This window comes from Variovorax sp. CF079, from assembly GCF_900101545.1.
Lineage (GTDB): Bacteria > Pseudomonadota > Gammaproteobacteria > Burkholderiales > Burkholderiaceae_C > Variovorax.
Genome location: NZ_FMZU01000014.1, coordinates 1 through 56,724 on the forward strand (window position 1 = coordinate 1; position 56,724 = coordinate 56,724).

General features: G+C 67.0%; 51 protein-coding genes (1 of these 51 only partly in view). 13 read left to right on the forward strand and 38 right to left on the reverse strand.

Going from position 1 to position 56,724, the window contains the following annotated elements; all coding sequences use genetic code 11:
• Positions 1-91: 91 nt before the first annotated feature.
• From sctT to sctV, 12 genes are all read right to left on the reverse strand, one after another.
• Complete coding sequence (sctT, locus tag BLS74_RS19005; protein WP_093108709.1) at positions 92-874, reverse strand: type III secretion system export apparatus subunit SctT; 783 nt, start codon at positions 872-874, stop codon at positions 92-94.
• Between the two features lie 11 nt (positions 875-885).
• Positions 886-1,371: a serine kinase gene (locus BLS74_RS19010; RefSeq protein WP_093108710.1), complete on the reverse strand. Its 486-nt coding sequence runs from the start codon at positions 1,369-1,371 to the stop codon at positions 886-888.
• Positions 1,368-2,699, reverse strand: coding sequence for a FliI/YscN family ATPase (locus tag BLS74_RS19015; RefSeq protein ID WP_093108897.1), 1,332 nt, complete (start codon positions 2,697-2,699; stop codon positions 1,368-1,370). Before BLS74_RS19015 ends, BLS74_RS19010 begins: the two co-directional genes overlap by 4 nt.
• 32 nt (positions 2,700-2,731) lie before the next feature.
• Positions 2,732-3,370: a type III secretion system stator protein SctL gene (sctL, locus tag BLS74_RS19020; RefSeq protein ID WP_093108711.1), complete on the reverse strand. Its 639-nt coding sequence runs from the start codon at positions 3,368-3,370 to the stop codon at positions 2,732-2,734.
• Complete coding sequence (locus BLS74_RS19025; RefSeq protein ID WP_093108712.1) at positions 3,352-4,026, reverse strand: SctK family type III secretion system sorting platform protein; 675 nt, start codon at positions 4,024-4,026, stop codon at positions 3,352-3,354. The genes sctL and BLS74_RS19025 overlap by 19 nt, the downstream gene beginning before the upstream one ends.
• Entirely contained in the window at positions 4,023-4,790 is a 768-nt protein-coding gene (gene sctJ / locus BLS74_RS19030) for a type III secretion system inner membrane ring lipoprotein SctJ (RefSeq protein ID WP_093108713.1), read from the reverse strand. The genes BLS74_RS19025 and sctJ overlap by 4 nt, the downstream gene beginning before the upstream one ends.
• Positions 4,787-5,200 carry a hypothetical protein gene (locus tag BLS74_RS19035; RefSeq protein ID WP_093108714.1) on the reverse strand — a complete coding sequence of 138 codons (414 nt, stop codon included), beginning with the start codon at positions 5,198-5,200 and terminating at the stop codon, positions 4,787-4,789. Before BLS74_RS19035 ends, sctJ begins: the two co-directional genes overlap by 4 nt.
• A 60-nt stretch (positions 5,201-5,260) precedes the next feature.
• A complete protein-coding gene (locus BLS74_RS19040) occupies positions 5,261-5,464 on the reverse strand; it encodes a hypothetical protein (RefSeq protein WP_093108715.1) in 204 nt (67 codons plus the stop codon).
• Between the two features lie 131 nt (positions 5,465-5,595).
• A complete protein-coding gene (locus BLS74_RS19045; protein WP_093108716.1) occupies positions 5,596-6,768 on the reverse strand; it encodes an FHA domain-containing protein in 1,173 nt (390 codons plus the stop codon).
• A gap of 4 nt (positions 6,769-6,772) precedes the next feature.
• A complete protein-coding gene (gene sctC / locus BLS74_RS19050; protein ID WP_093108717.1) occupies positions 6,773-8,533 on the reverse strand; it encodes a type III secretion system outer membrane ring subunit SctC in 1,761 nt (586 codons plus the stop codon).
• Entirely contained in the window at positions 8,530-8,796 is a 267-nt protein-coding gene (gene sctS / locus BLS74_RS19055) for a type III secretion system export apparatus subunit SctS (protein ID WP_093108718.1), read from the reverse strand. Before sctS ends, sctC begins: the two co-directional genes overlap by 4 nt.
• A gap of 34 nt (positions 8,797-8,830) precedes the next feature.
• Positions 8,831-10,861, reverse strand: coding sequence for a type III secretion system export apparatus subunit SctV (gene sctV, locus BLS74_RS19060; protein WP_244503930.1), 2,031 nt, complete (start codon positions 10,859-10,861; stop codon positions 8,831-8,833).
• Positions 10,862-11,198: 337 nt separating this feature from the next.
• Here sctV and sctQ point away from each other — a divergent pair, with 337 nt between their 5' ends.
• Positions 11,199-12,281 (forward strand): type III secretion system cytoplasmic ring protein SctQ, encoded by a 1,083-nt coding sequence (gene sctQ / locus BLS74_RS19065; RefSeq protein WP_093108720.1) that lies wholly within the window; start codon positions 11,199-11,201, stop codon positions 12,279-12,281.
• Between the two features lie 25 nt (positions 12,282-12,306).
• Positions 12,307-12,966, forward strand: a complete 660-nt coding sequence (gene sctR / locus BLS74_RS19070) for a type III secretion system export apparatus subunit SctR (RefSeq protein WP_093108721.1) — start codon at positions 12,307-12,309, stop codon at positions 12,964-12,966.
• A gap of 220 nt (positions 12,967-13,186) precedes the next feature.
• On the opposite strand, the gene BLS74_RS19075 is transcribed toward sctR, so the two are convergent.
• A complete protein-coding gene (locus BLS74_RS19075; protein WP_093108722.1) occupies positions 13,187-13,885 on the reverse strand; it encodes an FMN-dependent NADH-azoreductase in 699 nt (232 codons plus the stop codon).
• Between the two features lie 90 nt (positions 13,886-13,975).
• On the opposite strand from BLS74_RS19075, the gene BLS74_RS19080 reads away from it, so the two are divergent.
• Positions 13,976-14,920 (forward strand): LysR substrate-binding domain-containing protein, encoded by a 945-nt coding sequence (locus BLS74_RS19080; RefSeq protein WP_093108723.1) that lies wholly within the window; start codon positions 13,976-13,978, stop codon positions 14,918-14,920.
• On the opposite strand, the gene BLS74_RS19085 is transcribed toward BLS74_RS19080, so the two are convergent.
• On the reverse strand, positions 14,898-15,257 hold the full coding sequence (locus BLS74_RS19085) for a DUF1428 domain-containing protein (protein ID WP_093108724.1): 360 nt from the start codon (positions 15,255-15,257) through the stop codon (positions 14,898-14,900). The two genes, BLS74_RS19080 and BLS74_RS19085, sit on opposite strands and share 23 nt — an antisense overlap.
• Before the next feature lie 329 nt (positions 15,258-15,586).
• Here BLS74_RS19085 and BLS74_RS19090 point away from each other — a divergent pair, with 329 nt between their 5' ends.
• Positions 15,587-15,970, forward strand: coding sequence for a DUF427 domain-containing protein (locus tag BLS74_RS19090; RefSeq protein ID WP_093108725.1), 384 nt, complete (start codon positions 15,587-15,589; stop codon positions 15,968-15,970).
• A gap of 10 nt (positions 15,971-15,980) precedes the next feature.
• On the opposite strand, the gene BLS74_RS19095 is transcribed toward BLS74_RS19090, so the two are convergent.
• The 18 genes from BLS74_RS19095 to BLS74_RS19180 all read right to left on the reverse strand — a co-directional run bounded on the left by BLS74_RS19095 (position 15,981) and on the right by BLS74_RS19180 (position 36,248).
• Positions 15,981-16,886, reverse strand: a complete 906-nt coding sequence (locus BLS74_RS19095; protein ID WP_093108726.1) for an SDR family oxidoreductase — start codon at positions 16,884-16,886, stop codon at positions 15,981-15,983.
• 88 nt (positions 16,887-16,974) lie between these two features.
• Complete coding sequence (locus BLS74_RS19100; protein ID WP_093108727.1) at positions 16,975-17,913, reverse strand: glutathione S-transferase family protein; 939 nt, start codon at positions 17,911-17,913, stop codon at positions 16,975-16,977.
• Between the two features lie 22 nt (positions 17,914-17,935).
• Positions 17,936-19,588 (reverse strand): isovaleryl-CoA dehydrogenase, encoded by a 1,653-nt coding sequence (locus tag BLS74_RS19105; RefSeq protein ID WP_093108728.1) that lies wholly within the window; start codon positions 19,586-19,588, stop codon positions 17,936-17,938.
• A gap of 22 nt (positions 19,589-19,610) precedes the next feature.
• Positions 19,611-20,627 (reverse strand): NADP-dependent oxidoreductase, encoded by a 1,017-nt coding sequence (locus BLS74_RS19110; protein ID WP_093108729.1) that lies wholly within the window; start codon positions 20,625-20,627, stop codon positions 19,611-19,613.
• Positions 20,628-20,636: 9 nt separating this feature from the next.
• Positions 20,637-21,086, reverse strand: a complete 450-nt coding sequence (locus BLS74_RS19115; RefSeq protein ID WP_093108730.1) for a PaaI family thioesterase — start codon at positions 21,084-21,086, stop codon at positions 20,637-20,639.
• A 1-nt stretch (position 21,087) separates the two neighbouring features.
• On the reverse strand, positions 21,088-21,882 hold the full coding sequence (locus tag BLS74_RS19120; protein WP_093108731.1) for an SDR family oxidoreductase: 795 nt from the start codon (positions 21,880-21,882) through the stop codon (positions 21,088-21,090).
• A gap of 16 nt (positions 21,883-21,898) precedes the next feature.
• Positions 21,899-22,183, reverse strand: coding sequence for a Dabb family protein (locus tag BLS74_RS19125; RefSeq protein WP_093108732.1), 285 nt, complete (start codon positions 22,181-22,183; stop codon positions 21,899-21,901).
• A gap of 78 nt (positions 22,184-22,261) precedes the next feature.
• Positions 22,262-22,456, reverse strand: coding sequence for a hypothetical protein (locus tag BLS74_RS19130; protein WP_093108733.1), 195 nt, complete (start codon positions 22,454-22,456; stop codon positions 22,262-22,264).
• The gene (locus tag BLS74_RS19135; RefSeq protein ID WP_093108734.1) at positions 22,456-24,288 is read right to left on the reverse strand and encodes an acyl-CoA dehydrogenase; all 1,833 of its coding nucleotides are present in this window, start codon (positions 24,286-24,288) and stop codon (positions 22,456-22,458) included. The genes BLS74_RS19130 and BLS74_RS19135 overlap by 1 nt, the downstream gene beginning before the upstream one ends.
• A gap of 85 nt (positions 24,289-24,373) precedes the next feature.
• Positions 24,374-25,549 carry an acetyl-CoA C-acyltransferase gene (locus tag BLS74_RS19140; RefSeq protein ID WP_093108735.1) on the reverse strand — a complete coding sequence of 392 codons (1,176 nt, stop codon included), beginning with the start codon at positions 25,547-25,549 and terminating at the stop codon, positions 24,374-24,376.
• A gap of 31 nt (positions 25,550-25,580) precedes the next feature.
• Positions 25,581-27,053, reverse strand: coding sequence for a M20 family peptidase (locus BLS74_RS19145; RefSeq protein ID WP_093108736.1), 1,473 nt, complete (start codon positions 27,051-27,053; stop codon positions 25,581-25,583).
• Positions 27,054-27,073: 20 nt separating this feature from the next.
• Positions 27,074-29,176 (reverse strand): 3-hydroxyacyl-CoA dehydrogenase NAD-binding domain-containing protein, encoded by a 2,103-nt coding sequence (locus BLS74_RS19150; protein ID WP_093108737.1) that lies wholly within the window; start codon positions 29,174-29,176, stop codon positions 27,074-27,076.
• Between the two features lie 145 nt (positions 29,177-29,321).
• Positions 29,322-30,017, reverse strand: coding sequence for an ABC transporter ATP-binding protein (locus tag BLS74_RS19155; protein ID WP_093108738.1), 696 nt, complete (start codon positions 30,015-30,017; stop codon positions 29,322-29,324).
• 4 nt (positions 30,018-30,021) lie between these two features.
• Complete coding sequence (locus tag BLS74_RS19160; protein WP_093108739.1) at positions 30,022-30,792, reverse strand: ABC transporter ATP-binding protein; 771 nt, start codon at positions 30,790-30,792, stop codon at positions 30,022-30,024.
• The gene (locus tag BLS74_RS19165; protein WP_093108740.1) at positions 30,789-32,150 is read right to left on the reverse strand and encodes a branched-chain amino acid ABC transporter permease; all 1,362 of its coding nucleotides are present in this window, start codon (positions 32,148-32,150) and stop codon (positions 30,789-30,791) included. Before BLS74_RS19165 ends, BLS74_RS19160 begins: the two co-directional genes overlap by 4 nt.
• A gap of 4 nt (positions 32,151-32,154) precedes the next feature.
• Positions 32,155-33,102, reverse strand: a complete 948-nt coding sequence (locus BLS74_RS19170) for a branched-chain amino acid ABC transporter permease (protein ID WP_093108741.1) — start codon at positions 33,100-33,102, stop codon at positions 32,155-32,157.
• Positions 33,103-33,200: 98 nt separating this feature from the next.
• Complete coding sequence (locus tag BLS74_RS19175) at positions 33,201-34,439, reverse strand: branched-chain amino acid ABC transporter substrate-binding protein (protein ID WP_093108742.1); 1,239 nt, start codon at positions 34,437-34,439, stop codon at positions 33,201-33,203.
• A 165-nt stretch (positions 34,440-34,604) separates the two neighbouring features.
• Positions 34,605-36,248, reverse strand: a complete 1,644-nt coding sequence (locus tag BLS74_RS19180) for a 3-(methylthio)propionyl-CoA ligase (RefSeq protein WP_093108743.1) — start codon at positions 36,246-36,248, stop codon at positions 34,605-34,607.
• A gap of 92 nt (positions 36,249-36,340) precedes the next feature.
• Between BLS74_RS19180 and BLS74_RS19185 the strand changes: the two genes are divergently transcribed.
• From BLS74_RS19185 to BLS74_RS19210, 6 genes are all read left to right on the forward strand, one after another.
• Positions 36,341-37,051, forward strand: a complete 711-nt coding sequence (locus BLS74_RS19185; protein ID WP_093108744.1) for a TetR/AcrR family transcriptional regulator — start codon at positions 36,341-36,343, stop codon at positions 37,049-37,051.
• Between the two features lie 165 nt (positions 37,052-37,216).
• Positions 37,217-38,698, forward strand: coding sequence for a protein adenylyltransferase SelO (locus BLS74_RS19190; protein WP_093108745.1), 1,482 nt, complete (start codon positions 37,217-37,219; stop codon positions 38,696-38,698).
• On the forward strand, positions 38,695-39,111 hold the full coding sequence (gene msrB / locus BLS74_RS19195; RefSeq protein ID WP_093108746.1) for a peptide-methionine (R)-S-oxide reductase MsrB: 417 nt from the start codon (positions 38,695-38,697) through the stop codon (positions 39,109-39,111). The genes BLS74_RS19190 and msrB overlap by 4 nt, the downstream gene beginning before the upstream one ends.
• Positions 39,112-39,126: 15 nt before the next feature.
• Positions 39,127-39,666: a septation protein A gene (locus tag BLS74_RS19200; RefSeq protein WP_093108747.1), complete on the forward strand. Its 540-nt coding sequence runs from the start codon at positions 39,127-39,129 to the stop codon at positions 39,664-39,666.
• Positions 39,663-39,926, forward strand: coding sequence for a BolA family protein (locus BLS74_RS19205; RefSeq protein ID WP_093108748.1), 264 nt, complete (start codon positions 39,663-39,665; stop codon positions 39,924-39,926). Before BLS74_RS19200 ends, BLS74_RS19205 begins: the two co-directional genes overlap by 4 nt.
• A 47-nt stretch (positions 39,927-39,973) precedes the next feature.
• Positions 39,974-40,756, forward strand: a complete 783-nt coding sequence (locus tag BLS74_RS19210; protein WP_093108749.1) for a peptidylprolyl isomerase — start codon at positions 39,974-39,976, stop codon at positions 40,754-40,756.
• 65 nt (positions 40,757-40,821) lie between these two features.
• On the opposite strand, the gene purL is transcribed toward BLS74_RS19210, so the two are convergent.
• On the reverse strand, positions 40,822-44,838 hold the full coding sequence (gene purL / locus BLS74_RS19215; RefSeq protein WP_244503936.1) for a phosphoribosylformylglycinamidine synthase: 4,017 nt from the start codon (positions 44,836-44,838) through the stop codon (positions 40,822-40,824).
• A gap of 127 nt (positions 44,839-44,965) precedes the next feature.
• On the opposite strand from purL, the gene map reads away from it, so the two are divergent.
• The 3 genes from map (at position 44,966) to BLS74_RS19230 (ending at position 48,900) form a co-directional block, all read left to right on the forward strand.
• Positions 44,966-45,790 (forward strand): type I methionyl aminopeptidase, encoded by an 825-nt coding sequence (gene map, locus BLS74_RS19220; RefSeq protein ID WP_093108751.1) that lies wholly within the window; start codon positions 44,966-44,968, stop codon positions 45,788-45,790.
• 26 nt (positions 45,791-45,816) lie between these two features.
• Positions 45,817-48,405 carry a [protein-PII] uridylyltransferase gene (locus BLS74_RS19225; protein WP_093108752.1) on the forward strand — a complete coding sequence of 863 codons (2,589 nt, stop codon included), beginning with the start codon at positions 45,817-45,819 and terminating at the stop codon, positions 48,403-48,405.
• A 90-nt stretch (positions 48,406-48,495) separates the two neighbouring features.
• Complete coding sequence (locus BLS74_RS19230; RefSeq protein WP_093108753.1) at positions 48,496-48,900, forward strand: DoxX family protein; 405 nt, start codon at positions 48,496-48,498, stop codon at positions 48,898-48,900.
• Between the two features lie 18 nt (positions 48,901-48,918).
• Here the strand turns inward: BLS74_RS19230 and def are convergent, their stop codons facing one another.
• The 5 genes from def to smc all read right to left on the reverse strand — a co-directional run.
• A complete protein-coding gene (def, locus tag BLS74_RS19235; protein ID WP_093108754.1) occupies positions 48,919-49,458 on the reverse strand; it encodes a peptide deformylase in 540 nt (179 codons plus the stop codon).
• A gap of 34 nt (positions 49,459-49,492) precedes the next feature.
• The gene (locus tag BLS74_RS19240) at positions 49,493-49,927 is read right to left on the reverse strand and encodes a hypothetical protein (RefSeq protein WP_093108898.1); all 435 of its coding nucleotides are present in this window, start codon (positions 49,925-49,927) and stop codon (positions 49,493-49,495) included.
• Positions 49,928-50,028: 101 nt separating this feature from the next.
• The gene (gene ligA / locus BLS74_RS19245; RefSeq protein ID WP_093108755.1) at positions 50,029-52,107 is read right to left on the reverse strand and encodes an NAD-dependent DNA ligase LigA; all 2,079 of its coding nucleotides are present in this window, start codon (positions 52,105-52,107) and stop codon (positions 50,029-50,031) included.
• A 118-nt stretch (positions 52,108-52,225) separates the two neighbouring features.
• Complete coding sequence (locus BLS74_RS19250) at positions 52,226-53,326, reverse strand: cell division protein ZipA C-terminal FtsZ-binding domain-containing protein (protein WP_093108756.1); 1,101 nt, start codon at positions 53,324-53,326, stop codon at positions 52,226-52,228.
• A 13-nt stretch (positions 53,327-53,339) separates the two neighbouring features.
• On the reverse strand, positions 53,340-56,724 hold the 3' portion of the coding sequence (smc, locus tag BLS74_RS19255; RefSeq protein WP_093108757.1) for a chromosome segregation protein SMC. 131 nt of this gene lie beyond the right edge of the window; only the last 3,385 of its 3,516 coding nucleotides appear in the window; its start codon lies beyond the right edge, outside the window; the stop codon is at positions 53,340-53,342.

The window sequence follows — 56,724 nt, forward strand, 5'->3', positions numbered from 1 at the left end:
CCAACAGCCAACCGTTCAAATGGACGGCCACCGCAGATTCCATTCTTGAGAAGTTGCATCGACTTTGCTCACGTATCAGCGGGACAGGACACTAGAGCGTGGCGCGCAGAAAATCGAGCACGCTGTTCTCCGGCCGCAGGAATTCCTGCAGCGACTCGTACACGAAGAAGACGAAAAGCAGCATCATGAAATGGGCCAGGATGCTCTTGAGCGGCTGCGAGATGACGAACACGTTGAGCTGCGGCGCCACCCGCCCCACGAGGCCCATGCCCAGCTCGACCAGCAGCAGCACGAAGATCACCGGCGACGCCAGCTTCACGATCCACAGGAAGAGCGTGTCGCCCTGGCGGATCGCGAACTGTTCCAGCACCGCGCCCACACTCGGGAAGAAGGACCCGACCGGCCACAGCCGGTAGGAATCGACGATCACGCCCAGCATCGCGAGCAGCCCGCCGGCCGAGACGAAGAGCGTGATCACCATCCAGCTGAGGAACTCGCCCGTGGGGCCGTTCTCATGGCCCGCCACCGGGTCGAAGAAAGAGGCGTTGGCCGAGCCGGTCTGGAAGTCGATCAGGTCGCCCACGCTCTGGATCGCCCAGATGAAGATGCCAAAGCCCAGCCCGAGCATCAGCCCGATGAGCGCTTCCTTGCCGGTGATGAGGATCCACATGCCGATCGACGCCGACGGCATCTCGCCGGCCGCGGGCGACATGAAGATCGCCAGCATCAGCAGCAGGCCATTGCGCACGATGCCGGTGAGCATGCCGCCCGAGAGAAAGGGCACGACCGCAAAGATCGCGAACAGCCGCGGCAGCGTGAGAACCACGGACGAGAAGAAGCTCTCGATGGCGGCGAGTTCGAGGCTGCTTTCCATGCCGTTCTTCCCTAGATCGCGCGGCGCGCAAGCCAGGCCTGCGTGGTGGCCTCCTCGGACGCGTCTTCCTGCCGAAGTTCTTGCATGCGTGCGTGCTCGGCGCGCTCGCGCTGCTGCATGCGCTGCGCCTTCTCGACCTCGCCGCTCGCGGCGCGCAGCGCCTGGCGGCTTCGGGCGAGCAGCTCTTCGCGCTGCGCATGCGCCGCGCCCGCCTGCACGGCCGCGGAGCCGGCCTTGGCGATCTGCGCGTCCAGGGCACCGCTCCACGCACCCGCCACGCGCAGCTGCGCCACGTTGCACTGGCCGCTCGCGAACGCACCCTGCAACTCCTGCCAATGGCTGGCCTTGCTCTCCAGCTCCTGCCGATGCCGCTCCTCGGCCTGCTGCAGTTCGGCAAGGCTGCGCGCCGCGGCTTCGCGGTCGCGCGCGACCACGCCCATCGCGGCGGTCTTCTGGCGCTCGCGCACGTCGATCAGCATCTTCCAGTCGATGCTCATCGGCGGCCTCCGGCGCCGAAGCGCGCGAGTGCAGCCACGGTGTGCTCGAAGGCGACCTGGCTCTCGGGCGACTGCGACAGGAAGTCGATCATCGCGGGACGCGCCTGGATCGCCTGGTCGGCCAGCGCGTCCGCACCCTGCTTGTACTCGCCGATCTGGATCAGGAGCTCCATTTCCTGGTACTTCGCGAGCAGGCCGCGTACGTGCGCGGCCGCATCGCGGTGCGCGCGCGAGGCGACCAGCGGCATCACGCGGCTGATGCTGGCCAGCACGTCGATGGCCGGGTAGCGGTTGGCGGCCGCGAGCTTGCGCGACAGCACGATGTGGCCGTCGAGGATGGAGCGCACCTCCTCGGCGATCGGATCGTTCTCCTCGTCGCCTTCGGTCAGCACCGAGTACACCGCCGTGATCGAGCCGGTCTTGCCCTGCCCTGCGCGCTCCAGCAGCTGCGGCAGCATCGAGAAGATCGACGGCGGGTAGCTGCGCCGCGTGGGCGGCTCGCCGCTCGCGAGGCCGATCTCGCGCTGCGCGCGCGCGAAGCGCGTGAGCGAATCCACGAGCAGCAGCACCTTCTGTCCCTGGTCGCGGAAATGCTCGGCGATGGTGGTGGCGACGTAGGCCGACTTGATGCGCTCCATCGGGGGCCGGTCGGAGGTGGAGACAACCATCACCGTCTTCGCGAGGCCTTCGGGCCCGAGGTTGTGCTCGATGAATTCCTTCACTTCGCGGCCGCGCTCCCCGATCAGCGCGATCACGTTGACCTCGGCCGTCGAGCCACGCGCGAGCATGCCCAGGAGCGTGCTCTTGCCCACGCCCGGCGGTGAGAAGACGCCGACGCGCTGGCCTTCGCCGAGCGTGAGCAGCCCGTCGACGGCGCGGATGCCGGTGGCCAGCGGCGCCGCGATCATGCGGCGCGCCAGCGGACTCACCGGCTCGCGATGCACCGGCTGCTGCGCCACGGCGCCAAGCGGGCCGTGCTCGTCGATCGGCTGGCCCAGCGCATCGAGCACGCGCCCGAGCAGCGGCGCCCCGACCGGGCAGGCATGGCCGCGGCCGGTCGGCAGCACCTCGGTCAGCGCCGAGATGCCGGTGATGGGCCCCAGCGGCGTGAGGATGGCCGTGTTGTTGCGGAATCCAACGACTTCGGCAAGCAGCGGCGGCTCGCCGGGCGTGACCAGCTCGCACAGCTCGCCTACATGGGCCTGGATGCCGGTGGCGTCGATCAGCATGCCCACGGCCTTGCTCACGCGCCCGCGCATGGCCACCGGCGTGACGCGGCCGAAGGCCTGCTCCAGATCGGCCACGATGCCGAGGGCGGCATCGGACATCGCGTTGCCGGCGAAGTCGCTCGATGTCTGCATCAGCGCCGCCCTCCCGCGGGCGAGGCCAGGCCGCCGCGCTCCACCGCGCGGCGGAAGGCCTCGAGTTGCGCATCGACGCCGATTTCCAGCACGCCGGTCGAGGTCTGCACCACGCAGGCACCGGCTGGCAGCGACGCATCGGGCGTGAGATTCACGGTCATGCTCCAGTTGGCTTGCGCGCGCAGCCGATGCAGCACGTCGCGCATGGTCGCTTCCTGCGCCGGCGCCACGCGCACGGCGATGAAGGGCTCGGTGCGCAGCAGCGCCTCGACGCGCACCAGCGCGCTGCGAAAGAGCATGGCGGGATCGACGTCGGAGATGAACTGGCCCACCGCCTTCACCACCAGCTGCGCCATCGACACGCGCAGTGCCTGTAGCTGCCGCTCGGCGGCCATGCTCTCGGAGACGAGCTGCTTCGCATACTCGGCCTTCGCACGCTGCAGCCCTTCGTCGTAGCCCTTGTGCCGGCTGGCCTCGGCCTGCTGCTCCGCCTGCGCGACGATGCGGCGCGCTTCCTGGCGCGCGCTCTCGACCACGGCCGATGCATCGAGCAGGGCCGCGTACTCGTTCTCCTTGAGCACCTTGCGCTCGCTCAGGAGCTGCAGGTTCTCGGTGGTGATCAGAAAAGCCAGTCCCATTGGGGCAATCTTTCGGGAACGATGCAGGAGAGCATCAACTCGTGGACCTGGCGCGCCTGCGGCGGCTCGAACTGCGGCAGGCTCAGCGCGCAGACGCGGCGCGGCAACTTGTACTGCAGGCGGCGCAGCAGCGAGTCGCCCTCCGGCGCGACCATGCCCAGCAGCAGGCGGTAGCCGCGTTCGACCACCACGCGGCCGGCGGCCAGCGGGCTCTGGTCGAGCGCGGAGTAGTTCATGCGCAGCTCGGTCAGTTGCGGGACGCGATCGAGCACGAAGTCGACCGCGTCCTCGTCGAAGCGGCAGGCCTGGCGCCGGATCTGGTAGCCGACGCCACCGCGGATCTTGAAGAGCGGCAGGTGCACGCTGAAGCCCAGGTAGGCTGCCAGCCTGCGCAGCGCTCCCCCATCCAGCAGCGCCAGGCGCTTGACGCGCGAATCGAAGTTGAAGTCGGCGGCCGTCGCGAAGGCGCCCGGGCCTCGCTGCAACAGGCCGGCCAGCACCGCGCGCCCGCCCTCACCCAGCCGCGCCGGCAAGCGGTGCGGCGCCGGCCAGTTCGCGGGCAGCCAGCTCGGATGCAGGTCGAGCTCGGGATGCAGGTTGAAGCGCGTCACCAGGCGCACCAGGTCCATCGGGCTGCCTGGGGGAGAGCTTTTCATCGCCGGAATACCTGGCTGCGGGTCCAGGTGCGCCAGTCCAGGCCCTGTCGCCGCAACAGGCCGGGCAGCGCCATGAGGCAGAGCACCGCCCCTGCGAGCAGGCCCAGCAGCACCATCGCGGTCTGAGTGGAGAACAGGCCCAGCACCGCCGGCCGCGCCGGTGCGCCGCCCGCGGCCGGCGCCACGGAGAGCTTGCGCGCCTCGAAGAGCGACAGCGACACCTGGTCGTGCGTGAGGCCCTCGATGCCATGCGCCACCATGTCCTTGACGGCGGGCGCGAGCAGCCGCAGGTCGACGTCGGGCCGGTGCTTGATGAAGACGGCGGCCGACGAAGGCCGGATCTTCTCGGAGAGCGGATCGTTGGCCGGGATCACCACGTGCACGCGCGCGGCCACTACGCCGTCGACGTTGCGCAGCGTCTGCGAGAGCTCCTGCGACACCGCGTAGATGTAGCGCATGCGCTCCTCGGACGGCGTCGAGACCAGGCCCTGCTTGCGGAACACCTCGCCCATGCTGGAGTAGCGCTCGCCCGGCAGGCCCTGGTTGCGCAGCACGTCGAGCGCCCGGCTGAGGCGGCCTTCTTCCACGTCGACCTGCCAGTTGCTGCCTTCGAGCCGGGCCTTGGACGAATCGATGCCCTCGTTCGCCAGCGCGGCGACGATCTCGTTGGCCTCCTGCTCGTTGAGGTTGGAATAGAGCGCGACCTTGCAGCCGGTCAGCGCGAAGACCAGGGCGAGCGCCGCAAGCCAGCGGAAGTGTTTCATTGCTGGTTCTTCAGAAGCGTGCCGAACAGGCTCGTGGCGGCGCTCGCCAGGCCGGTGGAGACGTGCATCTTGGCGAACATCATGTGCGCCTCCATCGAGTGGTCGGTCATCACGAACATGGTCTTGATAGGGTCCGAGAGATCGACGGACTCGAGCATGCTGCGGCGCAGGTCCTCGTAGGAGCGCACGTTGCCCGAGAACTGCGCTGCCAGCGACTTGGCGGCGTCGCCGATCGCGCTGGGCCCGGCCACGGTGGCCGGCGGCGCCTGCACGCCGTTCATCATGTTGGCGAACATGCGCGTGTCGCCCGGATCGAAGCGCGACGGCCCCGCCGTCTGTTGTGCGGCCGCGGGGCCTGCAAGCTCAGCCGGCGGCGCTGCGACGGCGGCCGAGGCGATGGGATCGGTCATGTTCAACTCCTGGAAAAAGGCCCGCACGAGGCCGGCGCCGGCGTCGCGCGGGCACGGCCATCAGGACGACTTCGCCGACTGGCGGATGTCGTTGCCGGTGGTCTTCGCCACTTCGCCGCCGGCAGCGCTCGCGCCGTTCACCGTGTGCGCGGTGGAGGCCGCGCCCTGGATGGCGGTGGAGGCGGTCATGCTGGCGGTCATCAGGCGGGCGTTGTCGGCCGCGGCCTGCTGCATCTGCTGGATCGAGGTGTCAACTGCGCTCATGCGATTACTCCTGGTTGGGTTGCTGTTTCACTGGGGTTTGAAAGACGCTTCGTCCTCGGGACGAAGCCATTCCATGCAGCGGCGCGAACGCAGCCGCTGCACGAAATCGGGTCGACGCGGGTGCCATCTCGTCACCTCGCCGGCTTGTTGTTGGGAACGCCGCCGCTCAGTACCAGCCCGTCGGCGTCGATGCGCTTGAGCTCGGCGCCGGAACGCAGCACCGAGCCCTCGTAGTAGCGGTTGCCGTTGGACAGCTGGATATGGCGCAGGCCGTTGCCGTCTTCGGTGATGCTCACCATGCGGGCCGGCAGCAGGCCCTGCCACCCATCCCAGTTCGCACGCATCTCGGCGTCCTTGTCGACCTGCTGCGCCTTCTCGCGGTACTGCACCTTGTCAGAGACCAGCACCGAGGGGTGCAGGTCTTCGCTGAGCCGCCGGATCTTCTGCCGCACCGACGAATCCTCGACCGTGCCGCTCAGCACCAGCCGGCCCTGGCCGGTGTAGCTGACCGCCACGCCCGGGTCGCCGACATAGCGGCGCGCCTGCTCGACCATCTCGTCGGCCGAGTGCACGTTGACGGCCACCTGGCGGCCGAAGGGCTCCATCGCGCGCTGCAGCGTGTCGCGCCGTTGCTTCGATTCGACATAGCCCTTGACGTTGAAGAGCCCGCCCGGCGCGGCCACCACCTCGACTTCCGGAAACGGCACCAGCACACGCTCGACTTCGGCCAGGTTGACCTGGCCGGGCGTGCCACCTGCTCCGCCGCGCTGGCCGCCGACCCACACTGCTGCCATTGCGATCGCGGCGAACAGCACCACGATGCCGCCCACCCAGTAGCCTACGAGCCGTTCGCGCTGCGCAGGCGCCCGCCCGGCCGCGTGCATGCCGGCATGCACGTCGCTCGGCGGCGCGAACATGCGGTCCTCGCGCGCCGCGGCGGGATAGCTGCGGTCGAGCTGGAAATCGATCTGGCCCACGCTCACGATGTCGCCGGCCACCACGCTGCGGCGCGGCTGGTGCATCTCCTCTCCGTTGAGCCGCGTGGTCGCCGTGCCCAGCCGCTGCATCGACACCACCAGTTCGCCGACGGTAAACACCAGGTGGCGCGGCAGCACGTCGCTGCCGGGCAGCATCACCTCGCACTCTCCGCCCGAGCCCAACACGTTGATGCCGGGCTTCAGGGCGATGGTGCGGCCCTTGACCGCGCCGCTGAGGAAACGCACGCACCAGCCCGCGGCCGGCGCAGCCGCCTCGGAGGCCTCGTGGCCCAGCTCTGCGCCGTGGTCGCTACCGGCTCCGTTCACGTCCTCAGCCCCCCGCCGCCGGCGTCGGCGGCAACGGCAGCAAGGGCGCCGCGGCGGTGGCGCCGGGCGTCACCAGCCGCGGCGTCAGCAGGTAGAAGCGCTCCATGTTGATCTGCTTCTTGTCGGAGTACTTGAAGAGGCTGCCGACACCCGGAATGTCCTTCAGCACGGGAACACCGGTCGTCGCATTGCTGCGCTCCTCCGACGAATAGCCTGCGATCAGCAGGCTCGCGCCCTCGTCCACCAGCGCCTGCGTGTTGACCGTGCGGCGGCGCACGATCGGGATGCGGTCCACGGCCTGCGCGCTGAGGTCGCCGTCGACGATGTCGATGGACATCATCACGCCGCGCCCCGCCTTCTCGTCGATGATGAGCGGCGTCACGCGCACCGCAGTGCCGGCTGTGATGCTGAAGAGGCCCGCGTCCTGGAAGCCGTCGACGCGCACGTAGAACTCGCTCAGGTTCTCCAGCACGGCCTCGGTGTTGTCCAGCGTCATGACCTTGGGCCTCGCCACGAAGTTGGCGTCGCCGTTGGTCGCGAGCGCGGTCACGCGCGCGAGCAGGTAGTTGCGCGCGCTGTTGCCGATGGCCGCAGTGAACATCGCGCCGAGCGGCGTGACCGGCTGGCCGTTCGCATTCACGCCGCCGATCTGGCCGGCCTCGCTGGTCGAGCCGTCCCAGGTGAGCGGACCGCGATCGCCGCGGCCGGTCTGGAAGTCGCCATGGCGGCCGTGCAGGCGCCAGTCGATGCCCAGGCTGCTGAGCGTGTCGGAGCTGATATCCATGATCGTCACTTCGATCTCGATCAGCCGCGGGCGCACGTCCATCGATTCGATCAGCTTCGCGTACTGGTTCATGCGGTCGGGCGTGTCGCGCACGAGCACCGCGTTCATGCGCGTGTCGGCCTGGAACTGCGGCAGTTCGCTGCCCATGCCTCCCGGCATGCCGCCGAGCGAGGATGCGCCGTCGCCGTTGATCGGCGAGAGGCCCGAGATCTCGACCTTCGGCGCGTTGATCGACTCGCCGCTGCGCAGCTTGATCTGCCGGTTGGGGCCGACCGAAAGCGTCGCGCTGGTACCGCGCGCGCCCGAGCCGCCGCTCGACAAGTTGCCGCTCGCGCGGCCGTAGAGGCTGCGCAGCACGTTGGCCACACCCGGAATCACGGTCTCCTTGCCCGAACGGTTGATCTTGAAGTCCGAGGCCCACGCGTACTTCAGCGGAAAGAGCCGGATCTCCGCGCCGTCGGCCATCGCGCTGCGCTGGTCGGCCAGCTTCACGGCCTGGCGCACCATCTCGACGTAGCGGCGCGGGCCGGTCACGTAGACGCTCGCATCCTTGGCGCTGATCGACAGCGGGTAGCGCTCGTCGGAGATGCGCAGGCGCACTAGCGTCTCGGCGATGCGCTCTGCGTTGTCGGCGGCGATCGGCAGCACCTCGCTCTTGGCGTCGCTCGCGAGGTCGATGAAGAGGAAGGCGCCATCGAAGTACCAGGTGAGCCCGTTGACCGAGCAGACGCTGTTGAGGATGTTCTGCGCCGGCCCCGAGAACTTTCCGCTGATGACGCCCGTCACCTTGGGATCGATCACCGCGGTGATGCCCTGCGAGGCCACGAGCTCCCGCAGAAAGTCGGGCAGCGGCTTCTCGTTGGCGACGATCTGGAACGGGCGGTTGTTCCAGCGCAGCTCCGCCGCCATCGCCCGTTGCGCGCCGGCGAGGAAGAGCGCTGCCAAGGCCAGCAGCATCAGCGCGTGAAGCGTTCGGCTCATTGCAGCGCCGTGAGCGTATGGAACGCCCGCTCCGCGAAGCGCATCATGTCGCCGCCCAGCCAGCCTGCGGTGACGATGATCGCGACCATCACGGCGATCAGCCGGATCGATTGGCCGATGCTCTGGTCCTGCACCTGCGTGACGGCCTGCAGCACGGCGACGACGAGGCCGGTGACGGTCGACACCACCACCACCGGCAGCGAGAGCCAGAGCACGAGCATCAAGGCCTCGCGGGTGATGTCGAGGATGTTCTGCGGGGTCATGAAGCGATTCGGCGGAAGAGACGGGATTCATCGGTCAATGGGCTTGCGGATTGGTGACCCAGCCCACCGGCTGCAGGGCCACGTCTTCGTCGACTTCCTGGTAGGAAAGCACCGGAAGCGTCGGCGCCACCGGTTCGATCAACGTCTTGACGTAGCGGCGCACGTCCGACGAGGCAATAGCCACCACGCGGTTGGCCGTGGAGCCGAGGATGCGGCGCACCTGCTCCCGGATGTCCTGCGTGACCGCGGGGCTCAGGAGCAGCAGGTTGCCGCGCGGCGATCTCTCGACCGCGTTCTGCACGCGCTCCAGCAGGCTGGACTCGAAGAGGATCGCCTCCAGCTGCCGGTTCGCGCCGACGTAGCGGCTGGTGATGTAGCGCCCGAGGTCGATGCGCACCAGTTCCGTGAGTGCGATCGAGTCCTGCTCCTTGGCGGCCCAGATCGCGAGGCTCTCGAAGATCGCGTGCAGGTTGCGGATCGGGATGCCTTCCTGCAGCAGCCGGCGCAGCACTTCCGCGATGCGCTGCGCCGAGGCCACGCGCGAGACTTCGGCCGCGAGCTCGGGCGCATCGCGCTGCACCGAGTGCAGCAGGCGCTGCACCTCCTGCAGGCCGATCAGCTCGCGCACGTTGCGGCGCACCGCGTGGTCGAGGTGGAGGCCGACGACCTCTTCGTTGTTCCAGGTCTTCAAGTCCGCGTCGGCACGGGGCACCCACAGCACGCGGCCGAAGGGTCCGAAGGGCTCGGCAACTTCCGCATCGGCCGGTGCAGCCGCGGTCTCCGACGGATCGAGCATCAGCCAGCCGGGCTTGAGCGTGCCACGCGCCACCGCGACGTCGTGCACCAGTACCTGGTAGTCGTAGGGCGCGGGCAGGTCCCAATAGCCGAGCTGCAGGCGCGGAAAGATCGGGCCGAGATCGCTCTCGACGGCGGTCTTCACCGTCGACAGGTGGCTGTCGAGCACATGGCGGTCCACCAGCCCGCGCAGGCCGCTGGACAGGCGCACCGCGAGCGGCGCGGCGATCGCGTGGTCGCTCTCGCTTTCCTCGGAGGCAACGCCTTCGCGGTGCGAGATCCAGTCCGGCGTGTTGCGCTGCCTGCGCAGCATGCGCATCGTGAAGCCCAGGCCCAGCAGGATCGCCGCCAGCAGGCCGAACACCCATTTCGGGAAACCCGGCACGACCAGGAAACTCGCCACCGCCAGGCCCGCGATGATGAGCGCGCGCGGATGGGCCATCAACTGGTCGCCGATCTGGTTGGCCAACTGCGCATCGCGGCGGTCGCCCGTGCCGACGCGCGTGATGACGATGCCGGCCGCGATCGAGACCAGCAGCGACGGGATCTGGGAGACCATGCCGTCGCCCACCGTGAGGATGGCGTAGCGCTGCAGCGCATCGCTGAGGCTCATGTCGTGCATCAGCGTGCCGATCGCGATGCCGGCCAGGATGTTGACCAGCGCGATGACGATGCTCGCGATGGCGTCCCCCTTCACGAACTTCATCGCGCCGTCCATTGCGCCGTGCAGCTGCGACTCCTGCTCCAGCAGCTGGCGGCGCTTCTGCGCCTGCACGGAAGACAGCACGCCGGCGCGCACGTCGGCGTCGATGCTCATCTGCTTGCCGGGCATCGCATCGAGGGCGAAGCGCGCCGCGACCTCGGCCACGCGCTCCGAGCCCTTCGCGATCACAATGAACTGCACGATCGCGATGATGAGAAACACGACACCGCCGACCACCACGTTGTTGCCCACGATCAGCTTGCCGAAGGTGTCGATGATGTGGCCCGCGTTCGCCTGCAGCAGGATCAGCTTGGTCGACGCGATGTTGAGCGCGAGCCGGAACAGCGTGGTAAAGAGCAGCAGCGACGGAAAGGTCGAGAGCGACAGCGCCGAGGGCACGTACATCGCCACGATCAGCAGCACCAGGCTGATCGCCAGATTGCTCGCGATGAGAAAGTCCAGGAGCGGCGTCGGCAACGGCAGCACGAAAAGCGCCACCACCACCACCAGCAGGCCGGCCAGCAACAGGTCGTTGTAGCGGCCTGCATTCACGAGGCGATCGCGCATGCTGCCGCGGGGCGTTTGAAGGGGTCGCGCGGGGCTCGCCATGCGTGCTGGGCCTCGTGGGGTTTCTTGGGAGTTATGAATCGAAAGGTTTCGAAAACTGAATCGAACGTGAATTTGTTCACGTCGCGACGCACTCTAAGCGGCGCGATCCGGTCACGACAACCACGAGTTCTCGTAGGCGCGACGGTGCTGTCGCGCGCAGGGCACTACGCATTTGCGTACTACCTGCAATACCTTCATTTCGCTAAGCTGCGCCTCCCGATGCGGGCTGCATACGCGTGGCGCCGAGGAATGTGGACAGTGACTGGACGTAGCGATTTGTTCAACGAAAGCGTGAATGCCGACGCGGGCTGAGGACGCGGTGACGGAGCTCGGCGACGCGCCTGCGCTGCCTCGCGCAACGGTTGCCTGCGTGCGCGCGCTCAATCGGCTCTACGACGACGCGCGGCCGCGGGAACTGGTGTTGCGCAACGTCGGCTATCGCCTTCAGTGGATCCACGACCCTGTCCTCGGCCACGGCGCGCGTGAGAGCTATCGATTCAGGATGGGAACGCAGGTCGGCCACCTCGCGCTGGACGCGCCCAGCATGCAGGCGCTGCTCGGCGAGCGCCGCAGCGACCTGCTGCCGCGCGATCTGCGCTACATCCTGCTGGCCGACGCGCTGCATCCGATCGTCGACGCGCTCGAGAAAGCGCTGCGACTGCATTTCGAATGGCAGCCGCCCGAGGCCGAAGCCCGGGACACGGTGCCGGGCGATCCCGAACGCGCGGCCTTCTTCGTCGCCACGGCCGCCGACGACGGCGCGACGCTGCGCGGCTTCGTGCAGTTCGAGGACGACGCCACTTTCGATGCGCTCGTGCCCGCCGACACCCTGCCGCGCGTCGCGCGAGCGACGCATTCCTTCGACACGCTGCGCCTGCCGCTGGGCTTCAGGATCGGCAGCACGCCGATCCAGCTGCGCGAGATCACGAGCATCCGGCCCGGCGACATCATCGGCATCGAGCAATGGAGTTCTTCCGGCGCGGCGATCGTCGTCAACGCCGAACTCGGCGGTCCCTCGGGCTTCCATCTCTTCGCCTTCGCCGAAGGCTCCCGCATCACCGTTCAGCAATCCATCGACAGCGCCATGAAGCAAGACCCCGCAGCCCAACCCCAGGACGCCGACGCCAGCGCCAACCTGCCGATCGACCGGCTCGATGCGCTGGAGGTGACGCTGCGCTTCGAAGTCGGCGACCTGTCGCTCACGCTCGGCGAACTGAAGAGCATCCGCGCCGGCCACGTGTTCGACCTCGGGCAGCCGCTCAACCGCAGCCCGGTGCGCATCCTCGCGCACGGCAACGTGCTGGGCAAGGGCTACCTGGTCGCGGTGGGCGACCGCCTCGGCGTGCGCGTGTCGGAGTTCGCGCCCGGCGAAGTCTGAAGAGCGCTCACCACAGGCGATCCCGATGCAAGGCGGACTCCCCGAACCTCTGACGCTGGTCGCGCTGATCGTCGCGTTCGGCGTCGCGCCCTTCGTGGCGCTGATGGTGACCAGCTACACCAAGCTGGTCATCGTCTTCGGCCTCCTGCGCACCGCGCTGGGCCTGCAGCAGACGCCGCCCAACATGGTGCTCAACGGCATCGCGATCATCCTGTCGGTCTACATCATGGCGCCGGTGGGCATGGACGTCGGCGACGCGCTACGCAGCCGCAGCTTCGGCGCCAAGGGCGAAGGGCTGAACGACATCGTCGCGGTGCTCGATGCCGCCAAGGCGCCACTGAAGGAATTTCTGCAGAAGCACACGCACGAGCGCGAACGCCAGTTCTTCCTGAAGTCGGCCTCCAACATCTGGCCCAAGGCGCGGGCCGAGCAACTGCAGGCCGACGACTTCATGGTGCTGGTGCCCAGCTTCACGCTCAGCGAGCTGACGCGGGCCTTCCAGATCGGCTTCATCATCTACCTGGTGTTCGTGGTGGTGGACCTGATCGTCGCCACCGTGCTGCTCGCGCTCGGCATGTCGATGATCGCGCCGACCACCATCTCCCTGCCCTTTAAGCTGCTGCTGTTCGTGATGCTGGACGGCTGGACGCGGCTGGTGCACGGGCTGGTGCTGTCCTACCGCTGAGGCCGCACATCCCGCCTAGGCATCGCCTAGGCATCGCCTAGGCATCGCCTAGGCAGGCACAACCGCCGTGGCCTCTATCTCGAACAGCTTGCCGTCGAGCGCCAGCCGCGGCACCGGAATGAGCGTGCAGGCCGGGTTCCGGGCGGGACGATCGCGAGGTGCGAATAGCCGTTGGGGGCCGGGTCGTAGAGTCCGGGCGGGTTGATGAGCTGAATGGCGGTCATGCGTTTTCCATCATGAGTTGAAGGTGTAAGGCCGAGAGCTTATCGACCAGCTGATCGACCGCGAGATCGGCCTCGCCGAGCGACTGCGCCAGCCGCTCGCCGCCGAACTCGTCGTACTCGACGGCGACCTCGTGCACCTCGCGGATGCCGATGTAGCCGAACACCGAACACACGCTGGCCTCTGTGTGGTTGAGGTGCGCGATGCGCTGGCCTTCGCCGTAGCCGAAGTCGCCGCGCGAGCCCAGCAGCACCAGGCGCTTGCCTGCATCGGCCAGCAAGGGCCAGTAAGGCACCTCGCCGCGCGCACGGTCGAAGCCGAAGGTGCGGCCCACGCGCACGATGTTGTCGATGTAGGCCTTGAACTGCGCCGGGACGCCGAAGTTGTACATCGGCAGGCCGACCACGATCAGGTCGGCGGCGATGAGCTGGTCCACGAGACGGTCGCTCTCCGCAAGCACTTCGTGCATCCACGGCTCGCGCGCCGCGGCGGGCGTGAACGCAGCGTGGATCCAGGGACCCGTGACATGCGCGGGCGGCGCCTGGCCGACATCGAGGTAGTCGATGCGGTCCGCAGGCCGCGCCGCATGCCAGCGCGCCACGAAGCGCGCAGAGAGCCTGCGGGTGTGGGAACCATGGGGATCGATGCCGGAGCGGCCGAGCCGAGCGCTGGCATCGATGTGCAGAAGCGTGGTCATGAAAGGGTCTTTCCTGCGTGGCAATGAATGAATTGGCGTATCCAATTTAGGGTTGCGCCACCCTTTGCACAAACGAGGATTTCTTCCTGCATGGATGAGCTGAATTCACCTGTGAGGCGACCCCGCCGGCTGCCGCCGCTGTCCTCGCTGCGCGCCTTCGAGGCGGCTGCAGCGCACCTGAGCTTTCAGCGCGCGGCGGCCGAGCTCTCGGTTACGCCCACGGCCATCAGCCACCAGGTGCGCGGACTCGAGAGCACGCTGGGCCAGCCGCTGTTTCGCAGGCTGACGCGCCAACTGGCGCTCACGCCGGCCGGACTGCGCCTGTTCCATGGGCTGCGCGAAGGCTTCGACATGCTGGAAGCCGGCGTGCATGCGCTGCGCGAGCGCTCGGCGAGCGACACGGTCACGCTCACGACCAACACCGCTTTCGCGGCCAAGTGGGTGCTGCCGCGCATGGCGGCCTTTCGCGCCGCCTGCCCCGGCATCGAGCTGCGCTTGCATGCGAGCGATCTGCTGGTCGATCTCACGCGCGGCGATGCCGACCTCGCGATCCGCTCCGGCAGCGGCGGCTGGCCGGGCCTGGTGACGGCCGAGCTGATGGCCGAGCGCTATGCGCCGGTATGCAGTCCGCTCCTGGGTTTGAAGCGCGTGCAGGATCTGCCGAAGCACCGGTTGATCCACAGCGACTGGCAGCCGCAGGCGCGCGCACCGGCCGTGTGGTCGCGCTGGTTCGAGGAGGCCGGTATCGCTGCGAGCAAATCGCGCACGACACGCGCTGCCTCAGGCCTCTCGTTCTCGGACGAAACGCACGCCCTGCTCGCCACGCTGGCGGGGCATGGCGTGGCCTTGCTGAGCCTCACGCTCTGCGCCGAGGAGTTGCGAAGCGGCGCGTTGCTGCAGCCCTTCGGGCCCGCACTCGCTACCGGCAGCTATTTCCTGACAGCCGCCGAAGGGCGCGAGCGTGAACCGGCGGTCCGCGCGGTGTGGCAGTGGATCGCCGGCCAGGCCGGACTCAGAGTTCGACCAGCGGGCTGAAGCCGCCCCAGAACATGCGCTTGCCGTCGAAGGGCATGGTCTTGGGATCCATCATGTCGGCCAGGCGCGGATCGCTCATCACCTTGGCGTTGACTTCGTCGCGGTGCTGGCGCGACTCGAACACGATGTACGAAAAGATCACGGTCTCGTCGTCCTTCAGTTTCACGGCCTGCGGAAAGGAGGTGACTTCACCGGACTTCACATCGTCGGCCACGCATTCGCGGTATTCGAGCGCGCCATGCTCGCGCCAGATCTTTCCCGCCTTGGTGGCCATCGCGCGATAGGCCTCGATATTTGCTTTGGGAACGGGAACGACGTATCCATCGACATAGGACATTCGAAATCTCCTTGGGGTTGGGATGAAACACAGAACCTGTTGGTTCAGTATAAGCCGGCCTCGACGCCAGTTTCAAGTCCCAGCAACTTTGTGCCGATGCCCTGGAAGAAGGTGTAGGAAAACATCCCGCGGTCTCCTCGGCATCCCGACATGTCCCCCGCGCCCGTGGACAAGCTTGTGGAAAACTGCACTGGGAACTTTTTAGATCGTTGTCCCACGGGGCCTGCGCCCGGATTGCCTCCAGAAGCAGCAGTGGAACACTTGACAGGCCGGAAGTGTCATCCGATCGCTCATACCCTGGCCGCCGCCGTTCAACCAAGGACAGACACATGCAGGAAAAACCCGTGAAGATTCCCGGCCCGGACCATCCGATCACCATTGCCGCGAACCCCGCGCGCGTGGTCGTGAAGGCCGCCGCCCGCGTGATCGCCGACACGCGCGAAGCCTTGACGCTGCGCGAAGCGAGCTACCCCGCCGTGCAGTACATCCCACGCAAGGACGTGGACATGTCGCTGCTCGAGCGCACCGAGCACGCCACCTACTGCCCCTTCAAGGGCGACTGCTCCTACTACAGCATTCCCTCGGCCGGTGAGAAAGGGGCGAACGCCGTGTGGACCTACGAGCAGCCCTACGCGTCCGTCGAGCAGATCAAGGACCACCTCGCCTTCTATCCCGACCGCGTCGAAGCGATCGAGGAAACGCCGCAGGGTTGAAGGGGGAGTCTCAGCCCGCGCGCAGCTGTTCGCGCAGCTTGGCGCCGATCTCCGGCCGCTCCAGGAAGGGATCGGCCGGATTCGAGATCGACACGATGCTCTCCATGCGGCTCTTCACGTTGCCCAGCGCCTTCGGGTGGCTGAACACGTAGAACTGGTTGGCGCTGATGGCATCGAACACCATCTGCGCCACTTCGGCCGCCGTCACCTTGCCGCTGCTGACGGCCTTGTTGCTCATCGCCTGGCCGATCAGCTGGCTCTTGGTGAGTTCGCCGGCAGCGAGTGCATCGGGCCGGTTGCGCTCGCTGCTGGTGATGCCGGTCGGCACGAAGTAAGGGCACAGGAGGCTGGCGCCGATCTGGTCGGTGATGAGCTTCAGGTCTTGGTAGAGCGTTTCGGTGAGGCTCACCACGGCCGCCTTGGCCGCGTTGTAGACACCCATGTTGGGCGGCGCCAGCAGGCCGGCCATGCTGGCAGTGTTGACGATGTGGCCGCGGTACGAAGGGTCCCTGGCGGCGGCTTGCAGCATCATCGGCGTGAACAGGCGCACGCCGTGGATCACGCCCCAGAGGTCGACGCCGAGCACCCATTCCCAGTCGGCCACCGTGTTCTCCCACACCAGGCCGCCGGCGCCCACGCCCGCGTTGTTGAAGACGAAGTGCGGCGCACCGAAGCGCTGCTGCACATCCTTGGCGAGCTGCTCCATCTGCTGCGCATCGGCGACGTCGACCTTGCGCGCCAGCACCTGCGCACCGGCGGCTTCCATCTCGGCCTGCACGCGGTCGAGTGCGTCCTGCTGCACGTCGACCAGCACGAGACTCATGCCGCGCGCCGCGCCGATGCGCGCGCACTCGAGGCCGAAGCCGGAACCGGCGCCGGTGAGAACTGCGGTGGTGCCCTTGAAATCCTGAATCATTGCCCGTGTCCTTTTCGTCTCTTGAGGGAGACGCTATTGAAATACGGAAACCTGCACGATGCAGTCGCGAAGGTGCCCGTTGCGAGCGTCAGCCTTCGACTTTTCTCAACGCATAACCGACGCGCGGGAAGTGCACGTGCACGGTCCCGGCACGCGCGTCGGTGCGGCGCAGCGTGTAGTGGGTGCGGGTGGCGGCGATGAGTTCGCCTTCGGTGGGCTCGGGCCCGAAGCTCTCGCCCGCGACCGTGACGCGGGTCCCGAGCGGAATGCCGTGCTCGTCCTGGAAGGTGCTGTCGGACAAGAGGGTGTGCGGCGTCGAAGCGGCCGCGACGGCAATGGCCTGCGCGGCATCGAAGGTCTCCATCGTGCCGTGGCCGATCGCGGCCATGCGGTCCATCCAGTCGCCCACGGCCGGCGTGAACTGCAGGATGCCGGCCATCGAGGGCGTGCGCTTGCGCGTGAACCACAGCGGGTGGTAGCAGGCGAAATCGGCGACCGTCGGATAGGCGCCGAGCAGGTAGTCGGTGTCGTCCAGCATGTCGGACATGCGCCGCAGGTAGGACTTGTAGGCCGCCGCGGCATCGCCCGGGCGGTGCCGCACCATGTTCACGCTCATGGCCTTGCGGTCCTCGCCGAAGGCCTTGGCCAGTTCGGGCGGCGCCTTGCCGAACAGGTCGGCCGCGCCCTTGCCGCTGAAGCTGTAGGCCATCGAGGCCCAGAAGAGCGAGGTCTCGCCCCATTGGGCAACGACGCGCTCCAGGCCCTTGCCCGGCTCGGGATAGATCGACGGCAGCGGCGAGATGTGCTCGAGCACGTCGCAGATCAGCGCGGTGTCGCAGTAGATGTCGGCGCCGATCTGCAGCACCGGCGTCTTGCGGTAGCCGCCCGTGAGTGCGATCAGGTCCGGCTTGGGCAGGATCTGCGGAATGATCACCGACTTCCAGGCCAGCTTCTTGTAGCCGAGGATCAGGCGCAGCTTTTCGGAAAAGGGCGAGGTCGCGTAGTGGTGGAGGATCAGGTCTGCCATGAGGGTCCTTTGGATGTCCGCGTCATTGGGGCCGTGCACGCGCGATGATGGAATCGAAATCGGTGCTGGCGCGGAGCGTGCCGAAGGCATGGCCCCAGTCGCCGCCCAGGCGCGATGCGCAGAAGGCGCCGACCACGGCCTGCGGCGCGGTCTGCACGAGCAGCGCGCCCTGCACCGCGAGCGCCACGTCCTGCGCGAGCCGGCGCGCCTCGGCTTCGGTGGCCATGGCCTCGATGCGCGCCGGCAGCGCATCGGCCAGGCTGTCGAGCGCCGCATCGACACCGCGCGCCGGCGCCAGTTCGTGCGCCAATGCCGCGACCGCATCGCCCTTGCGAAGCCCGCGCAGCAGGTCGAGCGCCATGATGTTGCCGGCGCCTTCCCAGATCGAGTTGAGCGGCATCTCGCGGTAGACGCGCGCCATCACGCCTTCGCCGCCCTCCTCCACGTAGCCGTTGCCGCCGAGGCATTCCATCGCCTCCTGCGCGAAGTGACTGCCGCGCTTGCAGATCCAGAACTTGGCCACCGGTGTCAGCAGGCGCGCCATCAGGCGCTCGTGCTCGTCCTGCTGGCGATCGAAGGCGCGCGCGAGGCGGATGGCCAGTGCGGTCGCTGCTTCGCTTTCGAGCGCGAGGTCGGCCAGCACGTTCTTCATCAGCGGCTGTTCGATGAGCGGCTTGCCGAAGGCCTGGCGCTGCGCTGTGTGATGCAGGGCCAGGCTCAAGGCCTGGCGCATCAGGCCGCTGGTGCCGAGTGCGCAGTCGAGCCGCGTCATCGTGCCCATCTCGAGGATCTGCGGAATGCCGCGGCCTTCTTCGCCGACCAGCCAGGCGCTCGCGCCATGGAACTCGACCTCGGAACTCGCGTTGGCCTTGTTGCCGAGCTTGTCCTTCAGACGCTGGATGCGGATGCCGTTGCGCACGTCATCGCCCATCCAGTCGGGCAGCACGCGCGGCATGAAGAAGCACGACAGACCGGCCGGCGCCTGTGCAAGCACCAGGAAGGCATCGCACATCGGTGCCGAGAAGAACCACTTGTGGCCCGTGATCTCGTAGCGCTCGCCCCAATCATCACCGGCGACGCGAACCGCCCGCGTGGTGTTGGCGCGCACGTCCGAGCCGCCCTGCTTCTCGGTCATGCCCATGCCCATGGTCACGCCGGGCTTGTCGAGCGCGGACCTGAGCACCGGGTCGTACCAGAGGCTCGCGAGCTTCGGCCCCCAGTCGGCATAGATGGCCGCGTTGCCGCGCAGCGCGGGCGTCACGGCGTAGCTCATCGAGATCGGGCACAGCACCGAGGGCTCGAGCTCGGTGAAGAGCATGAAGCCGGCGGCGCGCTGGACGTGCGGGGATGCGGATTCCCCTGTCCACGGTGTGCCGTGCAGGCCGGCACCCACCGCCGCCTTCATCAACGCGTGATAGCTCGGATGAAACTCCACCTCGTCGATGCGCCGGCCGAAGCGGTCGTGCGTGTGCAGCACCGGCGGGTTCGTGTTCGCGAGCCGCGCATGGGTCTGCATCTCGACCGAGCCGATCACGCCGCCCAGATGCGCGAGCGGCGCGAGCTGCAGCTGCGATGCGTTGAACTTCAGCGCATCGCGCAGCGGCCGGTTGGATTCGAACAGGTTGTAGCCGGCCAGCGGGGCCGGCTGGTTGAAGACCTCGTGCGTCGTGTTCATCGCCGGCCTCCTTGCACTTTGCCTAGATCAGTTTCACCAGTTGCTTGCCGAAGTTCTTGCCCTTGAGCAAACCGAGGAAGGCCTCGGGCGCCGACTCGATGCCCTGCGCGATCGACTCGCGCGGCCTGAGCTTTCCGGTGGCGACCAGCTGGCCCAGTTCGGCCAGCGCCTCGGGCCAGACTTCCATGTGCTCGCTGACGATGAAGCCTTCGAGCTTCACCCGGTTGATGAGGAACAGCGCCGGATTGGCCAGCGGCAGCGGCTGCCCGTCGTAGCCGGCGATCATGCCGCACAGCGCGACGCGCGCGAAGGCATTGGCGCGCAGCAGCACCGCGTCGAAGATGTAGCCGCCGACGTTCTCGAAGTAGCCATCGATGCCCTTCGGGCAGGCCTCCTTCAGCGCTGTGCTCATGCTCTTGACGTCGGGATGCTGCCGGTAGTCGATGCAGGCGTCGAAGCCCAGTTCGTCGGTCACGTACTTGCACTTGTCCGCACCGCCCGCGATGCCGACCACGCGACAGCCGCGCGCCTTGGCCAGCGCGCCGAAGGCACTTCCGACCGCGCCGCTGGCGGCCGTGACGACCATCGTCTCGCCGGCCTTCGGGTTGATGATCTTCACCAGGCCGTACCAGGCCGTGACGCCGGGCATGCCGACCGCGCCGAGGTAGTACGAGAGCGGTACGTACGCGGTGTCGACCTTCCTCAAGGCGCCGGGCTGCGAGGCATCGACCACGCTGTATTCCTGCCAGCCGCCGAAGCCGACCACCTTGTCGCCGACGGCGTACTTGGGGTGCTTGCTCTCGACCACCTCGCCCGCCGTGCCGCCCTGCATCACCTGGCCCAGCGGCTGCGGCTGCGCGTAGCTCTTGGCGTCGTTCATGCGGCCGCGCATGTAGGGGTCGAGGCTCATGTAGTGGTGGCGCACCAGCACCTCGTTGTCTTTCAACGGCGGCGTCTCGGTGCTCACGAGCTTGAAATTGGAAGCGACGGCTTCGCCATCGGGGCGGTTGTCGAGCAGTTGTTGTCTGTTGATGGGCATGAAAGTCTCCTAATCTGTGGACGGCGGACGCATCGCGTTGGCGCTGCCGGGGCCGGTGGGAAGGCGCCGCTTCACGTACTTGAAGGTGCCGGTGGCATGGGCACAGACGCGCTCCTGCTCGTCGTAGATCTTCGCTTCGGTGAAGGCCAGCGTCGCGGTGCGGTGGATCAGCTTGCCGCGCGCATGCAGCGGGCCGACCGAGGGTTGCATGAAGCTGGTTTTCATCTCGATCGTGACCACGCCCATCTCCGGCGTCTGGCTGCGCGCGGCCGCGGCCATGGTGATGTCGAGCAGCGTCATGCAGGCGCCGCCGTGGGTCACGTCGAAGGTGTTGAGATGCTCGGGCTTCGCCGTGTAGCGGATCTCGGACTCGCCGCCCTCGAACTTCGTGAGCTCGAAGCCCAGATGCCGCGCAAACGGGATCTGGCTCGTGTAGGAGCGGACGTTGATGTCGTCCACCTCAAGCTCCGAGCACCACGCTCACGCCGCCGTCGATCGCCAGCCACTGGCCGGTGATGTGCTTGCCGGCATCGCTCGCGTACAGCAGCGTGATGCCCTTAAGGTCTTCGTCGTCGCCGAGGCGGCCCAGCGGCGCATGCGAGGCCATCTTCTCCTCGCCGATCGACTTGATCAGGCCCGCGGCCATCTTGGTCATGAAGAAGCCGGGGCAGATGGCGTTGACGTTGATGTTGTACTTGCCCCATTCGGCCGCCAGCGTGTGGGTGAAGCCGATCACGGCGCTCTTCGAGGTGTTGTAGGCCAGGGTCTGCATCTCGGGCGGGTTGCCGTTCAGGCCTGCGATGGAGGCGATGTTGATGATGCGGCCAGTCTTCTTCGGGATCATGTAGCCGCGCGCGATCTGCTGCGCGAGGATGAAGTAGCCGCGCACGTTGAGGTTCATGACCTTGTCCCAAGCCTCGACCGGATGGTCTTCGGCCGGCGCGCCCCAACTCGCGCCCGCGTTGTTGACCAGGATGTCGACCGCGCCCAGGCGCTCCAGCGTCTCGTCGGCCAGGCGGCGCGTGTCCTCTTCCTTCGAGCAATCGGCCACGATCCAGCGGGCGTCGATGCCGGCCGCCTGCAACTCGGCCGCGGCCTGCTCCAGGTCGTCGGCCTTGCGCGAACTCAGCATGATCTTGGCGCCGGCTTCGCCGAGCGCATGGGCCATCTGCAGGCCGAGGCCGCGCGAGCCGCCGGTGACGAGCGCGGTCTTGCCGCTGAGGTCGAACAGTTTCTGGATGCTGCGTGCGGTCATGGGTGTCTCCGAGGGTTCAGGGGGTTTCGTAGTCGAGGACGCTGCGGGCTTCGCGCAGTGTGCCGAGCACCGCGGACACTTCGACGTGCTGCGGATGCTCCAGGTAGGCCTGCAGCGCGGCCTTGTCGTCGAAGGCCGAGCACAGCACAACGTCGCAGTTGGCTTCGAGTCCCGGCGCACGCACCGCGACCTCGAACTGGCGCATGCCCGGCACCAGGCCGCGGCAACTGTCAAGCTTCTCCTTGAACAGCGCGGCCTTGGCCGGGTCCTTGAGCTTCCACATCACGATGTGCTTGATCATGGCGTTGCCCGCCCGGCCGCCCGAAGGGCAATGAGCGCCCCCTCGGGGGGCAGCGAACGAAGTGAGCTTGGGGGCATGTCAGTCCTTCAGGCGGGAGCGAACGTAGATGAGGACCACGCCGACAATGGCCACGGCCACGCCTGGGACGGCCATGACCCAGCCGAGGGTCTCGTCCGATCGGCCGGTCGCGATGCCGAGGATCAGCATGAAGAGGCCACCGTAGATCAGGATCCAGATCCATTTCTCGAGCGTGGCGTGGGGTTTGACGGCCATCAGAAAGCCTCCTCGGGCAGGGCTGCGCAGGTCGGGTCGCGCCGTTCGACCACATTGAGCCAGGCACCGATCTTCGGCAGTTCGTAGTTGAAGAAATAGTCGGTCGCGCCGATACGCCCGGCCGTGGCCGGCAGCGCCCTCGACGCGTCGCGTTCGAGCGCGTGCTGCGCCACGTCGAGCCAGATCCAGGCCAGCACCGTATGGCCGAAGGCTTGCATGTAGGGCACGGCATTGGCCAGCGCCTCCTGCGGATTGCCGGTGGCCCAGGCTGCCTTGGTCGCGTTGCCGATGCGCTGCAGCGCTTCGGCCAGCGCCTTGGCATGCGCAGCCAGCGAGGGCACGCGGGCCGCGCGCGCGATGGTGTCGGTGATGCGCGCGGCCAAGAGCTGCAGGCCGCGGCCGTCTTCCATCAGCACCTTGCGGCCCAGCAGGTCGGCCGCCTGGATGCCGTGCGTGCCTTCGTGGATCATGTTCAGGCGGTTGTCGCGCCAGTACTGCTCCACCGGAAAGTCGCGCGTATAGCCGTAGCCGCCGTGCACCTGGATCGCGAGCGAGTTGGCCTCCAGGCACCATTCGCTGGGCCAGCTCTTGGCGATCGGCGTGAGCACCTCCAGCAGCAGGCGCGCGTCGTCGGCGGCCTGCGCGTCACCGGTCTTCTGCTCGTCGACCAGGCGCGCGCAATAGAGCTCGAGCGCCAGCGCGCCTTCGCAATACGCCTTCTGTGCGAGCAGCATGCGGCGCACGTCGGCATGCTCGATGATGCGCACCTGCGGCTTGGCCGCGTCCTTGCCGGCCGGGCCTGGCGGGCGCCCTTGCGGCCGGTTCCGTGCATAGTCGAGCGATGCGTGGTAGCCGGCCATGCCCAGCATGGTCGCCGCGGTGCCGACACCGATGCGCGCCTCGTTCATCATGTGGAACATGCAGTGCAAGCCTTTGCCGGGCTCGCCGACGAGGTAACCCACCGCACCGGCCTTGCCACCAACGGGGAACTTGCCCTCGCCGAAGTTCAGGAGCGTGTTGGTGGTGCCGCGCCAGCCCAGCTTGTGGTTGAGGCCCGCGAGCGCGACATCGTTGCGTTCGCCGGTGAGTTGCCCTTCGGCATCGACCATCTTCTTCGGCACGATGAAGAGCGAAATGCCACGCGTGCCCGGGATGAGCTTGCCCTTCTCGTCGGGGATCTTGGCCAGCACGATGTGCACGATGTTCTCGGTCAGCTCATGGTCGCCGGCCGAGATCCACATCTTGTTGCCGAAGAGCCGATAGCGGGGCCCGAGCGGATCGTCCCGGAAATCGGCGCCGTCGGGCACGGCACGCGTCGCCACGTCGCTGAGGCTGGAGCCGGCCTGCGGCTCCGACAGGCACATGGTGCCCGACCAGCGGCCTGCGAACTCGTTCTTCGCGAACACCGATTGCTGCATGGGCGTGCCGTGAACCATCAGCAGGTTGGCATTGCCGCTGGTCAGCATGCCGGAGCCGATGCTGACCGAGGCCATCGCGAAGAAGCTGTTGGCCGCCGCCTGCACGGTGTAGGGCAGTTGCATGCCGCCGATCTCGTAGTCCTGTGCGGCGCTCAGCATGCCGGATTCGGCAAAGGCCTTGTGCGCATCGTGCGTGGCCTGCGGCAGGATCACCTTGTCGCCGTCGAAGTGCGGCTCCTGGGTGTCGACGATGCGGTTGTTCGGCGCGTACTTCTCGCGCGCGATGCGCTCGCAGGTGTCGAGCACGGCATCGAAGGTTTCGCGCGAGTGATCGGCAAAGCGCGCGCGCTCGTTGAGCGACTCGGCGTGGAGCCAGTCGTAGAGCAGGAAGTCGAGGGTGGGACGAAGGCTCATTTCGTGACTTTCAATTCGGAAACCGGGCGCGAAGGACGCTCTGCGCCCTTCACCTCCGGTCTTCAGTTCGGCCCTCGCAGCAGGCTCAGAGTACCTCGAATACGCCGGCTGCGCCCATGCCGCCGCCGATGCACATCGTGACGACCACCTTCTTGGCGCCGCGGCGCTTGCCTTCGATCAGCGCATGGCCGGTCAGGCGCTGGCCGCTCACGCCATACGGGTGGCCGACGGCGATGGCGCCCCCGTTCACGTTCAGGCGGTCGCCCGGGATGCCGAGCTTGTCGCGGCAGTAGATCACCTGCACCGCGAAGGCCTCGTTGAGCTCCCAGAGGTCGATGTCGCCGACCTTGAGGCCCAGGCGCTTCAGCACCTTCGGGATCGCGAACACCGGGCCGATGCCCATCTCGTCGGGCTCGCAGCCCGCGACCGCGAAGCCGAGGAAGCGGCCGAGCGGCTTCAGGCCCTTCTTCTCGGCGTACTTCTCGTCGACCACCACGCAGGCGCCGCCGCCGTCGGAGAACTGGCTGGCGTTGCCGGCCGAGATCACGCCGCCCGGAATCGCCGGACGGATGCCGCTGATGCCTTCCTTGGTGGTGCCGGGGCGGATGCCTTCGTCGTTCTCGACCGTGACCTCCTTGGTACGCAGGCCCAGCACCGGGTCGGCCACACCGGCCAGGACGGTGATCGGCGCGATCTCGGCCTTGAAGAGGCCGGCCTCGAGCGCGGCGGTGGCCTTCTGCTGGCTCGCGGCGCCGTACTCGTCCATGGCGTCGCGGCCGATGTCGTAGCGCTTGGCGACCTGCTCGGCGGTCTGCAGCATGTTCCAGTAGATCTCGGGCTTGTGCTTCACCAGCCAGGGGTCGGCCAGCATGTGCTTGTTCATCTCGTTCTGCACGCACGAAATGCTCTCGACGCCGCCGGCCACGTAGACCTCGCCCTCGCCCGCGATGATGCGCTGCGCCGCGGTCGCGATGGTCTGCAGGCCCGAGGAGCAGAAGCGGTTGATGGTCATGCCCGCGGTGGTGATCGGCAATCCGGCGCGCAGCGCGATCTGGCGTGCGATGTTGGCGCCGGTCGCGCCTTCGGGATTGGCGCAGCCCATGATCACGTCGTCGACTTCGGCAGGCTCGATGCCGGCGCGCGCCACCGCGTGCTGCACCGCATGGCCGCCGAGCGTGGCGCCGTGCGTCATGTTGAAGGCGCCCTTCCAGCTCTTGGCGAGCGGCGTGCGGGCGGTGGAGACGATGACGGCGCTGGTCATGGTGTGGTCCTTTGAAAAAGAGGGGTGATGCTTACTGGGGCTGCTGCACGGTGTTGCGCAACAGCTGGTGATAGAACTGGATCATCTCGACGTAGTTGGCGATCGAGATGCGCTCGTTGGTGCCGTGGAAGCGCGACAGATCTTCGCCCCGCGCGCGTACCGGCGAGAAGCGGTAGACCGCGTCGCTCACGATCGCGAAGTGGCGCGAATCGGTGGCGGCGATCATGAGGCCCGGCGCGACGATGGCATCGGGAAAGGTCTGGCGCACCGATTGCGCGATGGTCCGATAGCCCGCGCTGTCGGTGGGCGACACCGGCGAGGGCTCCGAGTTGCCCGGATACTGCTTGATCGTGATCGCATCGTTCGCGACGGTCTTGCGGATGTGCGCCTCCACCGAAGCCAGCGTGTCGCCCGGCAGCACGCGGAAGTTGACGGCCGCCTCGGCACGGCCCGGCAGCACGTTGTCCTTGTTGCCGGCGCGCACGATGGTCAGCGCGGTGGTGGTGCGCAGCATCGCATTGCTGCTCACGCCTTTCTCGAGCTGGCCCTGCACCACCGGGCCGAAGAGCCAGAGGTTGGAGAGCGCCACGCGGCCGAAGCCCTTCATCTCGGGCGCGAGCGTCGCAAACATCTCGCCCGCCACGCCGCCGATCGCGGCCGGCATCGGGTTCGCTTCGAGCTTTGCGAGCGCCGCGCTCATGCTGCCGATGGCCGTGCTGGATGGCGGCATCGACGAGTGGCCCGGCGGCGTATCGAGCGAGAGGAAGAAGGTGCCGTAGCCCTTCTCGGCCAGGCCGATCAGGGCGGCCGGCTTGTCGAGGCCCGCGAGCACGCCTTCGGTGACCAGCAGGCCCTCGTCGAGCACCCATTCGAGCCGGACGCCGCGCGACTTCAGCAGTTCCGCAATCGGCTTCGCGCCACGCAGGCCGCTGACCTCCTCGTCATCGCCCGCGACCAGATACACCGTCTGCCGCGGCTGGAAGCCGCTGGCCACCAGCATCTCGATGGCTTCCATCTGCGCCAGCAGGTTGCCCTTGTTGTCCCAGGTGCCGCGACCCCAGACGAAGCCGTCCTTGATCTGGCCGCTGAAGGGCTCGACCTCCCAGGCCTTCTCGGTGCCCGGCGCGATCGGCACCACGTCCTGGTGCGCCATCAGCGCAACCGGCCGGGCAGCGGGGTCGCTGCCGGTCCAGGTGTAGAGCAGCGCGTTGTCGCCGACGACTTCCTTCTTCAGCGTCGCATGCAGCTTGGGAAACTGCTGCGCCAGGTAGGCATGGAGCTTCTTGAACTCGTCGCCGTTCTGCTGCCCACCTTCGAAGCTCGATACGGTGCGGATCGGGATCGCGCCCGAGAGCCGCTCGGCCGCCGCCTTGGCGTCGACCGCGACCTTCTGTACCGCCGGCACCTGCAACTGTCGCGAGGGCGTGCGCCAGGTGTTGCCCGCGATGACCACCGCCAGCACAAGCAGCGCCAGCAGCAGCACGAGCAACGTCCTCTTGATCACAGCCCGTCCTCGCCGTCGCTTCAGCTGAACTGCTTGCCTTCGGCCACCAGCTTCTGGATCAGCGGCGCGGGCTGCCAGAAGCCCGCGTCATCGCGCGGGTTCTTCGCAAAGCGCTTCATCGCCTCGGCCACGTTGTAGAGACCGACCTGGTTGGCATAGTGCATCGGGCCGCCGCGCCACACCGGGAAGCCGTAGCCGGTGAGGTAGACCATGTCGATGTCGCCCGACTTGGAGGCGATGCCGTCCTCGAGAATGTGCGCGCCTTCGTTCACGAGCGCATAGACCAGGCGCTGCACGATCTCTTCGTCGGAGATCTTGCGCGGCGTGATGCCTTCGTCCTTGCGGTGCTTCTCGATCAGGTCGAGCACGACCTGGCTCGGGATCGCATCGCGCTTGCCGGCCTGGTAGTCGTACCACCCTGCCCCGGTCTTCTGGCCGAAGCGGCCCAGCTCGCAGAGCTTGTCGGCCGTCTTGCTGTACTTCATGTCGGCTTGCTCGGTGGCGCGGCGCTTGCGGATCGCCCAGCCGATGTCGTTGCCCGCCAGGTCGCCCATGCGGAACGGGCCCATGGCGAAGCCGAACTTCTCGATGGCGCGGTCGACCTGCTGCGGCGTCGCGCCCTCGTCCAGCAGGAAGCCGGCCTGGCGCGAGTACTGCTCGATCATGCGGTTGCCGATGAAGCCGTCGCACACGCCGGAGACCACCGCCGTCTTCTTGATCTTCTTGGCGATCGCCATCACGGTGGCCAGTACGTCCTTGGCCGTCTCCTTGCCGCGCACCACTTCGAGCAGCTTCATCACGTTGGCCGGGCTGAAGAAGTGCATGCCGACCACGTCCTGCGGGCGCTTGGTGAAGGCGGCGATCTTGTCGACGTCGAGCGTGGAGGTGTTGGAAGCCAGGATGGCACCGGCCTTGGCGACGCGGTCCAGTTCCTTGAACACCTTCTCCTTGACGCCGAGCTCCTCGAACACGGCCTCGATGATCAGGTCGGCGTCCTTCAGGTCGTTGTAGTCGAGCGTGGTGGACAGCAGCGCCATCCGCTCCTCGTACTTCTCGGCCTTGAGCTTGCCCTTCTTGACCTGCGCTTCGTAGTTCTTGCGAATGGTGGCGATGCCGCGGTCGAGCGCCTCCTGCTTCATCTCGAGGATCTTGACCGGGATGCCCGCGTTCAGGAAGTTCATCGAGATGCCGCCGCCCATGGTGCCGGCGCCGATCACGCCGACCGACTTGACGGTGCGCTGCGGCGTGTCTTCCGATACGTCGGGAATGCGCGAAGCCGCGCGCTCGGCCATGAACAGGTGGCGCAGCGCCAACGATTCGGGCGTGAACATCAGCGCGGTGAAGAGGCGACGCTCTTCGGCCATGCCGTCGTCGAACTTCATCTGCGTGGCGGCCTGCACCGCATCCACGCACTTGAGCGGCGCCGGGTAGTTCTTCGACATGCCGCCGACCATGTTGCGCGCGAACTGGAAGTAGGCGTCGCCCTGCGGATGCTTGCACGGCAGCTTGCGCACCAGCGGCAGCTCGCCGCTCTTGCCGGCCACCGACTTGGCGAACTCGACCGCTTCCTCGAACAGCGATTCCGGCGAAGCGGCCAGCTTGTCGAACAGCTTCTGGCCGGGCAGCGAGGCGAGCAGCTCGCTCTTGACGGCCTCGCCGCTCACGATCATGTTGAGCGCGGTCTCCACGCCCAGCACGCGCGGCAGGCGCTGCGTGCCGCCGGCGCCGGGCAGCAGGCCCAGCTTGACCTCGGGCAGCGCGACGCTGGTGCCGGGTGCGGCCACGCGGTAGTGGCAGCCCAGGGCCAGCTCGAGGCCGCCGCCCATGCAGACCGAATGGATGGCCGCGACGATCGGCTTGGTCGATGCCTCGAGCGCGAGGATCACGCTCAGCAGATTGGGCTCCTGCAGCGCCTTGGGCGTGCCGAACTCCTTGATGTCGGCGCCGCCCGAGAAGGCCTTGCCCGCGCCGGTGATCACGATCGCCTTGACGGCCGCGTCGTCGAGCGCTTTCGAGAGGCCGTCGGTGATGCCGATGCGCGTCGAGAAACCGAGGCCATTGACCGGAGGGTTGGTCAGGGTGATCACGGCGACGTCGCCGAGCACTTTGTATTCAGCCGTCATGCTGCGTTCCTTTGGGATGGGGGAGGATCGAAAAAAGGGGCCTCGCGTTAAAAAGCACGAGTGTTCTTTTTTGTTTGAAATTCTAGGCGTTTCGCGTGACCCCGCAACCGGGTATCAGTCGCTGCCGAGACAAGTTGGCTGGCGGTCAGACCTCCAGCCACTCCTTGCGGGTCGCGGCATCGGCACGCAGGCTGTCCGGCGTGCCGTCGAACACGATGCTGCCATGGCCCATGACCAGCGCGCGATCGGAGATCTGCATCGCAATCGTCAGCTTCTGCTCGATCAGCAGCACCGAGATGCCCTTGTCCTTGAGCGTGCGCAGGTACTGGCCCACCAGCTCGACGATCTTGGGCGCGAGGCCCTCGGTCGGCTCGTCGATGATGATCAGGTCGGGGTCGCCCATCAGCGTGCGGCACAGCGTCAGCATCTGCTGCTCGCCGCCCGAGAGCACGCCGGCCTCGGTGTGCTGGCGCTCCTTGAGGCGCGGGAACATGCCGTACATGTCGTCGAACTGCCAGCGGCTGCCCTTCCCCTTGCCCTTCTGCCCGAGCAGCAGGTTCTGGTGTACCGTGAGCTTGGGGAAGATGTCGCGGTTCTCGGGCACGTAGCCGATGCCCATGTGCGCGATCTCGTAGGCCTTGCGGCGCAGGATGTCCTCTTCCTTCCAGTGCAGGCCGCCTTCGGCATGCACCAGGCCCATGATGGCCTTGGCCGTGGTCGAGCGGCCCGAGCCGTTGCGGCCCAGCAAGGCCACGATCTCGCCGGGACCGACCGCAAATGAAACGCCATGCAACACATGGCTCTTGCCGTAGTAGGCGTGGATGTCCTGGAGCTTGAGCATTTCTTCAGTGTCCTCCGCTCTGCGCGTCCGCGACCGAAGAGCCCAGGTACGCCTCCTGCACGCGCGCATTGGCGCGCACCGCCGCGGGCGTGTCGAAGGCGATCACCTCGCCGTAGACGACCACCGCGATCTTGTCGGCCAGGCCGAACACCACGCCCATGTCGTGCTCCACGGTGAGCAGGGTCTTGCCGATCGTCACCTGCTTGATCAGCGCGATGAAGTGCGCGGTCTCGGTCTTGCTCATGCCGGCCGTGGGCTCGTCGAGCAGGATCACGCTGGCGCCGCCGGCGATGGTGACGCCGATCTCCAGCGCGCGCTGTTCGGCATAGGTGAGGTTCACCGCATGCACGTCGCGCTTTCTTTCGAGTCCCACCTGGCGCAGCAACTCCTCGGTGCGCTCGTTCGCATCGTCGAGCTTCGAGAGGAAGCGCAGGAAGGTGTAGCGGTAGCCCAGGCTCCACAGCACGCCGCAGCGCAGGTTCTCGAACACGCTGAGCTTGGGGAAGATGTTGGTGATCTGGAAGCTGCGCGAAAGGCCGCGGCGGTTGATCTCGTAGGGCCTGTGGCCGTCGATGCGCTGGCCATGCAGCAGCACCTCGCCGCTGGTCGGCTCGAGCCGGCCGCTGATGAGGTTGAAGAGCGTGGACTTGCCGGCGCCGTTGGGCCCGATGATCGCGATGCGCTCGCCGGCTTCTACCGCCAGGTCGACGCCACGGATGATCTCGGTCTTGCCGAAGTTCTTGCGCAAGGCCTTCAATTCGAGTGCGTGGGTCATGCGAGCTCCCTCCGCTTGATCTCGGCCTCGATCTCTTCCTGGATATGGCCCCAGACCTTCACGAAGCGGCGTCGCACCCATTCCACCAGCAACACGCCCACGGCAAGCACGACGCCGGCCCCGATCCAGCTGGCCGCGCTGGAGACGTCGAGCTCCACGCCCATGAAGTTGAGCTTCGGGCCCAGCGCCATGTTGAGCTGCACGTGATAGATCATCTCGACCAGCGCCGCCGCGCCGACCACCATCACGGCCCCGGTCAGGATCAGGCCGCCGTAGAGACCCCACAGGCGCTTGAACTTGCCGAACTTGGCAACGCGCAGGTTCATCATGATCAGGCTGGCGATGCCGCCCGGCGCGAACATCACCATGAACAGGAACACCAGCCCCAGGTACAGCAGCCAGGCCTTGGTGAGCTCCGACAGCAGCACCGACGCCAGTACCAGCAACACGGCGCCTATGATCGGGCCGAAGAAGAAGGTGGCTCCGCCCAGGAAGGTAAACAGGAGGTAGCCGCCCGAGCGAATCGTGCTCAGGCTGTCGGATGCGTTGACGATCTCGAAATTGATGGCCGCCAGCGCGCCGCCAATGCCGGCGAAGAAACCAGCAATGATGAAGGCGAGGTAGCGCACCCATTGGGTGTCGTAGCCGATGAACTCGACGCGCTCGGGGTTGTCGCGCACCGCGTTGAGCATGCGGCCCAGCGGCGTGCCGGTGAACGCGAACATGAGCGCCGTCGAGACGAAGCAGTACGCCGCGATCAGGTAGTACACCTGGATCTGCGGACCGAAGCTCAAGCCGAGGAAAGGCGAGCCGTAGACCCGGTTGGTCGTGACGCCACCCTCGCCGCCGAAGAAGCCCGGAAACATCAGCGACATGGCTGCGACCAACTCGCCGATGCCCAGCGTGATCATCGCGAAAGTGGTGCCGGACTTCTTGGTGGTCACATAGCCCAGCAGGATCGCGAACAGCACGCCCGCCACGCCGCCGACCAGCGGAATCGTCACCAGCGGCAGCGGCATGGCCCCCTTGGTGGCGAGATTCATCGCGTGCACCGCGACGAAGGCGCCCAGCCCCGTGTAGACGGCGTGGCCGAAGCTCAGCATGCCGCCCTGCCCGAGCAGGATGTTGTAGCTCAGGCAGATGATGATGAGATAGCCGATCTGCGACAGCATGGTGAGCGCCAGGCTGCTGCGAAACACCAGCGGCGCGATGATCAGGCTCAGGGCGAAGAGCGTCCAGATCAGCACGCGCCCGATGTTCCAGGGCTTGAAGCGGTAGTAGGCGGTCTTCCGCGTACCGGCGCCGGACACCGGCGTGTCGTCGGCACGCGCCGCGGAAGTGCTTGCATGGGTCGTCATGTTTTCAGCCCTCCCGCTTGCCGAGCAGCCCCTTGGGCCGGAAGATCAGGATCAGCACCAGGAACAGGTACGGCAGGATCGGAGCGATTTGCGCGACGCTGAGCTGAAGCAGTTCGTACCCGAAGGTGCTGGGGGTCACGGTGACGCCCACAGCCTGCAGCCCGGACGCCAAGGACTCGTCGATGGCCACGGCGAAGGTCTGCAATACGCCGATCAGGAGCGATGCGAGGAAGGCCCCAGCCAATGAGCCCATCCCGCCGACCACCACCACCACGAACACGATCGACCCGACCGCCCCGGCCATGGCAGGCTCGGTGACGTAGGTGTTCCCGCCGATCACGCCGGCCAGCGCAGCCAGCGCTGCGCCTCCGCCGAACACGAGCATGAACACCCGCGGCACGTTGTGGCCCAGCGCTTCCACCGTCTCCGGATGCGTGAGCGCAGCCTGGATCACCAGGCCGATGCGGGTGCGGGTCAGCAAGAGCCAGACCGACAGCAGCATCAGCAGCGCGAGCAGCATGATGAAGGATCTCGACTTGGGAAACTGCGTCCCGAACAGGGTGAACAGCGGCCCCTGCAGTTGCTCCGGCAGCCCGTACGGCACCGTCGCACGACCCCAGACCAGCTGCACCAGCTCGAGGATCAGGTAGGACAGACCGAAAGTCACCAGCAACTCGGGCACGTGGCCGAACTTGTGAACGCGCCGCAGGCTGTAGCGCTCGAAGAGCGCGCCCAGCACGCCGACCAGCAGGGGCGCGACGACCAGGGCGGTCCAGAAGCCCAGCACACCCGAGATGGTGTAGGCGAAATAAGCACCCAGCATGTAGAAGCTGGTGTGCGCGAAGTTGAGCACGCCCATCATGCTGAAGATCAGCGTCAGGCCCGAGCTCAGCATGAACAGCAGCAGCCCGTAGCTGAGGCCGTTCAGCAAGGATATGGCGAAGAATTCCACGGTGTCGTCGTCGTCGTTGCAGCCGCGAGGGGCGAAGTCAAAAAAAGCGCCGGTGAGCGACTTCCATCACCCACCGGCGTTTCGCTGGTGTGCCGGTATTACGGTGCCGGCCGCTTCATCTCGCAAGACGTCGGCGTGCTTGCGATGTAGGGCTCGAGGTATTTCACCGGCGCGAAGGTGTAGCCGGTGTTCTCCACGCTGTACTTGTACTTGGCATCGACCTTCTGCCACTTGGAGATCCAGAGTCCCTGCTGCAGCTGGTGGTCGGTCTTGCGCATCTCGGTTTCGCCGTTGAAGCCCTTGAACTTCAATCCTTCCATCGCCCCGGCGACCTTCATGGGGTCGGTGGACTTGGCCTTGGCTATGCCCTCGCCCATCATCAGGATCGCGTTGTAGATCGAGAAGGTGTAGAAGTCGTCGCCGAACTTGGTCTTGAACTCGTTCATCAAGGTGCCCAGCTCGCCGGTGTAGTTCGAGTGGTTGTAGGCGATCTGGTAGACCTCTAGTTCGCCGCCCGAAGCCAGTGCGGTCGGCGTGCCGGACACGCCGGCGTAGTAGGCGTAGATCGGCAGCTTCAGGCCCGAATCGTTCAGCGCCTTGATCAGCAGGGTCATGTCCTGCCCCCAGTTGCCGGTGACGATCGTGTCGGCGCCCGACTGCTTGATCTTGGCCACGTAGGGTGCGAAGTCCTTGACCTGGCCCAGCGGGTGCAGATCGTCGCCCACGATCTTGGCGTCGGGCCGGTTGCGCGCCATGCCTTCCTTGAAGTACTTCGAGACCTGCTGGCCATGGGAGTAGTTCTGGTTGATCAGGTAGACCTTCGAGATCTTGGGCTGATCCTTCATGAAGGAGGTGAGCGCGGCCATCTTCATCGACGTGTCGGCGTCGAGCCGGAAATGCGCAAAGCTGCACTTCTCGTTCGTGAGCACCGGGTCGACCGCGGCATAGTTCAGGTAGATGATCTCCTTGCCGGGATTGCGCTCGTTGTGCTTGGCGACGGCATCGGCGAGCGGCACGGCGACATTCGAGCCGTTGCCCTGCGTGACGTAGCGAAAGCCCTGGTCGCTGGCTGCCTTCAGGAGGTTCAGCGCTTCCTGCGGCGAACTCTTGCTGTCCATGCCGATGACCTCGAACTTGACGCCCGCCGCGTTCTTGGCGCCGCTGAGCTTCTCCGCGACCAGCTGCCAGCTCTTGAGCTGGTTCTGGCCGACGTTGGCGAACGGGCCCGAGAGCCCTTCGATCATCGCGATGCGGACGGTCTCGCCCTTCTGGGCAAGGGCGCCGGTGGCGGTGGCGGCGAGGATGGCCGCGCTGGCGATCTTCAGAGCGTATTTCATTCGATGTCTCCTGTTCTGTGCTGCATTGCGCAACGAGATTACAAGTCTTTCTGACCCCGCCCGTCAGGGAATGCCCGTAAGCGTTCCGCGGCGGGGGCGGTTTCTATCACTCATGCGACAGGACGCACTGCGCTGGTGCTACCCGCCGGTAGGATCGACGCCTTTTCAGCACCCGGGCAGCTTGTAGTCGCGCAGCTGCTCGCGCAGGCGCGTCTTCAGGATCTTGCCGGTCGCGCCGATCGGAATGGCGTCGACGAAAACCACGTCGTCGGGAACCTGCCACTTTGCCGTCTTGCCGCCGTAGAAGGCCAAGAGCTCGTCGCGCGTGAGTTCGGCGCCCGGCTTCTTCACCACGATCACGATCGGGCGCTCGTCCCATTTCGGGTGGGCCACGCCGATGCACGCCGCCATCGCGACCGCCGGATGGGCCACGGCGATGTTCTCGATGTCGATCGAACTAATCCACTCGCCGCCGGACTTGATCACGTCCTTGCTGCGGTCGGTGATCTGAAGGAAGCCGTCGGCATCGATGGTCGCCACGTCGCCGGTAGGGAACCAGCCGCGCCCCTGCTGGTCGGGCACCAACGGGTCGCCGCCCTCGCCCTTGAAATACTCCTTGACCACCCACGGCCCCTTGACCAGCAGATCGCCGGAGGTCTTGCCGTCCCAGGGCAGATCCTTGCCGTCGCCGTCGACGATCTTCATGTCGACGCCGAAGATGGCGCGGCCCTGCTTCATGCGGATGGCCGTCTGCTGCTCGGGCGACTGCGTGAGGTGCTTGTTCTTCAGCGTGCACAAGGTGCCCAGCGGCGACATCTCGGTCATGCCCCAGGCATGCAGCACCTCGACGCCGTACTGCTGCTGGAAGGCGTTGATCATGGCCGGCGGGCAGGCCGAGCCGCCGATCACGGTACGCTTGAGCGTCGAGAACTTGAGGCCGTTGGCCTGCATATGGCCCAGCATCATCTGCCAGACGGTCGGCACACCGCCGGCAAAACTCACCTTCTCGGATTCGATCAGCTCGAACACAGACTTGCCGTCGAGCGCGGGGCCGGGAAACACCAGCTTGGCGCCGACCAGCGCGGCCGAGTACGGAATGCCCCAGGCGTTGACGTGGAACATCGGCACCACCGGCAGCACCGAATCGCGCGCCGAGATCGCCATCACGTCCGGCAAGGCGGCCGCATAAGCATGCAGCATCGTGGAGCGGTGGCTGTAGAGCGCGGCCTTCGGATTGCCGGTGGTGCCGCTCGTGTAGCACATGCTCGAGGCCGAGTTCTCGTCGAAGCTGGGCCAGGCATAGGCGTCGGAATGAGGCGCGATCCAGGCCTCGTAACTCACCAGGTTGGGGATGCCGCTGTCGGCCGGAAGCTTGTCGGCATCACATAGCGCAATCCACTTTCTGATGGTGGTGCACTTGGCATGCACGGCCTGGATCAGCGGCAGGAAAGTGAGATCGAAGCACAGGACCTGGTCTTCGGCATGGTTCGCGATCCAGGCGATCTGGTCGGGATGCAGGCGCGGATTGATGGTGTGCAGCACGCGGCCGCTGCCGCTCACGCCGTAGTAGAGCTCCAGGTGGCGGTAGCCGTTCCAGGCCAGCGTGGCGATGCGGTCGGAAAAGAGCAGTTGCTCGAGGTCCAGCGCGTTGGCGACCCGGCGCGCGCGCGCAGCGATCTGGCGCCAGGTGCTGCGGTGGATGTCGCCTTCGACGCGCCGCGAGACGATCTCGGCGTCGCCGTTGTGGCGCTCGGCGAACTCGATCAGCGACGAGATCAGCAACGGTTGGTCCTGCATCAAACCCAGCATCTGTAAGCTCCTATTCAAATAGAGTTCGAAAATTTCGCGGGCTTTGGTGTCCGCCTGATTCGAGATTCATTCAATCTTCGGCCCATCACACAATGACAGAAACCCGCAGTGCGAGACCCGGCAAGGCCGGGCATCCGAGCCCGAACACCGAAGCGCCTGCTGCCGAACCCAAGCGCGTGAAAAGCACCAAGGGAGAGCAGTCGAAAAAGCTGCTGCTGGATGCGGCGCTGGTGTCGATCGCCAAGCAAGGCATCTACTCGATCACGCATCGCTCGATCGCCGCGGAAGCCGGCGTCCCCAAGTCGCTCACCACCTACTTCTTCTCGAGCCTGCCGGACCTGCTGGAGCAGGCTTTCATCCATTTCACCGTTCTGGCGGCCGACGACAACGTCAAGCACCTGGAAGAGCTCGACGCGCTGATGGCCAGCCGCACGACGACCTGGCCCCTGTCGCCGGGCGCGCGCCGCACGCTGCACAAGCTGCTGTCGCAGCGGCTCGCCGAGTTCATTCTTCGTCAGGCGACCGAGCACCCGGTGGGCGTGGCGGTCGAGCTGAACTTCCTCTACGTCTATCGTTCGGACAAGCCGATCAGGCAGCACATCGAAGCCTATCGGGGCATGCTCTTGAATCGGCTGGCCAACCTGATCCGGCGTTTCTCCGGCCGCAACGCCGCGATCGATGCTTCGCTCATGCTCGGCATGATTCACCAGCTGCTCTTCAAGTCCACGATCACGCCCCAGGAGATCGACCGCGAGCGCGTTCATGCCGAAGTCTCGCGGATGATGGCCTTCATCCTGCTTTGACCAGGCGTCATCATCGTCTTGTCTCCAATAGGTGCTTTTCGCTGGTGGCCGCTTCCGGACACGGCGGCACTTTAGTTTCAATCAGGACACTTGTCCAGCAATTTCCGGCGCCCGCGCGATGGCCCCTGCAGCCAGGGGTTTAGGCGGGTACGGGACAATCCGCACATGAGCATGCTTGCAGACGAGGCGGACATCGTCGACCTGGGCCTCGACTGGACCCCGGGCTTTTCCGCACTGGGCCCTGCCTTCTTCACCGAGCTCCGCCCCACTCCGCTGCCCGAACCCTATTGGGTCGGCCGCAGCACCGCGCTGGCGCGCGAACTCGGACTGGACGAAGCCTGGCTGCATTCGGCCGAAGGCCTGGCCGCCTTCACCGGCAATGTGCCGGTCGCCGGCACGCGCCCCTACGCCAGCGTCTACAGCGGCCACCAGTTCGGCGTCTGGGCCGGCCAGCTGGGCGACGGCCGCGCCATCATGCTGGGTGAAACCGAGCGCGGCTTCGAGTTGCAGCTCAAGGGTTCGGGGCGCACGCCCTACTCGCGCATGGGCGACGGCCGCGCCGTGCTGCGCTCGAGCATCCGCGAATTCCTTTGCAGCGAAGCGATGCATGCGCTAGGAATCCCGAGCACGCGCGCGCTGGGCGTGACGGGTTCGGATGCGCGCGTGCGCCGCGAGGAGCTCGAAACCGCCGCCGTCGTGACGCGCGCGTCGCCGAGCTTCATTCGCTTCGGCCACTTCGAGCATTTCGCGGCCAACCAGCGCGACGAGGAACTGCGCGCGTTGGCCGACTACGTCATCGACCGCTACTACCCCGCCTGCCGCACGACCGATCGCTTCAACGGCAACGCCTATGCGGCCCTGCTCGAAGCGGTGAGCGAGCGCACGGCGGCGCTCCTGGCCCAGTGGCAGGCGATCGGCTTCTGCCATGGCGTGATGAACACCGACAACATGAGCATCCTCGGGCTCACCATCGATTACGGACCTTTCCAGTTCCTCGACGGCTTCGATCCGCGCCACATCTGCAACCACAGCGACACCGCCGGCCGCTATGCCTTCAACCAGCAGCCCAATGTCGCGTACTGGAACCTGTTCTGCCTCGCCCAGGCGCTGCTGCCGCTGATCGGCGACCAGGAGATCGCGGTCGCCGCGCTGGAGTCGTACAAGACGGTGTTCCCGGACGCGTTCGAGGCGCGCATGCGGGCCAAGCTCGGCCTGATGGACGCCGCGCCGGCCGACCGCGCGCTGATCGAAGGCGTGCTCAAGCTGCTGGCGCAGGAGAAAGTCGACTACACCATCTTCTGGCGCCGCCTGTCCGATCACATGGCCGGCGGCAGCCCCGAGGCGGTGCGCGACTTGTTCCTCGATCGCGCCGGTTTCGACACCTGGCTGCTATCCTTTGCAGAGCGCCATGTGCAGACGCCGGCGGCGCAGGCCGCCGACCTGATGCGCAAGAGCAATCCCAAGTTCGTGCTGCGGAACCACCTGGGCCAGCAGGCGATCGAATCGGCGCAGCAAAAAGACTTCTCGGGCGTCGCCACCTTGCTGAAGCTGCTCGAAACCCCATTTGAAGACCATGCCGGCCACGAGGCCTATGCCGGCTTCCCGCCCGACTGGGCTTCCACGATCGAAATCAGCTGTTCATCATGACCACACCCATTCAGAAAACCGAAGCCGAATGGAAAGCCATCCTGGCCGAAAAAGGCGCCGAGCGCGGCGCCTTCGAGGTGACGCGCCACGCCGCCACCGAGCGCCCGTTCACCGGAAAGTACGAGGCGCACTGGGAAGACGGCAGTTACCACTGCATCTGCTGCGGCGCCAAGCTGTTCGAATCCGCCACCAAGTTCGACGCCGGCTGCGGCTGGCCCAGCTTCTCTCAGGAAGCGGTGCCGGGCGCCATCAAGAACATCGTCGACCGTTCGCACGGCATGGTTCGCACCGAAAATGTGTGCGCCAATTGCGGCGCCCACCTGGGCCACGTGTTTCCCGACGGCCCCACCGACACCGGCCTGCGCTACTGCATGAACTCGGCCTCGCTGGACTTCCACAAGCGCGACGCGTGACGCAGACGAAACAACATGAAACTGCTTCTCGATTTCTTCCCGATCCTGCTGTTCTTCGGCGCGTTCAAGCTCTACGACATCTACACCGCCACCGGCGTGCTGATGGCGGCCACCGTGCTGCAGACGGGCATCGTCTGGTTCAACGAGCGCCGCCTGGCGCCGATGCAGAAGGCCACGCTGGTGCTGATCCTGCTGTTCGGCTCGCTCACGCTGCTCCTGCACGACGATCGCTTCATCAAGTGGAAGCCGACGGTGCTCTACGGCGCGATGGCCCTGGCGCTGGCCGTCGCGCTCTGGATCTTCAAGAAGAACTTTCTCAAGATGCTGCTCGGCGCGCAGCTGGAACTGCCGACGCAGATCTGGGGCCGGCTCAACATCGCATGGATCGCCTACTGCGTGTTCATGGCCGCGATCAACGGCTATGTGGCCGCGTCTTTCAGCACCGAGGCCTGGGTCAATTTCAAGCTCTGGGGCTATGCCTTCCCGATCGTTTTCCTGGTGGCGCAAGGGCTCTACATCTCGCCCTACCTCAAGTCCGACAAGCCTGCGGCATGAGCCTTCCGACCTCTGCGGACCTCGAGGCCCGCCTGCGTAACACCTTGCAACCCACGCTGCTCGAGGTGATCGACGAAAGCGCCGCGCATGCCGGCCATGCGGGTGCCGGCGCCGAAGGCTACGGCACCCATTTCCGCGTGCGCATCGCCTCGCCCCTCTTCGCCGGAAAAGCCCGCGTGGCGCGCCATCGGCTTGTGTATGATGCGCTGCAAGTTTTCATCGCACAGGGCCTTCACGCCATCGCCATCGAGACGCTTTGAAGCGCTTTGATTCCCGCCCGCCAGGGCGGCAAAAGTACCCTCCCCTTATGAAGAAACAACTCCTGCAGGCCGTCGCAGCCGCTGCCCTTCTGGGCGCCATTCCCGCCGCATTCGCCCAGAACGCGGCCATCGTCAACGGCAAGCCGGTGCCCAAGGCGCGCATGGACGTGCTGGCCCAGCAACTCGCGGCCGCCGGCCGTCCGGTCACGCCGGAAATGCAGGGCCAGCTGCGCGAAGAAGTGGTGGCCCGCGAGATCTTCATGCAGGAAGCGCAAAAGCAGGGCCTGGACGCCACCGACGACTACAAGAACCAGCTCGAACTCGCGCGCCAGGCCATCCTGATCCGCCAGCTGTTCGAAAACTATCGCAAGACCAACGCGGTGTCGGACGCCGACGTGCAGGCCGAGTACGACAAGTTCGTCGCGGCCAACGGCGGCAAGGAATACAAGGCCCGCCACATCCTGGTCGAGAAGGAAGAGCAGGCGCAGAAGATCCTGGCCGACCTCAAGAAGGGCCAGAAGTTCGAGGACATCGCCAAGAAGCAGAGCAAGGACCCGGGATCGGGCGCCAACGGCGGCGACCTCGACTGGGCCGCGCCGGCGAGCTTCGTGCCCGAGTTCTCGGAAGCGATGATCAAGCTCAAGAAGGGCGAGACCACGTCGGCCCCGGTCAAGTCGCAGTTCGGCTATCACATCATCCGTGTCGACGACATCCGCCAGGCCCAGCTGCCGAAGATCGAAGAGGTCAAGCCGCAGATCGTGCAGCAGCTGCAGCAGCAGCGTTTGCAGAAGTACCAGGAAGAACTGCGCGCCAAGGCAAAGGTCGAGTAACACCGGCCTGCGTGCTCCAACGAAAAAGCGGCCCGCGGGCCGCTTTTTTCATGGCGTCGGCGTCCTCAGCCAACCCATTTACGGGCATTGCGCCAGATGCGCATCCAGGGGCTCAGCGCACTCTTGTCACCCGAAGTCCAGCTCATCTGGATGTTGCGGAACACGCGTTCCGGATGCGGCATCAGCGCGGTGAAGCGGCCGTCGCCGGTGGTCACCGAGGTCAGCCCGCCGGCGCTGCCATTGGGATTGAAGGGATAGCGCTCGGTCGGCTGGCCGTGGTTGTCGACGAAGCGCATCGCGGCGATGGCGCGGGCGGCATCGCCGCGATGCTTGAAGTTGGCATAGCCCTCGCCATGCGCGACCGCGATCGGCAGCCGGCTGCCGGCCATGCCGGCGAAGAACAGGCTCGGCGATTCGAGCACCTCGACCATCGACAAGCGCGCCTCGAAACGCTCGCTCTGGTTGGTGGTGAAGCGCGGCCAGGCCTCCGCGCCCGGGATGATGTCGGCCAACTCGGCGAACATCTGGCAGCCGTTGCACACGCCGAGGCCGAAGGTATCGCCGCGTCCGAAGAAGCTCTTGAACTGCTCGGCCAGCTTCGGGTTGAAGGTGATGCTGCGCGCCCAGCCGATGCCTGCCCCCAGCGTGTCGCCGTAGCTGAAGCCGCCGCAGGCCACCACGCCCTTGAAATCGGCCAGGTCTGCCCTGCCCGCCTGCAGGTCGGTCATGTGGACGTCGAAGGACTCGAAGCCGGCCTCGTTGAAGGCGTAGGCCATCTCGACATGCGAGTTGACGCCCTGCTCGCGCAGGATCGCGACCCTGGGACGCGCCAGGTTCAGGAAGGGCGCGGCCACGTTCTCTTCGGCGCCCGGCGCCAGCAGCACATGGGCGCCCGGGTCCTGCGGCTCGCCGGCGGCCGCATGCTCGGCATCGGCGCAGGCCGGATTGTCGCGCTCGCGGCAGATCTTCCAGCTGACGGCGTCCCACACCTGGTGCAGGTCGTGCAGGCTGGCGCTGAAGACGGCCTTGGCATCGCGCCAGACCTCGAGCTTGCCCTTGCCCGCGTCCATGGTCGAAGCGGCGGGTCGGGTCTTGCCGACGAAGTGGCTGTGGGCGCTGAGGCCGTGCGCACGCAAGGTCTGCATGACCTCGTTGCGCTCGGCGGTGCGCACCTGCAGCAGCATGCCGAGCTCTTCGTTGAAGAGCGCCTTGAGCGTGAGCTCTTCGCGCCGCGCGCTGACCTGGCCGGCCCAGTTCTTGGCATCACCGTACTCGGCACGGCTGTCGCTGATGCCGTCGCCCTCGGTCACGAGCAGGTCGACGTTGAGCGCCACACCCACATGGCCGGCAAAGGCCATCTCGCAGGCCGCGGCGAACAGGCCGCCGTCGCTGCGGTCGTGCATCGCGAGGATCTTGCCCTCGGCGCGCAGCGCGTTCACTGCCGCCACCAGCTTGACCAGGTCTTGCGGATCGTCGAGATCGGGCACCGTGTCGCCGCTCTGCGCCAGCGTCTGCGCCAGGATGCTGCCGGCCATGCGCTGCTTGCCGCGGCCGAGGTCGATCAAGACCAGCGTGGTGTCGGGCTCGGTGGCGTCGAGCTGCGGCGTGAGCGTGCCGCGCATGTCGGCCAGCGTGGCGAAGGCGCTCACGATCAGGCTCACGGGCGAAGTCACCTTTTTCGGCACACCGTCGTCCTGCCACTGGGTGCGCATCGACAGCGAATCCTTGCCGACCGGGATCGAGACGCCGAGCGCCGGGCACAGTTCGAGGCCCACCGCCTTGACGGTTTCGTACAGCGCCACATCCTCGCCGGGCTCGCCGCAGGCCGCCATCCAGTTGGCGGAAAGCTTGACGCGAGAGAGTTCGATCGGCGCGGCCAGCAGGTTGGTGATGGCCTCCCCTACCGCCATGCGGCCCGAGGCCGGCGCGTCGATGGCCGCGAGCGGCGTGCGCTCGCCCATGCTCATGGCCTCGCCGGCGAAGCCCTGGTAATCGGCCAGGGTCACGGCGCAGTCGGCCACCGGCACCTGCCAGGGGCCGACCATCTGGTCGCGGTGGCTCAGGCCACCGACGGTGCGGTCGCCGATGGTGACGAGGAAGCGCTTCGAAGCCACCGTGGGGTGCGACAACACATCGATGGCGGCCTTCTGCAGCTCGACACCGTTGAGGTCGAGCGGTTTGAAGCGGCGCGCGACCGACTTGACGTCGCGCAGCATCTTGGGCGGCTTGCCCAGAAGCACGTCCATGGGCATGTCGACGGGTTGCGCCTCGACGGATTCGTCGGCGACCAGCAGCTGCCTTTCTTCCGTCGCCACACCCACCACCGCGAAGGGGCAGCGCTCCCGTTCGCAGAACGCGCGGAACTGCACGAGCGATTCCGGTGCGATTGCCAGCACATAGCGCTCCTGGCTCTCGTTACACCAGATTTCCTTGGGCGCCATGCCCGACTCCTCGAGCGGCACCGCATGCAGGTCGAAGCGCGCGCCGCGGCCCGCATCGTTGGTGAGCTCGGGGAAGGCATTGCTCAGGCCGCCCGCGCCCACATCATGGATCGCGAGGATCGGGTTCGCGGCGCCCTGCTGCCAGCAATGGTTGATGACTTCCTGCGCGCGGCGCTCGATCTCCGGGTTGCCGCGCTGCACCGAGTCGAAGTCCAGCTCGGCCGCGTTGGCGCCGGTAGCCATCGAACTCGCCGCGCTGCCGCCCATGCCGATGCGCATGCCGGGGCCGCCGAGCTGGATCAGCAGCGAGCCCGCGGGGAACGGGATCTTCTTCGTCTGCGTCGCGTCGATGCTGCCGAGGCCGCCCGCGATCATGATCGGCTTGTGGTAGCCGCGCTGCACGGTGTCGGCGTCGCTCTCGATCGCCTGCTCGTACTCGCGGAAGTAGCCCAGGAGGTTGGGTCGGCCGAACTCGTTGTTGAAGGCGGCGCCGCCCAGCGGGCCCTCGGTCATGATCTGCAGCGGGCTTGCGATGTGCGCCGGCTTGCCGTAGCTGCCCTCTTCGGGCCAGAGCTTCGACACCGTGAAGCCGGTCAGCCCGGCCTTGGGCTTGGAGCCGCGGCCTGTCGCGCCCTCGTCGCGGATCTCGCCGCCGGCGCCGGTCGAGGCGCCCGGAAAAGGCGAGATCGCGGTCGGATGGTTGTGCGTCTCGACCTTCATCAACACGTGGCTCTGGGCGCTTTGCTTCTGATAGCTGCCCGAGGCCGAGCCGGCGACGAAGCGCTCGACCTGCGTGCCTTCCATGATCGACGCGTTGTCGGCGTAAGCCACCACCGTGTGCTGCGGGTTCTGGCGCTCGGTGTGGCGAATCATCGAGAACAGGCTCTGCGGCTGCGCCACGCCGTCGACGATGAAGTCGGCATTGAAGATCTTGTGGCGGCAGTGCTCGCTGTTGGCCTGCGCGAACATCATGAGTTCGACGTCGCTCGGATTGCGGCCGAGCCGGGTGAAGGCCTCGACCAGGTAATCGATCTCGTCCTCGGCCAGCGCGAGGCCGAACTGCGTGTTGGCCGCGACGAGCGCGGCGCGGCCGCCCGCCTGCACGTCGACGTGCGCCATCGGCTGGGCCGGCAGCTCGGCGAACAGGCTGGCGGCCTGGTCGAGCTCGGCCAGCACCGATTCGGTCATGCGGTCGTGCAGAAGTGCGGCAACCGCGGCGAGCTTGTCGCCTTCCAGCGTGGGTGCCTTGCCCAGCAGCGGCGCCTTCAGCGCCAGGTGGTACTGGGTCACGCGCTCGACCCGACGCAGTGCCAGGCCGCAGTTGTGGGCGATGTCGGTCGCCTTGGAGGCCCAGGGCGACACGGTGCCCAGGCGCGGCGTGACGACGACGCTCGGCCCGGCCTTGGGAGGCGCCACGAAGGGTTCGCCATAGCCCAGCAGCGCGGCGAAGCGGTCGCGCTCGGCGTGCTCGAGTGCCGCATCCGTCACGACCAGGTGCACGAAACGGGCGGAAATGCCTTCGATTCGCGGCTCGACGGACGAAAGGCGGGGCAACAGCTGCCGCGCCCTGAATTCGCTGAGTGCGCTGCCGCCCTCGAAGAAGGTCACCACCGGGGCGACGGGATGGGAAGGCGGGTTCACGGGCAACGTCACGGTCGGATCGGCCGGGCGGCCGCGTTTGAGAATCAAGAGAAGGAGACGGCGGCCGCTGACTGGGGCCATCCGCGCCACCCCTGAATTTTAGCGGGGTGAATGGGATAATTCCGGGATGAGCATTACCTACAAAGACGCCGAGGGCGTGGCCGGCATGCGCGTGGCGTGCCGCCTCGCCTCCGAGGTGCTGGACTACCTGACCCCGCACGTCAAACCCGGCGTGACCACCAACGAGATCGACAAGCTCGCGCACGACTACATCACGCAGGTCCAGGGCGGGATTCCGGCCCCGCTGAACTACATGGGCGCGAGCAGCGTGCCCTACCCCAAGTCCATCTGCACCTCGGTCAACCACGTGGTGTGCCATGGCATCCCGAACGACAAGCCGCTGAAGAAGGGCGACATCGTCAACTGCGACATCACTGTCATCAAGGACGGCTGGCACGGCGACACCAGCCGCATGTTCGTGGTCGGCGACGCCTCGATCGCAGCCAAGCGGCTGTGCGCCTTCACCTACGACGCGATGTGGCACGGCATCGTCAAGGTGAAGCCTGGCGTGCACCTGGGCGACATCGGCTGGGCGATCCAGCGCTTCGCCGAAAGCAACGGTTTCTCGGTGGTGCGCGAGTTCTGCGGCCACGGCATCGGCCGTGGCTTCCATGAAGAGCCGCAGGTGCTGCACTACGGCAAGCCCGGCACGCTGGACGAACTCAAGCCCGGCATGACCTTCACCATCGAACCGATGATCAACGCCGGCAAGCGCGACATCAAGGAAGACGCCCGCGGCGGCCAGTACGACGGCTGGACCATCGTCACGCGCGACCACTCGCTGTCGGCACAGTGGGAGCACACCGTGCTGGTCACCGAGACCGGTTACGAGGTGCTCACGCTCTCGGCCGGCAGCCCGCCGCCTCCTGCTTTCGTCAACGCCGCGGCTTGACGCCGGCCCGGCCTCTGAGGGCAGCCATGGTGGACATTCCATCGTTGCGCGACGCCTACCGCACGCACAAGCTGGCGCTGTTCGACCAGCTGCGCTGCGCGCGCGCGCCCACGCGCAGCGTCCACACCGTGCTGCGCCAGTTGGCCGCCCTGGCCGACGAGGCGCTCAACGCGCTGTGGGCCGATGCCGGCTTCGGCAGCCAGTTCGCGCTGGTCGCGGTCGGCGGCTTCGGCCGGAGCGAGCTGTTCCCCTATTCCGACGTCGACGTGCTGCTGCTGCTGCCGCAGGACCACGCGATGGCCATCGAGCCGGCGCGGATCGAGGCCTTCATTGGCCAGTGCTGGGACACCGGGCTCGAGATCGGCTCCAGCGTGCGCACGATCGACGAGTGCCTGGCCGAGGCCGCGAAGGATGTCACGGTCCAGACCTCGCTGCTCGAATCCCGCCTCATCGCCGGCGACAAGAAGCTGTATGCGGGCTTCCGGAAGCGCTTCGTCGCCGCCATCGACCCGCAGGCCTTCTTCGCCGCCAAGTCGCAGGAGATGCGGCATCGGCACCAGAAGTTCGACAACACGCCCTACGCGCTCGAGCCCAACTGCAAGGAATCGCCCGGCGGCCTGCGGGATCTGCAGACCATCCTCTGGATGACCAAGGCCGCCGGCTTCGGCAAGCGCTGGGACGACTTGGCGAAGAACGGCCTGGCCACGGCCTTCGAGGTGCAGCAGATCAAGCGCAACGAGGCGCTCCTGAGCCTGATCCGCGCGCGCCTGCACGTGACCGCCAACCGGCGCGAGGACCGGCTGGTGTTCGACCTGCAGACCGCCGTCGCCGCCACCTTCGGCTACGTCGGCGAGTCGCAGCGCAAGTCCAGCGAGGCGCTGATGCGCCGCTACTACTGGGCGGCCAAGGCGGTCACGCAGCTCAACCAGATCCTCCTGCTCAACATCGCCGAGCGGCTGCAGCCGCAGGCCGAAGAGGCGACGCGGATCAACGAGCGCTTCTTCGAGCGGGCCGGGCTGATCGAGGTGGCGAGCGACGACCTGTACCTCAAGGACCCGCACGCGATCCTCGAGACCTTCCTGCTCTACCAGAAGACCATCGGCGTCAACGGCCTTTCGGCCCGCACGCTGCGCGCGCTCTATAACGCGCGCCACGCGATGGACAGCAAGTTCCGCAACGACCGCGTGAACCACGTGACCTTCATGCGCATGCTGCTGGAGCCGCGCGGCATCACGCACGCGTTCAGGCTCATGAACCAGACCTCGGTGCTGGGGCGCTACCTGCGCGTGTTCCGCAGCATCGTCGGGCAGATGCAGCACGACCTGTTCCACGTCTACACGGTCGACCAGCACATCCTGATGGTGCTGCGCAACGTGCGGCGCTTCTTCATCGTCGAGCATGCGCACGAATACCCGTTCTGCTCGCAGCTTGCGGCCGGCTGGGACAAGCCCTGGATCCTGTATGTCGCGGCCCTGTTCCACGACATCGCCAAGGGCCGCGGCGGCGACCATTCGGAGCTGGGCGCGCGCGACGTGCGCCGCTTCTGCCGCCAGCACGAGATCGCGCGCGAGGACGCCAAGCTGATCGAATTCCTGGTGGCCGAGCACCTGGTGATGAGCCAGGTCGCGCAGAAGCAGGACCTGAGCGATCCGAAGGTGATCGGCGACTTCGCCAAGCGCGTCGGCAACGAACGCTACCTGACCGCCCTCTACCTGCTCACCATCGCCGACATCCGCGGCACCTCGCCGCGCGTGTGGAACGCCTGGAAAGGCAAGCTGCTCGAGGACCTCTACCGCTCGACGCTGCGCGCGCTGGGCGGCCGCATGCCCGACCCCGGCGCCGAGGTCGAGGCGCGCAAGCGCGAGGCGCTGGTGCAGCTCGCGCTGCATGCGCAGCCTTTCGAGGCGCACAAGGCGCTGTGGGAGACGCTCGACGTCGGCTACTTCATGCGGCACGACGCATCCGAGATCGCCTGGCACACCATGCAGTTGTCGCGCCATGTGCCGCACAAGGACGTGCCGGTCGACCCGCAAACGCCGGCCGTCGTTCGCGCGCGGCTCTCGCCGGTGGGCGAGGGCTTGCAGGTGGTGGTCTACACCCCCGACCAGCCGGACCTGTTCGCGCGCATCTGCGGCTACTTCGACCAGTCTTCCTTCAGCATCCTCGACGCCAAGGTGCACACCGCCACCAACGGCTACGGGCTCGACACCTTCCAGGTTGTCACCACCTTCATCCCCGAGCACTATCGCGACCTGATCAACATGGTGGAGACCGGCCTGGCCAAGACGCTCGACGAGGCCGGCCCCTTGCCCCCGCCGAGCAAGGGCCGCGTATCGCGCCGGGTGCGCAGCTTCCCGATCAAGCCGCGCATCAGCCTGCTGCCCGACGACAAGGCGCAGCGCTGGCTGCTCAGCATCTCGGCCAGCGATCGCGCGGGCCTCTTGTATTCGGTGGCGCGCGTGCTGGCACGCCATCACCTGAACCTGCAGCTGGCCAAGGTCACGACCCTGGGCGAGCGCGTGGAAGACACCTTCCTGATCAGCGGCTCGGAACTGCAGGGACAGCGGGCGCAACTCGCGATCGAAACCGAGTTGCTCGAAGCGCTCGCAGCTTGAGCGGGCCGCGCAAACCCGCCGCCGAGCGGCGCCGGGACGAATTTTATCGACCACAATCGCCCTGTTTTTTAACAACAGAAAGGCTTCGACATGATCCGTTCCGACGACACCGGCAAACTCGTTCTGCGCCTGGCACTTGGCATCCTGATCCTGCTCCACGGCATCGCCAAGATCAACGGTGGGGTGGGCTTCTTGTCCAGCACGCTGGCCTCGCATGGTCTGCCGGGCGCATTGGCCTACCTGGTCTACATCGGCGAGATCGTTGCGCCGGTGCTGCTGATCATCGGCCTGTACACGCGTCCCGCGGCATGGATCATGGTCATCAACATGCTGGTGGCGATCTGGCTGGTGCACATGAAGGAGCTCGGCTTGCTCAACAAGCAAGGTGGCTGGGCGCTCGAGCTGCAGGGCATGTACCTGTTCGGCGCGCTGGCAGTCGCCTTCCTGGGCGCCGGCCGTTTCAGCATCGGCGGCACAGGCGGCAAGTACAACTAAGGGCGACTAAGGGCGGGGTTAGTCGTCTTCGGCCGCATCGAGGCCCGGGAACAGAACCTCGGTGTAGCCGAAGCGCGAGAAATCGCGCACCCGCATCGGGTAGAGCTTGCCCAGCAGGTGATCCACCTCGTGCTGCACCACCCGGGCGTGGAAGCCACTCACCGTGCGATCGATGGGATCGCCGTAGGAGTCGAAGCCGGTGTAGCGGATGGTGGCGAAACGCGGTACCACGCCGCGCAGGCCCGGCACCGAGAGGCAGCCTTCCCAGCCCTCCTCTTCCTCGTCGCCGACCGGCGTGATCATCGGGTTGACGAGCACCGTGCGCGGCACGATCGGCGCGTCCGGGTAGCGCGGATTGATGGTGTCGGTGCCGAAGATCACCAACTGCTGATCGACGCCGATCTGCGGCGCCGCGAGGCCGGCGCCGTTGACGGCGTGCATGGTCTCGAACATGTCGCGCACCAGCAGGTGCAGTTCGTCGGTGTCGAATGCGGCAACCGGCTGCGCGATGCGCAGCAGCCTCGGGTCACCCATCTTGAGAATCTCGCGTACCGTCATGAGGCAATTATCGCCACCGCGGCCGCGAATGAGCTCAGGGCGGCGTCTGGTTGCGGGAATCCGGCGAGGTCAGCATCTGATTGATCTCGCGCGGCGAGCGGCCGGGCGGAACCGGGACGATGTTGCCGGCCACGCCGCCGCCGGGCCGCGCACCCGCATCAGGCCGCACACCTGCACCAGGCCGCGGGCCGAATCCTGGACGCGGAACCGGGACCGGGACCGGGACCGGATGCGCATAGCCGTGGCGCGGCCCGTAGTCGTAGTAGCCGGGACGGCCATAGTAGGGATAGCGAGGCCGCGAATAGTAGGTGCCGTCGATGTACACGTTCGGCTGGACGACGGCCGGGCCCGGATCCACGTAGTAGGGTTCGGAATAGCCGTAGGAGCCCGCCGGGTAAGCGACGCAGCCGCCGAGCAGGGCCACTCCGCCGAGGGCGAGGCAAGTTCCGAGTAGACGAATTCTGTTCATGATGGACTCCTGGTCGGCACCCTTGTTCAACGTCCGGTTGTAGGCCTTGTTGACTGCGTTTGTATGAAGTCGCGTAACGCCCGGTAAAGCAGCCGGCCCGGTCACAGGCCATTCTCCAGAATTTCGAGCAGTCGCGCCTCGTCAATCACGGCCACGCCCAGCTCGAGCGCCTTGTCGAGCTTGCTGCCGGCCTCCGCGCCGGCGACGAGGTAATCGGTCTTCTTGCTGACGGACCCGGCCACCTTGGCGCCGGCCGTCTCCAGTTTGTCCTTCGCTTCGTCGCGGCTGAGCGTAGGAAGCGTGCCAGTGATCACGAAGGTCTTGCCCGCGAGAGGCTTGGGCGCGCGCGCGGCCGGCTCGCCCTCTTCCCAGCTCAGGCCGCAGGCACGCAGCTGTTCGACCACTTCGCGGTTGTGCGCCTGGTCGAAGAAGGTGCGCAGGCTCTTGGCGACCACGGGCCCCACGTCGTTGACCTCCAGCAGCTGTTCCTCGGTCGCGTCCATGATCGCATCCAGCTTGCCGAAGTGCTTGGCCAGGTCCTTGGCTGTGCTTTCGCCGATGTGCCGGATGCCGAGGCCGAACAGGAAGCGCGGCAGCGTGGTCTTCTTCGATGCCTCCAGCGCATCGACGAGGTTCTTCGCCGACTTGTCGGCCATGCGATCCAGGCCGGCCAGCGTGGTGAAGCCGAGCTTGTAGAGATCGGGCAGCGTGCGGATCAGGTTGGCGTCCACCAGCTGCTCGACCAGCTTGTCGCCCAGGCCTTCGATGTCGAGCGCGCGCCGCGCCGCGAAATGCAGGATCGCCTCCTTGCGCTGCGCAGCGCAGAAGAGGCCGCCGGTGCAGCGGTAGTCGACCTCGCCCTCCTCGCGCAGCGCGTCGGAACCGCAGACCGGGCACCTGCGAGGCATGGTGAACACGGGCCCGCGCTGTTCCGCCGGCCGGGCCGCGCTCTCGGGCAGCACGCCGACCACCTCGGGAATCACGTCGCCGGCGCGCCGCACGATGACGGTGTCGCCCACCCGCACGTCCTTGCGCCGCGCCTCGTCCTCGTTGTGCAAGGTCGCATTCGTCACGGTGACACCGCCCACGAACACAGGCGCCAGCTTGGCCACCGGCGTGAGCTTGCCGGTGCGGCCGACCTGCACCTCGATGCCGAGCACCTCGGTCAATTGCTCCTGCGCCGGGTACTTGTGCGCGACGGCCCAGCGCGGCTCGCGCGAGACGAAGCCGAGCCGCCGCTGCAGCTCGAGGCTGTCGACCTTGTAGACCACGCCGTCGATGTCGTAGGGCAGCGCGTCACGCTGGCGGGCGATGGTCTCGTGGAAGGCGATCAGCTCGATGGCGCCGCGGGCGCGCTGCGTCTGCGCGCCGATGGGAAAACCCCAGGCGTGGAACTGCTGCAGCCAGTCGAACTGCGTCGCGCAGTCGGGCCCGCCCTGCTCGGGCGAAGAGACCTCGCCAAGACCATAGGCAAAAAAGCTCAGCGGCCGGCTTGCCGCGATCGCCGGATCCAGCTGGCGCACGGCGCCGGCCGCGGCATTGCGCGGATTCACGAACACCTTCTCGTTCTTCTGGCCGGCGGCGATCTTCTCGCGCTGGCGCTCGTTGAGCGCCTCGAAATCGTCGCGCCGCATGTAGACCTCGCCGCGCACCTCCACCACCGGCGGGGCATCGCCATGTAGGCGCAGCGGAATCTGCTGCACCGTGCGGATGCTCTGCGTGACGTCCTCGCCGATCTCGCCGTCGCCGCGCGTCGCCGCCTGCACCAGCACGCCTTGCTCGTAGCGCAGGTTGACGGCCAGCCCGTCGAACTTGAGTTCGCAGACGTACTCGACCTGCGGCCCGTCTTCGGCCAGGCCGAGCTCCTTGCGCACGCGCGCATCGAAGGCGCTGGCGCCGCCCGGCGTGATGTCGGTCTCGGTGCGGATCGACAGCATCGGCACCTTGTGGCGGACCTTGGCGAAGCCCTCGAGCACCTTGCCGCCGACGCGCTGCGTCGGCGAATCGGGCGTGCGCAGCTCGGGATGCTCGGCTTCCAGTGCCTGCAGGCGCTGGAACAGCTTGTCGTACTCGGCGTCCGGCAACTCGGGCGCGTCGAGCACGTAGTAGAGGTGGGCGTGGCGGCGCAGCTGCTCGCCCAGTGCAGCGGCTTCGCGAGCCGCGTCTTCGCGCGTGGTCACAGCTCACCCCCAGGCTTGCCCACTTCGTGTGGCCGCCCACCCCCTCGCCGGGGGCAATACCAGCGGCCCGGCAAAGCCGGTTCCGCGGTATTCCTGGCGGAAGAAAGAATAGTCAACTTCACGAGAATAAACGGCGCGCCAGGGGCGAGCCGGCCGAGAGATCGCGTGAATCGAGCGTGTCGTAGAGCTGCTGGAGATCGGCGCCGATCACGTCCATGGTGTCTTCGCGCAAGGGCTGGCCGTCGCTGTCGGTCACGATGCCGTCCATCTCGCGCGCCAGCGTGGCGGCGGTTTCGCGCATGCGTTCGAAGGGCCGCTCGGCGCGGTCGACTTGCGGCACGTCGAGGCTCAGCGTGAGTTCGCGGATGGCCGACTGCGCCGGATCGTCGGCCAGCGCGGCCTGGGTGTCGAAGGACAGGCCGAGGATCGGCGGCAACCCCACTTCGCCCGCGGGCAGCACCATCCGGCCCGGAATGATGCCGGCCACGAAGCCCAGCCGCGCCGCGTTCTGCTGCACATAGCCCGGGCTCCAGGCCGCGTGCAGCGCGCGCAGCACGAAGCTCAGCTGCGCGTCGTGCGAACTCGCGAACTGGTCGAGCTCGCGGGCGCGCGCCACCTCGTCCAGCATCTCCGGAAACTCGGGCGCGCCGTTCACCGCATCGGCGAAGGCCTGCGCCTTGACGACGAATTCGGAGTACTCGATCTCGTTGAGCGCACCGGTGCGGTTGGCCAGCTGCACGCCGGCCTGAAAAGCGCCGTAGCGCTGGCCGGGTGCCGCGGGCTCCCATTCGCCGGTGTGCTCGTTGAGGCCTTCGATCGCGACCGGCTTGCTGCCGGCGCGCCGCGTGGCCGGCATGCCGGCGATCGCCGCGTCGCCGGAGGCCAGGCCGTCGAGGGAGATCGGCGCGATCACGTCGATCAGCGGATCGAGGCCGCCGCGGCGTTCGGCCGTCGGCACCGGCAACGCACTGGGCGCCGGCAGGTCGGGGTCGAACAGCGGCTCGTGGCGTTCGCTGCCCAGCTTCTGGTGCGGATCGATGTGCAGGACGGGCTCTTCGTCGCGCGTGACCGGCGCAGGCGCGGTCTCGGGCGGCGCGCTGTCCTGCGGCGCATCGGGCTGCCGCGGCGCATTGCGGCGCGACATCCATGTGTTGTAGCCGACCACGGCCGCCAGTACGAGGCCGCCGAGGATCGCAAGGGCGACGGTGAGGCTGCTCATCGACGCTGTACGTCTAGGCTGCTTCGACCATCGACACGGCGGATTCCATGTCGACCGCCACGATGCGCGAAACACCCTGCTCCTGCATGGTCACGCCGATCAGTTGTTCGGCCATCTCCATCGCGATCTTGTTGTGGCTGATGAAGAGGAACTGGGTTTCGCGGCTCATGGCGGTCACGAGTTTGGCATAGCGTTCGGTGTTGGCGTCGTCCAGCGGCGCGTCCACTTCGTCCAAGAGGCAGAAGGGGGCCGGGTTGAGCTGGAAGATCGCGAACACCAGTGCGATGGCGGTGAGCGCCTTCTCGCCGCCCGAGAGCAGGTGGATGGTCTGGTTCTTCTTGCCGGGCGGCTGCGCCATCACCTGCACGCCGGAATCGAGGATCTCGTCGCCGGTCATCATGAGCTTGGCATTGCCGCCGCCGAAGAGCTCCGGGAACATGCGACTGAAGTGCTCGTTGACGATCTTGAAGGTGCCGCCGAGCAATTCGCGCGTTTCGGCGTCGATCTTGCGGATCGCGTCCTCCAGCGTGCCGATCGCCTCGTTCAGGTCGGCCGACTGCGCGTCGAGGAAAGTCTTGCGTTCGCTGGCCACCGCGAGTTCGTCGAGCGCGGCGAGGTTGACGGCGCCGAGCGAAGCCACCTCGCGGTTGAGGCGATCGATTTCGCTTTGCAGGCCGGTGAGCCGCACCTTGTCGGTTTCGATCGACAGCGCGATCGCTTCGAGGTCGGCCTCGGCATCGGTCAGCAGCTGCTGGTACTGCTCGAAGCCGAGCCGCGCGGCCTGCTCCTTCAGCTGGAACTCGGTGATGCGCTGGCGCAGCGGGTCGAGCTCGCGTTCGAGCTGCAGGCGGCGCTCGTCGCTCGCGCGCAGTTTGAGGGTGAGGTCGTCGTACTGGCTGCGCGCGGCGCCGAGCGCGGTTTCGCGTTCGAGCTTGAGCGCCAGCGCGTCCTGCAGGCCCGCCTGCGCGGCCGCGTCGGACAAGCGACCCAATTCGGCGCGCGCGCGCTCGTCTTCCTCCGCCAGCGAGACGGTCTGCTGCGTCGCGGTTTCGATCGCGCGATTGAGTTCGGCGCGGCGCGCTTCGAGAGTGCGCTGGGCGAAGGTCGCTTCCTGCGCCTGGCGCTCCAGGCTGCGGTGCTGCTCGCGGCTCGCGGTGAGCGCACGGCCGGCCTCGATCACGCGCTCGTCGAGCTGCGCGTGGCGCTCCTGGCTGTCGGCGAGCTGCATGTCGAGCTCTTCGAAGCGCGCCTCCGCGTTCACGCGCTTTTCCTGCAGGTCTTCGAGCTGGGCCTCGACTTCGCCGAGATCGTTGGAAAGCTGCTCGCTGCGTGCGCGCGTCTGCTCGGCCAGCTGCGAGAGCCGCAGCGTTTCGACCTGGAGCTCGTGCGCGCGCGACTGCGTTTCGGCCGCTTCGCGGCGCGCCGTGACGAGCCGCGAAGCCGCATCGCCGTAAGCCGCTTCGGCACGCGCCAGCGCGGTGCGCGCCTCTTCGGCGATCAGGGTCTGGGCGCGCAGCTGGCGATCGAGGTTCTCCATCTCCTGCTGGCGGGCCAGCAGGCCGGCCTGCTCGGAGTCCTGGGCATAGAAGCTCACGCTGTGCGCGGTGACCGCGTGGCCGCTCCTGACGTAGATCGCCTCGCCGGGCTGCAGCTTGTCGCGCTGCGCCAAGGCCTCTTCGAGCGTTTGCGCCGTCAGGCAGCCATGCAGCCAGTCGGTCAGCAAGGCCTGCTGGCCCGCATCGCTCAGGCGCAGCAGATCCGACAGACGCGGCAGCGCGCTCTGGCCCTGCGGCGCACCGGCAGCCGGCGGGCTGTAGAAGGCCAGCTTGGCCGGCGGCGCATCGCTGCCGAAGGCGCGGACCATGTCGAGCCGGCTGACTTCGAGCGCGCCGAGACGCTCGCGCAGCGCCGCTTCGAGCGCGTTCTCCCAGCCTTGCTCGATGTGGATGCGGCTCCACAGGCCTTGCAAGCCTTCGAGGCCGTGCTTCGCGAGCCAGGGTGCGAGCTTGCCGTCGGTCTTGACCTTTTCCTGCAGCGCCTTTAGCGCTTCGAGGCGCGCGGAGAGTTCGGCATGGCGCGCGCCTTCGGTATTGACGGCCTGCTGGCGGGTGCGGCGGTCGTCGTCGAGCTGCGGAACGGCTTCCTGCAGCTCGTGCAGGCGCGCGTCGGCTTCGCTGGACGCCTCCTGCGCGGCCGCCAGTTGCTCCTGCAGGTCGTGCAGCCGCGCTTCGTCGGGCGCCGCGAGCGCGTTCTGGTCGCTGCGCAGGCGTTCGGCGCGCTGCGTGAGCTGGCGGCTTTGTTCTTCGATGTTGCGCTGGTCGGCGGCCAGCACCTGAATCTGCTGCTGAACCTGCGCGACGCTGGCGCGCTGGGCGTTGGCTTCACCCTGTGCGCGCTGCTGCGCCTCTTCGAGGCCGGGCATGCGTGCGTCGTGTTCCTCGAGCTGCGCCGCCAGCAGTTCGGCCTGTTCCTCGGCGTTCACGCCCTGCCCGGCCAGGGTTTCGATTTCCGCCTCGGCATCTTCGCGGCGCGTGTTCCACTGCGCGATCTGCTCGCTCAACTGGACCAGCCGCTGCTCCACCCGCTGGCGGCCCTCGACCACGAAGCGGATCTCGCCTTCGAGCCGGCCGACCTCCGCGCTGGCTTCGTACAGCTTGCCCTGCGCCTGGTTGACCTGGTCGCCGGCCGCGTAGTGCGCCTGGCGCACGGTTTCGAGCTCGGCCTCGATGTGGCGCAGATCGGCCAAGCGCGATTCGAGGTCGTTGATCGCCTTTTCCGCGTCGGCCTTGACCTTGGCCTGATCGGCTTCGCTCTCGCTGCGCTTCAGGAACCACAGTTGATGCTGCTTGCGCGTGGCGTCGCCTTGCAGCGTGTTGTAGCGCGCGGCGACTTCGGCCTGCTTCTCGAGCTTTTCGAGGTTGCTGTTGAGTTCGCGCAGGATGTCTTCGACCCGCGTGAGGTTCTCGCGCGTATCGCCGAGCCGGTTCTCGGTCTCGCGGCGGCGCTCCTTGTACTTGGAGACGCCGGCGGCCTCTTCGAGAAAGAGCCGCAGCTCTTCGGGCTTGGATTCGATGATGCGGCTGATCGTGCCCTGGCCGATGATCGCGTAGGCGCGCGGGCCGAGGCCGGTGCCGAGGAACACGTCCTGCACGTCGCGCCGGCGCACCGGCTGGTTGTTGATGTAGTAGCTCGAATTGCCGTCGCGCGTCAGCACCCGCTTGACCGCGATCTCGGTGAACTGCGCCCACTGGCCGCCGGCGCGATGGTCGGCGTTGTCGAACACCAGTTCCACGCTCGAACGGCTGGCCTGCTTGCGCGTGGTGGTGCCGTTGAAGATCACGTCCTGCATCGACTCGCCGCGCAGTTCGGAGGCGCGCGATTCGCCGAGCACCCAGCGC

Excerpts from the sequence above, each read along its gene's own strand:
- BLS74_RS19010 (WP_093108710.1), bottom strand. The coding sequence starts at position 1,371 with ATGAGCATCGACTGGAAGATGCTGATCGACGTGCGCGAGCGCCAGAAG.
- sctQ (WP_093108720.1), top strand. The coding sequence starts at position 11,199 with ATGCCGACGCGGGCTGAGGACGCGGTGACGGAGCTCGGCGACGCGCCT.
- BLS74_RS19140 (WP_093108735.1), bottom strand. The coding sequence starts at position 25,549 with ATGACCAGCGCCGTCATCGTCTCCACCGCCCGCACGCCGCTCGCCAAG.
- BLS74_RS19110 (WP_093108729.1), bottom strand. The coding sequence starts at position 20,627 with ATGCCCATCAACAGACAACAACTGCTCGACAACCGCCCCGATGGCGAA.
- BLS74_RS19120 (WP_093108731.1), bottom strand. The coding sequence starts at position 21,882 with ATGACCGCACGCAGCATCCAGAAACTGTTCGACCTCAGCGGCAAGACC.
- map (WP_093108751.1), top strand. The coding sequence starts at position 44,966 with ATGAGCATTACCTACAAAGACGCCGAGGGCGTGGCCGGCATGCGCGTG.
- def (WP_093108754.1), bottom strand. The coding sequence starts at position 49,458 with ATGACGGTACGCGAGATTCTCAAGATGGGTGACCCGAGGCTGCTGCGC.
- BLS74_RS19040 (WP_093108715.1), bottom strand. The coding sequence starts at position 5,464 with ATGAGCGCAGTTGACACCTCGATCCAGCAGATGCAGCAGGCCGCGGCC.
- BLS74_RS19175 (WP_093108742.1), bottom strand. The coding sequence starts at position 34,439 with ATGAAATACGCTCTGAAGATCGCCAGCGCGGCCATCCTCGCCGCCACC.
- BLS74_RS19085 (WP_093108724.1), bottom strand. The coding sequence starts at position 15,257 with ATGTCCTATGTCGATGGATACGTCGTTCCCGTTCCCAAAGCAAATATC.
- BLS74_RS19150 (WP_093108737.1), bottom strand. The coding sequence starts at position 29,176 with ATGACGGCTGAATACAAAGTGCTCGGCGACGTCGCCGTGATCACCCTG.
- BLS74_RS19135 (WP_093108734.1), bottom strand. The coding sequence starts at position 24,288 with ATGAGCCTTCGTCCCACCCTCGACTTCCTGCTCTACGACTGGCTCCAC.
- BLS74_RS19035 (WP_093108714.1), bottom strand. The coding sequence starts at position 5,200 with ATGACCGATCCCATCGCCTCGGCCGCCGTCGCAGCGCCGCCGGCTGAG.
- BLS74_RS19230 (WP_093108753.1), top strand. The coding sequence starts at position 48,496 with ATGATCCGTTCCGACGACACCGGCAAACTCGTTCTGCGCCTGGCACTT.
- BLS74_RS19190 (WP_093108745.1), top strand. The coding sequence starts at position 37,217 with ATGAGCATGCTTGCAGACGAGGCGGACATCGTCGACCTGGGCCTCGAC.
- BLS74_RS19105 (WP_093108728.1), bottom strand. The coding sequence starts at position 19,588 with ATGAACACGACGCACGAGGTCTTCAACCAGCCGGCCCCGCTGGCCGGC.
- sctJ (WP_093108713.1), bottom strand. The coding sequence starts at position 4,790 with ATGAAACACTTCCGCTGGCTTGCGGCGCTCGCCCTGGTCTTCGCGCTG.
- BLS74_RS19095 (WP_093108726.1), bottom strand. The coding sequence starts at position 16,886 with ATGATTCAGGATTTCAAGGGCACCACCGCAGTTCTCACCGGCGCCGGT.
- BLS74_RS19225 (WP_093108752.1), top strand. The coding sequence starts at position 45,817 with ATGGTGGACATTCCATCGTTGCGCGACGCCTACCGCACGCACAAGCTG.
- sctT (WP_093108709.1), bottom strand. The coding sequence starts at position 874 with ATGGAAAGCAGCCTCGAACTCGCCGCCATCGAGAGCTTCTTCTCGTCC.
- msrB (WP_093108746.1), top strand. The coding sequence starts at position 38,695 with ATGACCACACCCATTCAGAAAACCGAAGCCGAATGGAAAGCCATCCTG.
- BLS74_RS19025 (WP_093108712.1), bottom strand. The coding sequence starts at position 4,026 with ATGAAAAGCTCTCCCCCAGGCAGCCCGATGGACCTGGTGCGCCTGGTG.
- sctC (WP_093108717.1), bottom strand. The coding sequence starts at position 8,533 with ATGAGCCGAACGCTTCACGCGCTGATGCTGCTGGCCTTGGCAGCGCTC.
- BLS74_RS19240 (WP_093108898.1), bottom strand. The coding sequence starts at position 49,927 with ATGAACAGAATTCGTCTACTCGGAACTTGCCTCGCCCTCGGCGGAGTG.
- BLS74_RS19090 (WP_093108725.1), top strand. The coding sequence starts at position 15,587 with ATGCAGGAAAAACCCGTGAAGATTCCCGGCCCGGACCATCCGATCACC.
- BLS74_RS19250 (WP_093108756.1), bottom strand. The coding sequence starts at position 53,326 with ATGAGCAGCCTCACCGTCGCCCTTGCGATCCTCGGCGGCCTCGTACTG.
- sctV (WP_244503930.1), bottom strand. The coding sequence starts at position 10,861 with ATGCGCGATCGCCTCGTGAATGCAGGCCGCTACAACGACCTGTTGCTG.
- BLS74_RS19210 (WP_093108749.1), top strand. The coding sequence starts at position 39,974 with ATGAAGAAACAACTCCTGCAGGCCGTCGCAGCCGCTGCCCTTCTGGGC.
- BLS74_RS19185 (WP_093108744.1), top strand. The coding sequence starts at position 36,341 with ATGACAGAAACCCGCAGTGCGAGACCCGGCAAGGCCGGGCATCCGAGC.
- BLS74_RS19130 (WP_093108733.1), bottom strand. The coding sequence starts at position 22,456 with ATGGCCGTCAAACCCCACGCCACGCTCGAGAAATGGATCTGGATCCTG.
- BLS74_RS19205 (WP_093108748.1), top strand. The coding sequence starts at position 39,663 with ATGAGCCTTCCGACCTCTGCGGACCTCGAGGCCCGCCTGCGTAACACC.
- sctL (WP_093108711.1), bottom strand. The coding sequence starts at position 3,370 with ATGGGACTGGCTTTTCTGATCACCACCGAGAACCTGCAGCTCCTGAGC.
- BLS74_RS19180 (WP_093108743.1), bottom strand. The coding sequence starts at position 36,248 with ATGCTGGGTTTGATGCAGGACCAACCGTTGCTGATCTCGTCGCTGATC.
- sctR (WP_093108721.1), top strand. The coding sequence starts at position 12,307 with ATGCAAGGCGGACTCCCCGAACCTCTGACGCTGGTCGCGCTGATCGTC.
- BLS74_RS19160 (WP_093108739.1), bottom strand. The coding sequence starts at position 30,792 with ATGACCCACGCACTCGAATTGAAGGCCTTGCGCAAGAACTTCGGCAAG.
- sctS (WP_093108718.1), bottom strand. The coding sequence starts at position 8,796 with ATGACCCCGCAGAACATCCTCGACATCACCCGCGAGGCCTTGATGCTC.
- BLS74_RS19200 (WP_093108747.1), top strand. The coding sequence starts at position 39,127 with ATGAAACTGCTTCTCGATTTCTTCCCGATCCTGCTGTTCTTCGGCGCG.
- BLS74_RS19155 (WP_093108738.1), bottom strand. The coding sequence starts at position 30,017 with ATGCTCAAGCTCCAGGACATCCACGCCTACTACGGCAAGAGCCATGTG.
- BLS74_RS19165 (WP_093108740.1), bottom strand. The coding sequence starts at position 32,150 with ATGACGACCCATGCAAGCACTTCCGCGGCGCGTGCCGACGACACGCCG.
- BLS74_RS19125 (WP_093108732.1), bottom strand. The coding sequence starts at position 22,183 with ATGATCAAGCACATCGTGATGTGGAAGCTCAAGGACCCGGCCAAGGCC.
- BLS74_RS19075 (WP_093108722.1), bottom strand. The coding sequence starts at position 13,885 with ATGACCACGCTTCTGCACATCGATGCCAGCGCTCGGCTCGGCCGCTCC.
- BLS74_RS19015 (WP_093108897.1), bottom strand. The coding sequence starts at position 2,699 with ATGTCCGATGCCGCCCTCGGCATCGTGGCCGATCTGGAGCAGGCCTTC.
- BLS74_RS19080 (WP_093108723.1), top strand. The coding sequence starts at position 13,976 with ATGGATGAGCTGAATTCACCTGTGAGGCGACCCCGCCGGCTGCCGCCG.
- BLS74_RS19100 (WP_093108727.1), bottom strand. The coding sequence starts at position 17,913 with ATGGCAGACCTGATCCTCCACCACTACGCGACCTCGCCCTTTTCCGAA.